We start from the raw sequence: 57,671 nt of genomic DNA on the forward strand, positions 1-57,671 counted from the left end.
ACGACATCCTGGTCACCAACGGCGGCAAGCAGGCCGTCTTCCAGGCCTTCGCCGCACTCGTCGACCCCGGCGACGAGGTCCTCCTGCCCGCGCCCTACTGGACCACCTACCCCGAGGCCGTCGCCCTGGCCGGGGGCACCACGGTCGAGGTCTTCGCCGGGGCCGACCAGGACTACAAGGTCAGCGTTGACCAGCTCGAAGCCGCCCGCACCGAGCGCACCAAGGTGCTGCTGCTGTGCTCGCCGTCGAACCCGACCGGCTCGGTCTACACGCCCGAGGAGCTCACCGCCATCGGCCAGTGGGCCCTGGAGCACGGGATCTGGGTCATCACCGACGAGATCTACGAACACCTCCTCTACGACGGCGCCCAGACCGCGCACGTCGTCAAGCTGGTTCCCGAGCTGGCCGACCAGACGATCGTCCTCAACGGCGTGGCCAAGACCTACGCCATGACCGGATGGCGCGTGGGCTGGATGATCGCTCCCAGCGACGTCATCAAGGCGGCCACGAACTTCCAGTCGCACCTGACCTCCAACGTCGCCAACGTCTCGCAGCGCGCGGCGCTGGCGGCCGTCAGCGGCGACCTGACCGCCGTCGAGCAGATGCGCACCGCCTTCGACCGGCGCCGGCGCACGATGGTGGAGATGCTCTCGCAGATCGAGGGGCTGACCGTGCCCGTTCCCCGCGGCGCCTTCTACGCCTACCCCAGCATCGAGGGGCTCGTGGGACGCACGCTGCGCGGCACCACGATCGACAGCTCAGCCACGCTGGCTGCGCTCATCCTCGAGCACGCCGAGGTCGCCGTCGTTCCCGGTGAGGCCTTCGGTCCCTCGGGCTTCGTGCGGCTGTCCTACGCGCTGGGCGACGACGACCTGGTCGAGGGCGTGGGCCGCGTCCAGAAGCTGCTGGCCGAGGTCGAGTAGCGCCTGAGGCTCCGCCTCCTCACCGAGCCGGGCAGGTTTCGCGCAAGCCGACAGAATGTCTGTTGGGCGCCGCGAAACCTGCCCGGCTCGGCGTTTGATACCAATGTGGTTGCGGACGGGCCTTCCGCGTCCTTCAGAGACCTATCATCCGATTCGTGCCCGCCCACACTCCCGACGATGAACGTCGTGCCGCCGATCCCAGTACCGAGCCCGAGGTGCTGGAGTACCTCGCCAAGGCGTTTCCCGATCTGCGACCGGTCGTCGCCGCCAATCCAGCTATCCCCGCGGTGCTGCGCGAGCAGGTTCTCCAGATGGGTTTGGGCAACTTGTCTCAAGTTTCACCCGCAACCCCGGTAAGCGCGGCGACAGCATCCGACTCGACTCATCTCAGGACGGCCAAGACTGCGGCCCTGCCCTCGATCACAACGACCGACTACCGCAGCTCACCGCACACCGAGGCTCCTGTGAGAGCGACGGTGCAAGCAGATCCTCACACGGCGGTCCTCAAGACATTACCGACCATGCCAACGCGGGCAGCCGCACCGGCACCTGCTCAGACAGCGCCCGTCGAACCATCCGAGCCCCGACCGGCCTCCCGCTCCGGGTCCCGCACCGGGCTGATAGCCGCCCTGGTCATCACCCTGGTCCTGGCCGTCGCCGCCGCCGGAACCTTCGCCGGGATGCTGCTGGCGAACCGGGATCGACAGTCGGAAACGACAACGGCTTCAGCCGCTTCCGCAGCACCAGCCCCCACCCAGGCGGCAGAAACATCGGCGGGGCAGAACGCCCAACCGACCGCAGACGCCACCGAGGCCGAAGCAACACCGCTACCCGACAAAGGACCAACTCTTCCCCCGTCAGCCAAGACCTACTCCTACCAGTACGTGGACACCCCGTCGAAGAACATCTCCTGCATCCTGTACGACGAGGGGGTGGGCTGCTCAATCCTGGAACGGAGCTACGCCTCCTCCGGGATGCAAGACTGCCCCGACCGGGAGTTCTCCATCGTGGCGCTCGCCGGTCGCACCGAGGTCCGCTGCGGAGAGGAGTACCTGGGACAGCCTGGGGACACCTTCCACACGCTCCAGTACGGGGAGACCACGACGTTCTCCGACTACGCCTGCACCTCACAGTCCAAGGGGATGACCTGCTGGAACACAATCACCGGCCGCGGTTTCACCATCTCCAGGGACTCGCACGTCAGATTCTGAGCACCCCGAGCCGGGCAGGTTTCGCGCAAGCCGACAGAGAGTCTGTCGGATACCGCAAAGCCTGCCCGGCTCGGCGTGAGACCAGCGAGCTTCAGTGGGCGCCGCGGCGGGCCTGGATCTCGCGGCCCTGCGCCAGCCAGGTCTCGGCGCGGGCCAGGCGGCCCTCGGCGTCGGGGCGCCACGGGCCACCGTCCTCGCGGCGGGCGCCGGCCACCAGGGACAGGACCACGCCTGCACAGCGGGCACGCAGGGAGACCGGATCCACCTGCTGCTCAGCCATGCGGGTCCAGGTCTCCAGGATGGGGCGCAGCTTCGGGTAGGAGGCGGGCGCCAGGTGGTCCAGCACACTGACGTGCCCCAGCAGGCAGGCCAGGTCATCAACCCGGTAACCGGGCCCCAGGGAGTCCACGTCGAGCAGGCTGGTGACGGACTCGCCCTCCATGAGGACATTGGCCTCGTAGAAGTCGCCGTGGACCGGGACCGGCCGACCGGCGTCGGAGGCGGCCATGAGCTGCTCGACGCCCTCGGCCACGGCCCGGGCGCGCGCGGCGTGCTCGGGCAGGACCGTGGCGGCGGCGTGCGCGTAGTGGCGGGCCCGCTCCGACCAGGCGGCGTGCGCCGGCAGCTGCATGGCGCTGGCCGGCAGGGCGTCCAGCAGTGAAATGAGGCCGTTGAAGACGCGTTCGCTGCGAGAGACGCTCATGCCCTGGGACAGCAGGCCGGACAGGGCCACTCCTCGACCGGTGGACAGCAGGACGAGCCCATCGGGGTCCTCTCGCAGAACCTCGGGCGCAGGCACGCCTGAGGCCGTCAGCAGGCGGTGGCGCTGGGCGAAGGACGGGGCCTGGCTCGGGCGCAGGACCTTGGCGTAGGCGGTGGTCTCATCCGGGAAGGTGGCACGCACGACCGCTCGACGGGTGGGCCGGTAGGCGACCATCGTGGCCTTGACCTGCGTGCCGATCCGGGCCGAGAGCAGCGAGGGCGTGCAGGCCACCACCAGGCCGGGAAGCTCGGGGTCGGCCGGGTGGCGCCACACATGGACCGCAGGGCCATCCCCTCCGGTGGGGGCCACCCGGGTCAGTCCCGGCGCGTGCGGGTTGGACAGGCGAGCCGTCGTGGCGCACAGGTACTCGGTGGTGGAACGCCCGTTGGGTGCGACAACAACAGCCGTGTACCCCACGGACACCCCCGCTCCGGGGCGGTGGTGGACTGAGTGGACCTCCCAGCTGGCCAGGCGCTGGCCGGCCGGGGCGAGGGCGGCGGAGAGCACGGACGCGGCACGCGGCCCCGTCAGCAGGGCCACCTCCTCGGGCTCCTGGGACGCCGACGAGTGGTTCATAGCAGTTAGTCTGCCCCACCCACCTGGTGGTTCGCCTCCAAAACGAGCCCCGGTGTTCGACAACAGCGGAAGCCCACGCACCCCTGGGGCGATGCACTGGGTGACCGAGTTGAGGCAAGCCCAGTGGCACAGATCTGTCACTCCTGGCGACTTTTAAGGTCGGCTCGGGAAGGGGGCGCCGGAACGTTGCCTTCTATCTGCGCAGGTCCGCGCCATTCCCTCCTGTCACAGGGTGTTACCCCCCACCGGAATAGTCGCCAATCGTGACACCGACAGCACCGAAAGCACCGAGGGGAGCCCAAAGTTATCCACAGCCCCAGTCCACGCCTTTCACCTTAAAACACTGTTTGACATCATTTAACTATGTTTGATGATGTCCGCCGCGGCGATGTGCGCGCCCGTCTACTAGCCAGGAACGGCGCAGCCCGGCTCTCGGCACTGAGCCTCACCCGGTCAGAGCGCAGGACGGTGGCGCTCATGCTGGCTGAGAAGGCGCTGTCCTCCCACCCCGGTCACGTGGTGTCCCTGCCGTCGGCCAAGGCCTTCGTCATCACCTGCCGCCGGCTGGGAGGCGTGGTGAGCTGTGGACACGCGATGAAGCACTACGGCATCCCGCTGAGGACATCACCCGGTGTTCTCCATGTCGCCATCCCGGCGCAGCGAAGCCGCGTTCCCGATGCGATCGGCCGCACGGTGGTCCACCGCGTCAGGGGACTGGCCCTGCCCGAGGACACTCAGCCACCAGTGGCGCAGGTCGAGCAGGCTCTCATCTGCTTCATGCGCTGCGCCGATAAGCTCGATGCCCTCATCGCTCTCGACGGGGCCCTGCGCCTGGGATACACAACCCGCAGTCAGCTGGAATCCGCGTTGCCGGGCCCGCGCAACGCACCGCTGCGCTCCCTGCTCTCCCAGGCCCGCCCGGGGGCGCGCTCCCTGCTGGAGACGATCGCCCGCTACGACCTGAAGCGGGCCGGCTACCACCCCGTCGCGGCGGTCATGGTGGACGGGGTCGGCGAGGTGGATCTGGTGCTCAGCCGAAGGCCTCAGGCGATCGTTCCCGGGCCGGCGAACGGCACTCATGTCCTCACGGCGGCGGCCTGTCCGGCCCTGCTCATCGAGACGGACGGCTACACCTACCACTCCTCCCGCCCGGACTGGCACAGCGACCACCTGCGCGATCAGGCCGCTCTCGCGCGCGGCCACACTCCGCTGCGCCTCACCAGCAACCAGGTAGTGGATCGGGACACGGTGCGGATCGTCTCTTCGGTGGCACGCCGTCTCGGAATCCACCCGGATGTCACTCCTGGCGACTTTTAGGGCGAGTCGAGGAAGGGCCCTGGGCTCCTCTCCCCCTATCTGTGCAGGTCCGCGCCATTCCCTCCTGTCACAGGGTGTCGGCCTCTCCCGGAAAAGTCGCCAATCGTGACACTTCGGTGCCTCCTGCCCCGCGTGGGAGGGCTGCCGGTGGAGTGCGAACACGTGGAAGAATCCACCCATGCGAGACCTCGCCACCCTCCCCAAGGCGCACCTGCACCTGCACTTCACGGGGTCGATGCGCCTGGAGACCCTCATTGAGCTGGCCTCCAGCGCGCGCACGCGCCTGCCCTCGAACTTCCTGGACGGCGACCCCCTGCGCGTGCCCGCTGACCGGCGCGGCTGGTTCCGCTTCCAGCGCGCCTATGACACGGCCCGGGCCCTGGTGCGTACCGAGGAGGTCATGCGCCGCATCGTCCTGGAGGCCGCCCTGGATGACGCCGCCGAGGGCTCGCGCCGCCTGGAGATCCAGGTCGACCCGACCAGCTATGCCCCCTTCGTCGGCGGGATCACCCCGGCTCTGGAGATCATCCTCGATGCCGCCAAGCAGGCCACGACCCTGAGCGGAGTGGAGGTGGCGGTCATTGTGGCGGCCTCCCGGATGCGTCACCCGTTGGACGCCCGCACGCTCGCGCGCCTGGCGGTGCGCTACGCCGGGGATCAGCCGGGCGAGGTGATCGGCTTCGGCCTGTCCAACGATGAGCGCGCGGGGCAGACCTCCTCCTGGGAGCGGGCCTTCGCCATCGCCCGCCGGGGCGGATTGGCCTCCATGCCGCATGGAGGGGAACTCTTAGGGCCCGACCACCTGCGCGAGGTCGTCTCCTCCCTCGGCCCCACACGCCTGGGCCACGGGGTTCGCGCCGGTGAGGACCCCGCCCTGCTGGACGCGATCGTCGCTTCCGGCATCAGCCTCGAGGTCTGCCCCGCCTCCAACGTGAGCCTGGGGGTGTATCACAGCCCCGACGACGTCCCCCTGCGTACGCTCATGAGCCACGGAGCGCAGATCGCCCTGAGCGCCGATGATCCCTTGCTCTTCCAGTCCCGGCTCGTCGACCAGTACGAGATCGCCCGGGCCCTGGGCTGCGACGACGCCGAGCTGGCCGAGCTGGCCCGCGGCTCGATCCGCGCCTGCCTGGCCTCCCCGACGGCGAAGCAGACCTGGTTGGCCGAGGTGGACGCCTGGCTGGCGGCGCCCGACCAGGCTCCAGGAGCGCAGTCCGACGGCCCGGAGGCCAGCGACCTCAAGCCTGACGCGGTTGCGCGCTAGGAGCTAGAACCGGCTGCGAGCACGCCCGGATAAGGACTCTGGGACGCAGGACCACGCCCCAGGAACAGGGACAGTGCCCGCAGCGACCGCTCCCCAGAGCCAGGGGCGTCCACGACGGACCACATATTCGCGCGGCGAACTACGGGGCTGCCGGGGCTTCGGACAGGCGGCCTAGAAGCCGACCTGGACGGGCTCGGGCACGAGGGTGACGCCGAAGCGCTCGCGCACACCAGCCACCACCACATCGCACAGGCACCCCGGGACGTGCTGACACGTCCCGGGGCTGCCGGGGCTTCGGACAGGCGGCCTAGAAGCCGACCTGGACGGGCTCGGGTACGAGGGTGACGCCGTAGCGCTCACGCACTCCGGCCACCACCGCGTCACGCAGGCGCGCCAGGTCCGCCCCGGTCGCGCCGCCCCGGTTGGTCAGTGCCAGCACGTGCTTGGTGGACAACCCGGCCGGTGCGCCGGCCTCCACGGCGAAGCCCTTGCTGAAGCCGGCGTGGTCGATGAGCCAGGCGGCACTGGTCTTGACCAACCCCTCGATGACAGGGGCGGCCTTGGTGCCGAGGACCACCTGCGAGTGGTCGGTGACCGGGAAGCGCGGCGCGTCCTCGGGCAGCTGCTCGGCCTGCTCCGTGGTCAGGATCGGGTTGGTGAAGAAGGAGCCGGCCGACCAGGTGTCGTGGTCGGCGCCGTCCAGCACCATCCCCTTGGAGCGGCGCAGCTCAAGAACCGCCTCACGCAGCTCGCGCTCGGGCACGCGCTCACCCAGCTCGACGCCGAGCGCCCCGGCCAGCTGGGAGTAGGCGATCCGGGAGGACAGGGAGCCCTGCCGCACGGCGAAGGTGGCGTCGAGGACCACCCAGCGCCCAGTCGGCCCCCACAGGCGCCCGCCACCCACCTCGGTGTCGGTGAGGGACTGCTTGAGGCGCGAGTCCCGGTAGGCCAGCCCCAGCTCGCCCAGGGCCAGCCAGACCACTCGGTTGCGCAGTCGGTCCCAGGCGCGCACACTGGCGATGAGCTCGGCGACCTCTGCGCCGTAGGCCCCGATGTTCTGCACGGGGGCGGCGCCCACCGTGCCGGGGATCCCGGACAGGGGCGCGAACCCGGCCCACTGGCTGGCGATGGCCTCGCGCACCAGGTCGTCCCAGGTGGTTCCGGCGGTGGCGGTGACCTCGACGCCGCCGCACACCGAGTCCGAGACGAGTGAGACCTCGGCGCGGGCATCCCGGATGACGAGCCCGTCGAAGCCGGCATCGGAGGCCAGGATGTTGGAGCCGCCGCCGATGACGAGGACGGGCGTACCGGCGGCGTCGGCCTCGCGGATCGCCTCGGTCAGCTCGCTCTGCGTGGTGGCCTCGACGTAGCTGCCCACCGGGCCGCCCACGCGAAGCGTCGTCAGCTCGGCCAGGCTGGTTGGCCGGGCGCCGGAGCCGGGCGTGTGCGCCAGGGCCTGGACGGGTGCGGGCCAGGCGGACGGGTCGACGTCGACGCTCAGCGGAACAGTGCAGTCGCCTGCCACCAGCTGCGGCTCGGCCGACGGCGCAGCCGGCACCGTCGAGCCCTCAGCGGGGGCAGCAGGAGTGCGGTCATCTGGGGTAGTGGTCAACGGAGGTCTCCGCTCTTCCTGATCGGTTCCTCGTGAGACAAGCAGGGCCCCGCTCACACCAGTAGTGTGCACGGAGCCCCGAGACGCGGACGGGCCGCTCGTCTCACTTCTTGTTGCGACGCTGGTGACGCGTCTTGCGAAGCAGCTTGCGGTGCTTCTTCTTGGCCATGCGCTTGCGGCGCTTCTTGATGACGGATCCCATGAGATCTCCTCGAGTTCGCTTGTAGTGCCCGCAGACCCTCCCTGCGGGCCGAGGCAGGCCGGCGAGGGTTATGCCATGGGGCGGTTGGTCGGCGCGTGAGGCTCAGCGGCCGACCACGCAGGTGACCGCCTGAGTGTAGCGGCTCCTAGGACCCTGATGCCTCTGACGCGTCGTGGCCCCAATCACCCAGCCCCGCGGCCAGGTAGTCGTGAACGGCGCGCTCGGGGACGCGGAAGGAGCGCCCGACCTGCATCGCAGGCAGGTCGCCGGAGTGCACCATCCGGTAGACGGTCATCTTGGACACGCGCAGCATCGCCGCCACCTCAGCCACAGTGAGGAACGAGGGGGCGCCGGAGGCGCTGGGGGATGTGGGAAGGCCCGGTGCCATGAGCTTGAGGTCCGTTCGTCGCGGGTGGCCCCGTCGGGGCAGGAACACAGCCAATATATCCCCGCACCAGCCTTCGCACAGGGTTTCTCGGGCCCCATTTACCACAGGCGTCGCATTTCACACTCGGGCACCAATTGTCGCTGCCGCAACCTCACCGAACCACCCCTGATCGGCCCCAGACCCGGCCGTCACGACGGCGGGCACCCGAGCCCACCCACCGGCCCCACTCGAACAGACCCGGCCCACGATGCCGGGAAACGTGACGAAGCCGGGCCAGCGGGACCACAATGGCGACCGTGCCCCAGACAGACACCGCCCAGGAGCCGGAGCCCGGCAGCGGATCCCGCGGCGAGACCCCGACCGGGAAGCGCGGCGCCTCCCAGGCCGGCAGGCGCCGTCAGGCCCACTGGCACGCCCCACTCGTGGGCGTCGTCGGCCATGCGTGGAAGCGCCACAAGAGGCCCCCGAGTTCCAGACAGGGAGCCGACCTCCTCGAGGAGCCATCGCCCCTCCCCCAGCTGCCGGGTACGGAGCTCACCGGGATTCGCCGCCTGCTCCGACACATTGAGCCGCTCGGCCAGATCGCGCGGGCCGCCCGCTTCTACCCGGCCCGACTGGCCGTCATCGTCTTCGCGGCCATCATCGTGGTGGTGACCGGCCTCCTCAGCCTCCCCATCGCCACGACCAGCGGGGAGCACGCCGACTTCCTCGACGCCTTGTTCACCGCCACCTCGGCGGTGTGCGTCACCGGCTTGAGCACGGTGGACACGGCTGCCTACTGGTCCACCTTCGGGCACGTCGTCATCATCCTGGCCGCGGCCGTGGGAGGTCTGGGAGTCATGACCCTGGCCTCCCTGCTGTCCCTGGCGGTGTCCCGGCACGTGGGACTGACTCAGCGGATGCTGGCGGCCTCGGAGAACCAGTCGCGCCTGGGTGAAGTGGGGCGGCTGCTGCGCGCCGTCATCTACACGGCCGCCGGCTGCGAGCTCCTCCTGACACTCATGCTGCTGCCACCCTTCCTCAGCCATGGCCTCGATGTGGGCCACGCCCTGTGGTACGCGGTCTTCATGGCACTGTCGATCTTCAACAACGCCGGCTTCGTCATCATGCCCGAGGGCCTGGAGGCCTACTCCACCGACTGGTGGATCGGCCTGCCGATCATCCTGGGGACCTTCATGGGCGCCGTCGGCTTCCCCGTCATCCTGGACATCATGGGCCGACGCCGCCGTCCCCGCACGTGGAGCCTGCACACCAAGCTGACCCTGACGACCTACCTGGCCCTCACACTCGCCTCGACCATTGCCATCGCCACCTTCGAGTGGAACAACCCGCTCACCTACGGCTCCCTGCCCACGGGCGGAAAGATCATGACCGCGCTCGTCAACGGCGTCAACGCCCGCTCCTCGGGGCTGTCCACGATCCCGCCCGAGCACATGCACGAGGCGACCTGGTTCCTTCAGGACGCCCTCATGTTCGTCGGGGGCGGCTCGGCCTCGACGGCCGGCGGCATCAAGGTGACGACCTTCGCGGTCCTGCTGCTGGCGATTCTCGCCGAGGCCCGCGGCGACCAGGACATCGAGGCCTTCGGGCGGCGCATCACCCCCTCAACCGTGCGCCTGAGCGTGGCGGTGGCCTTCATCGGCTCCAGCATCATCGGTCTGGCCACGCTCCTGCTGCTGCAGATGACCAACCTGTCCCTGGACCGGATTCTCTTCGAGGTCATCAGCGCCTTCGCGACCGTGGGACTGTCCACGGGCATCACGCCCTCCCTGCCGGACGGGGCCAAGTACGTCATCGTGGCGCTCATGTTCGTCGGCCGCGTGGGCACGATGACGGCGGCCAGCGCCCTGGCGCTGCGCGAGCGGCGCCGCGTCATCCGGATGCCCGAGGCCAGCCCGATGATCGGCTAGCGCCCACCGCCCTGCTCTCCGCACTTGCTCACCCGAGAGCCTGCAGGCACCAGGGAGAACGATCAGCTCCCCTCGGGTTTCGGCCCATCCGGCGCGAGCAGCTGCCTGAGAGTGGCGGCCGCGCCCTCCACATCAGCCCGGCCGGTAATGAGCTGCTCGACGATGAGACCGAAGGAGACGCTCTGGATGAGGGAGGCCAGCTGATCGGGACTCAGACGGCAGGAGATCGTCCCCACCCTCTGCCCATTGCGACACAGGCGGGCAAGACCTCCGTGGATGTCCCGGTAGCTCTCCTGGACCAGGACGCTCATCTCGGGATCACGGGTCAGCTCCCCCCAGGCGTGGTAGGCCAGAGGCGCCCAGGAGCTCAGACCGACGTCGTCAGAAACCCCAAGAGCCTCATCCTGCCGGTCCGCCTCTGAGTCAGCTGAGTCAGCTGCAGCGCCGTGCCGCTGATAGTTGAGCAGGGTGAGCGCCTCAATGAAGTCCCGTTCGAAGTCGAGCGGCTCCTCGGACTCGGCGATCCGCTTGATCCGCTCGGCGAGCGGCCCCATGCGCCGGGTCAGGACCGCCCGAATGAGGGATCGCTTGCCCTCGGGGAAGTAGCGGTAGACGGTCGACGACGACATTCCGGCCGCGGCGATGACCTCGTCCATGGAGGCGGCCTGGAAACCGCTGCGCGCGAAGCACTCCTCGGCGGCCTGCAGGATCCGGTCGGTCTGACGCTCCCGATAGGCGGCAGTCACTCGTGGCATGAGTTCAGGATAAGCGACTCAGAGCACACTCCAAATCGAAACGATCGTTGTTGACTAGCCGCCACACACTCCCTAGACTCCCGAACGCAAACGAAAACGATCATTTTGATATGGAGGTCGCAATGACATCCTCAGAGGCATCCGCCCTCAAGGAGCGGACCGAGTCGGCACAAGAGACACAGGAGGAGACGACCGTCATGACCGCGCGGCGCCCCAATCGCCGTGCGGTCATGGTCAGCGCCGTCCTCACCCAGCTGATGATCGTCTTGGACCTGACGATCATCGCCATCGCCCTGCCTCGGATGCAGGAGGACCTGGGAATGACCGTGTCCCAGAGCCCGTGGACGGTCACCGGCTACAGCCTGGCCTTCGGTGGCCTCGTGCTCTTCGGGGGAAGGCTCTGCGCCGTGGCGGGTATCCGCCGCTCCTACCAGGTAGGACTGATCGGCTTCGGGGTCGCCAGCCTCGCAGCCGGGATGGCGACCTCCTTCCCCATCCTGCTGGTGGCCCGCGTGGCCCAGGGCTGCTTCGGCGCCCTGCTGGCCCCCACCTCACAGGCACTGCTCAACGTCACCTTCACGGAGCGCACCGAGCGCGAGCGGGTCTTCGCCATCTTCGGTGCCACTGCCGGACTGGGCGCAGCCATCGGACTACTCGTCGGCGGGGCCCTGACCGACTGGTTCAGCTGGCGCTGGGCCCTCTACATCAACATCCTCCTGGCCGCTGCCGCTCTGCTCATCGGGCAGCGCAGCCTTCCACCAGCCGATCAGCGCGATCGCAGCTCGCGCATCGCTGATGACCTGAGCGGCCTGGTTCTGGGCTGTGGAGCCTGCTTCAGTGCCGTCTACGGGCTCGACCGGGCCCAGCAGACCTCCTGGACCTCGACGTCGACCGTCAGCTGGCTGGCCCTCGGCGGTATCGCCGCACTGCTGTTCGTGGTCCGCGAGCACTTCGCAAGCCGCCCGGTGCTGCCCCTGTCGATGATGGCGATGCCCGTGCGGGCGGCCTCCTACGCCACCCAGTTCATCGCCGGCGCCGCACAGATGGGCGCGATCATCTACCTGACCTACTACATGCAGAACCACCTCGGCTACTCGCCCTTCAAGAGCGGAGTCGTCTTCCTCCCGATGGTCTTCGCCCTGATCGCGACCGCGATCCCGGCCGGCCGCGTCATCGTGCCCAGGCTCGGGGCGCGCGGCACCCTGCCCCTGGGGGTGGCGGTACTGGCCGGTTCCTTCCTCATCCTCTCGCGCATGACGACGGATTCGACCTACTCCCAGGTCGCCCTGCCCGGCCTCATCGTCTTCGGGATCGGCTTGGGGCTGACGATGCCGGTCACCTTCAACTCCGGCACGCGCGGGGTGGACGCGAAGCGGACCGGGCTGGCCTCAGCGATCCTGAGCGCGGCCCAGCAGATCGGCGGTTCCTTCGGAGTGGCACTCATGACCTCTTACGCCACCCAGCACGCCGAGGACTACGTGACCGAGCACACCGAGGAGGTCAAGGCGGCCGCCATGGAGGCAATGATGCGGGCTCAGGCCCTGCCGCAGTCGCCCGCAGGCAAGCGGATCATCGAGTCCCTCAAGGCCGAGCTGATCGACCGGGCTCAGATCGAGGCCTACTCCGGCGGCTTCTCGATGATGGCCTGGGTCCTGGCCGGCGCCGTCGTCATCCTCGTGGCCTGTGGGATCGGCTTGAGCCTCCGCCGTCGCCGCAGGCGGTAGCGTAGGGGCCACTGCCTCACGGCCGACCTCAGGAGACCTCATGCCTGCCCCGCTCTCGCGCACTGACTCCACGCTCGTCATCGGGCTGGGACGCTTCGGCTCGGCCGTGGCCGCCACCCTGGACCGGCTGGGGCGCGAGGTGCTGGCCGTGGAGGCCAATCCCGCCACCGTGCGCCGGTGGACCGGCCGCATCCCCTTGGTGGAGGCCGACGCCACGGACGTGGAGGCCCTGGAGCAGCTGGGCGCCACCGAGTTCGGCACCGCGGTCGTGGGGGTGGCGACCTCCCTGGAGGCCTCCGTGCTCATCACCGGCAACCTCGTGGACCTGGAGACCCCCCAGATCTGGGCCAAGGCGATCTCCCGCGCCCACGGCCGCATCCTGCGCCGCATCGGCGCCCATCACGTCGTCTACCCCGAGTTCGACGCCGGTCAGCGGGCCGCCCACCTCGTCTCGGGCCGCATGCTCGACTACATCGAGATGGAGAAGGGCGGCTTCACCATCGTCAAGATGCGTCCGCCCACGGAGCTGCACGGCTTCACCATCGGCCAGTCCAAGGTGCGCTCGCGCTACGGGGTGACCGTCTTCGGTCTCATGAGCCCGGGCGAGCCCTTCGAGTACGCCACCCCGGACACCCTGGTGTCGGCCGAGGACGTGCTCGTCGTCGGCGGGGACGCCGCCCTCCTGGAGCGCTTCGCCAACCGCGCATGAGCCGGCCGGGCACCCCCTGACCCAACGACGCGCGTCAGAAGTGCGTCAGAAGGCGGCCACCTGGGAGCGCTTGGCCTCGGCGGCGCCGTCGGCCTCAGCGGCCACGGCCTGAAGATCCTTGCCGATCCCGGCGGCGCCGTAGGCGCCGAGCAGCCCCTCGACGAAGGGCGCCGCCGACAGGCGCGTCCGCTCAGCGAGGGCCGGCTCGAGCATCTCCAGAGCCATCTCGGCGCTCATGATCCCGCTGCCCAGGTCAGCCAGGACCAGGACGCCCTCGCAGCGCTCGGCCAGGCGCTCCACGGCCTCGACGACAGCCCCGGGGTCGGTACCCAGCCCACCGTCGGCCAGGCCCGCGGCCAGCTCGACGGGGACGTCGACGGCCACGATGAGCCGGCGCGCCAGGTCCATGGCGGCCTCGGCCAGGGCCCGGGAGTGGGAGACCAGGACGATGCCGACGCTCACGGCACTCACGACGCTCTCCCTGCCACGACGTCGTCGAGGGCTGTCAGCAGCAGGACGGTGGAGGCGGCACCGGGGTCGATGTGCCCCACCGAGCGCTCCCCCAGGTAGGAGGCCCGTCCCTTGGTGGCCACCATGGGCTTGGTGGCCTCGCGCCCCTCGGCGGCGGCCTGCGCGGCGGCCGCGACGCCGGCGGCGAGGTCGCCGGGGTGGGCGCGCAGGGCCTCCAGGGCCGGGCTCCAGGCATCGAGCATGGTCTTCTCCCCCGTGGTGGCCCGCCCCCGTGCGGCGAGTCCGCCGACCCCGGCCTCCAGGGCGCCCGCGAGCGCCTGGGCGTCGAGCACCTCCAGGCCGGCCACGGCGCCCCCGGCGCGCAGGAAGAAGGTGCCGTACAGGGGCCCGGAGGCGCCCCCGACGGTGGAGACCAGGGTGGTGCCGACCTTCTTGAGCAGGACGTCGGCGCTGGCGAAGCTACCGGCCTCCACAGCCTCGGCGGCGGCGGCCAGGCCGCGCTTCATGTTGGTGCCGTGGTCAGCGTCACCGATGGCGGCGTCCAGGTCGGTGAGCTCCTCGGCGTGCTCGGCGATAAGTGCGGCGCTGCGGCGCACCCAGGTAGCCAGGTCCGCCACGCTCAGCGAGTGGCGGGCGGCTCCCACCTCTGCGGTCATATCGCTTCTCCTTCAGTGTCCTTGGGGTGCCCGCAGGTGATCGGGCCCCCCGATTGTGTCAGGTCCTCACGCTCCCCAGCGCAGGCCAGGGGTGTTGACCGGGGCGTCCCACAGGCTCAGCATCTCCGCGTCGGCGCGCACCAGGGTCAGGGAGCAGCCGGCCATGTCAAGGCTGGTGATGTAGTTGCCCACGAGGTTGCGGGCCACGGTGATCCCGGCGTCTTCAAGGAGGCGGGCGATCTCGCCGTACATGAGGTAGAGCTCGAGCAGCGGGGTGGCGCCCATGCCGTTGACCATGGCGATGACACCCTCGTCGGCGCCGACGCTCTCCAGCTCGGTAAGCGCGGTGAGCTCAGCCAGGATGGGGGTGACGAGGCGCTCGGCGATCTCGGCGGCGGGGGCAGTCCTCTCGCGGTGGCGTCCGGGCTCGCCGTGGATGCCGATACCGATCTCCATCTCGCCCTCGGGCAGGTCGAAGGAGGGCTTGCCGTTGGCCGGGACGGTGCAGGAGGTCAGGGCCATCCCCATGGACCTGCCGGCGGCGTTGACGCGTGCGGCGATACCGGCGACCTCATCCAGCGGGCGTCCCTGCTCGGCGGCGGCGCCGGCGATCTTCTCCACCATGACGGTCACGCCCACGCCGCGGCGCCCGGCGGTGTAGAGGGAGTCCTCGACGGCGACGTCGTCGTTGGTGACGACGCTGGCGACCTGGATACCGGACTCGGCCTCGACGATCTCGGCGGCCATCTCGAAGTTCATGACGTCGCCGGTGTAGTTTTTGACGATGTGCAGCACGCCGGCTCCACGGTCGACGGCGCTGGTGGCGGCCACCATCTGGTCGGGGACCGGGGAGGTGAAGATCTCGCCGGCACAGGCGGCGTCGAGCATGCCGGTGCCCACGAAGCCACCGTGGAGGGGCTCGTGCCCGCTGCCTCCTCCGGAGATGATGGCGACCTTGCCCTGCTCCTTGGGGCGGCGGCGGTAGACGATGTGCTGGTCAAGGTCGATGTCGAGCTCGTGGGGATGGGCTGCGGCCATGCCCCGCAGGGCGTCCGTGACCACGTTGTCAACGGCGTTGATGAGTTTCTTCATGGCGCTGACGCTACCGCGCCACGGGCCCTCATGGGGCGGAGAGCAGGATCTTGGACCGTGCACGTCGGTGCAGCCCGCTGCATCATTCCGGACCGAAGACGCGCTGAGGCGACCGGGCGGGTGTCTGCCGGAGACGCGGCCTGCCGGCCTACTGCCCCGCCGGCGCCGCCCCACCCGCCTCAACGTGAGCCCGGCCACCGCTCGGCCTGGGCGTCACCCGCAGAGATTCTGGGGACTATCTGGGGAGGTCCTTTTTTCGCGGCACCACCGAGTCGATAACGGGCAGGATAGGGGCATGGATCTGTCCGTCGTCGCCGTCGTGGCCACTATTGCAGCCGGTGTCTCCATCCTGGTCGCTGTTGCCGCCGTCTTCGCTGCACGGCGCTCGACGGCGCATGCGGACCTGGCGCTCAAGGAGGCGTCACGGATCTCCCGGGCGAGCATCTCGCGGATCAACGAGGTCCAGTCCGAGGCCAGCTCGGCCCGCCTGGCGGCGCGTCACGCCGCCGAGCGGCTGCGCTCAATGACCAAGGAGCGCACGACCCCCGACAGCGTCGCCGCCTACCGGGTCTTCCTGCGCGAGGTCGTCGAGGACTCCAAGCACCTGCTGGGCCCCGAGGGCACCGGGACGATGAAGAACGAGGCACTGGACCGCCTGCGGGTGGGGGCCCTGGTGGGCGGCTCGGACGAGGTGCTGCGCGCCATGCGCAACTTCGCCCTCCTGCGCACCCAACGGCCCGAGGCCCCGTGGCCCAGTGCCTACGCCATGGCCTACGCGCGTCTGGAGTCGGACCTGGTCACCGCGATCCGCAACGACCTGGGATCCTCCGAGGAGTCCCTGACCGCCGACCAGATCTGGGGCGCCGTCAACGCTCGCTGCGTCGACCCCGCCTTCCGGCTGGCCCTGCTCAGCCCTCTGGAGGACGTGCTGCGCAACGCCGGACAGGACCCGACCCACTACGACCTGGACCACATCGCCAAGTTCGCCGACTACCCGAGCCCCGCCTCCCCCGTCGGGGCCACCCGGGCCAGTGGGGTCGCTGGGAACACCGGGCTCACGAGGGCCGTGCCCTCCGGGGACGGTGCCCGCGCCTCCGGCCCCGAGCCCCGACGACGCTCGCGACGGGCGCGCAGCCGGGCGGAGCGGAGAGCCGCGGAGGCGACCCCCAGGCCGGCCGCCACCGCCCTGTCCGACGCCGACGTCGTCTGGCCTCCGCTCACTCCCGGGCGGACCTCAGCACGTGAGGATCGGCCCCAGCAGTCCCTGGCGAGCCCAGCGAGCCCGACGAGCCACCGGTCGCCCGAGGCACGCAGGCCCGTCTTCGAGGACCCGACTCCCAGCCGCATCTCCCGGCGTCGACGCGCTCAGGCCGCTCTGACCGGTTCGTCCATGCAGGCGGCCGCGGCTCCTGACGCGGTCACGGTCACGGGGACGGCTTCGCCCCTGCCCGCCTCCGTGGCTCCGACCTCGGGTGCCTCGACGGCCTCGGCCAACACCGTGGAGACCGAGCCCGTCCTCGCCTCGACTCCCCCTGGGACGCAGATCGGGCGCCACGCCACCGAGGCACCCACGTCACCGCTCGCAGCCGGCGCGGCCGCCGACACTGCACCGACGAGGCCCCAGCCGGCCCAGCCGCTCCCCGACTACACCGGCGCCCCGGCGGACCCGCCACCCGAGGGCCAGGTCGGGTCACCGGTGAGGGCCGCGGCAGTATCCGTGCAGACCGTCGCGGTACCCACGGGCCCCCAGCCCTCCACAGTTGCCACCGCGGGCCCTGCTACGACCACCGGGCCGGCAGGGGCCGGCTACGGAATCCTTCCATCTCAGGGCACGCCCCAGGCTCCCGTGACGGCGCCGGGAGGCACCAGCCTCCCCGTACCCGACCCGTCGGGTCTGCCCGTCCTCACTGCGTCCCCGCATGCCGATCAGTCCTCCGCAGTGGCTGCCGCCGCAGCCGTCCCCGCCGACGCCGTCGGATCCCACCGGGCAGCAGCCGTCATGGCGAGCACAGCCGGCACTACAGGTACAGCTGTCCCGGCCAGCCCTGAGCACGGGGCCGATCCCGCGATGCAGGAGACCATGACCATTCCCACCAACCCCTCTGCTGCGACGGCCATCCCGACGGCGACGTCCTGGTCCTCGGCTGCACCGTCCCTGCAGGACTCCGGTCAGCTGCCACGAGCCCGCGGCGCCTGAGTCCAACCGGGTTGTTCTTCCCATCCCAACCCGGCTTCACCTCCCGGCCTGCGTGGCAGAATCCAGGTGTCGGAGGCCGTGGGGCCTGCGCGGAAGGGAGCTGGTGTGGGCGTCTTCGCCTGGTGCGCGATCATCGGCTGCACCGTCCTGGTGGCCGGCATCCTCTTCGACGGGCTGCTGGACGCCCTCCTGCCTGATGGGCTCGTGCCGATCCTCGCTCTGCCGGTGGCCGTGTTCGGCGCCATCGGCATGGGAGTGACGGCGACATCGGGCTCGGCCGCGGCGCAGGTACCGACGGTGGTGCTGTGGGGCGTTCCCTCCGCGGCGGCCGTCGCGTCCGGGGCGCTCATGCGCTGGCTGTGGAACCGGCTCAGGCGCTCCATGCCGTTGAACACGGCTCCTCCCACTGCCGCAGAGCTGGTCGGTGAGAAGGTCACCGTCCTGTGGTGGAAGGACGGCAGCGGCGAAGTTCGTGCCATCACGCGCGGCCACCAGCTCACCTTGCCGGCGCGCTCCGAGCAGCCGCTGCACTCGGGGCAGAGCGCCTGGGTGCTCGACGCCGTCGACTCCACCCTGGACATCGCCCCCTGGGAGCAGATCAGCAGCTGAGCCCACCGGGAGCCGCTGACCGATCGCACGCCCCACCCGTTGCTCACGCCGTCTGCCCACCATCCTCCTTCATCCCCTCTCCCCGCATAGAAAGGAACCCGCATGGGTGCATCAATCATCGGCCTGATCGTCATCGTCGCCATCATCGTGCTCGCGGCGGTCGCCTACCTGTTCAGCCGCATCGTCGTCGTCCCCTCCAACCTCACTGGTCTGATCTCCGGATCCAACCGGGGAACGGTCAAGATCATCCACCCTGGCGGGCGTGACTTCGTCCTGCCGGTCATCCAGTCCATCCAGTACCTGCCCTTCACCCAGACCACGATCGGCTTCAAGGTCACCGCCGAGGACGAGAACAAGATCCACGTCAACGTCGCCGCCGTGGCCGCCGTCAAGGTGGGCGACTCCGACGAGCAGGTGCGCGCCGCCGCCAAGCGCTTCCTGGGCAAGCCCAACACGGACCAGGCCATCGCCGACTCCGCCCGCGAGGCGCTCATCGGCTCCCTGCGCTCGATCATCGGCCACATGACGGTCACCGACCTCATCTCCGACCGCGACGCCCTGCAGCGCAACGTCTTCGACGACGCCAAGAGCATCATGGCCAACATGGGTCTGGAGATCGACATGCTCCAGGTCTCCGAGATCACCGACGCCGGCGGTTACATCGAGTCCCTGGGCGTGCCCGAGCAGCAGCGCGTCGAGAAGGACGCCCGCATCGCGCGGGCCAACGCCGAGCGTGAGGCCCGCGACGCCGAGGTCACCTCCCGCCAGCAGATCGCCGAGCGCGAGCGCGACCTGTCCCTGCGTCAGGCCCAGCTCAAGGCCGAGACGGACAAGGCCCAGGCCGACGCCGACTCCGCCGGCCCGATCGCCCGCGCCGCCAAGGAGCGAGAGATCGCCATCATCGGGCAGGAGGCGGCCGAGGCCAAGGCTGCCCTGACCGAGCGCGAGCTGGACTCCACGGTGCGCAAGCCCGCCGACGCCGCCCGCTACCAGCGCGAGCAGGAGGCTCAGGCCTCCAAGACCGAGGCGCTGCTGCGGGCCCAGGCCGACGCCGAGCGCACCCGTCTGGACGCCGAGGCCCAGGCTCAGGCCACCGTGGCCCGCGCCGAGGCCGAGGCCAAGGCGACCGCCGCCCGGGCCCGCGCCGAGGCCGAGGCCATCGCGGCCCGAGGCCAGGCCGAGGCCGACACGATCCGTGCCGCCGGTGAGGCCGAGGCCAAGGCCATGAGCGACAAGGCGGACGCCCTGGCCAAGTACGGCGAGGCCGCCACCCGCCAGATGCTGCTGGACAAGGCCCCCGAGATCGCCAGGGCCCTGAGCGAGCCGCTGGCCAGCGTGCGCGACCTGTCGATCATCTCCACCGAGGGCGCCTCCGCCCTGCCCAAGGCGGTGGCCAACAACGTCGAGCAGCTCGATCTCATCCTGCGCAGCCTCGTGGGCACCGGACTGACAGACATGGTGGGCGGCCACCTGCCGGGCTCGGACGCCTCTGCTGACCACGCCGACCGCGCCAACCAGGACGGCGGCGATCCGGTCGACGTCGTCGAGCAGCCGGCGCACTGACGCTGACGCGCCTCAGACCGAGAGAGCACCCACGTGGCCGGGTGCGGGACGTCTCCACCGCCCGCACCCGGCCACGTAGCACGCTCCCGTCACTCCATACCGCCAGCGGGCAGGTCACCAGCACCGGCACATGCGGCGACGGGTTCGTCCGCCTCGGCCCGCGGTCGCTGACGGCCTCGAAGCGCCGGGGCGCTCAGATGTCCTCGAGGGTCTCCCCCTTGGTCTCGCGGGCCATCAGGTAGATCAGGCCCCCCAGGACCAGCATGGCCGCGAAGAAGAGGAAGGCCGGGAAGACGGCCGCCAGCGGGTGCGCCAGATCCTGAAGACTGCCGGAGCCGATCATCGCCCCCATGAGCAGCGGCCCGACGATCTTCGCGCTCGCGCCGATGCCGTAGCCCAGGCCCAGGCCGGTCCCCCGGGCGTCGTTGGGGAACTGCTCGCCGCCGAAGGCGTTGAGGATCCCGAAGGCACCGTCGCCGAAGCCCATCGTGAGGCAGATGCCGGTGAAGAAGACGATCCACGAGGTCTCCCAGTGGGCGGAGAAGGCCACGATGACCGCTCCGAGCGCCCCGAGGATCCCGAAGGAGAACAACGTCCAGCGCCGCCCGATCCGGTCGGCGAGCCAGGCCGAGGCCAGGCGCCCGAGCAGATCCACCAGGGAGACGCCCATGAAGAGCGTCCCCACGGCGTCGGCGCCGATGTCGGTGAAGCCGACCTCCAGGAGTGTCTGCCCCCAGGACTGCACGGTGAAGGAGCCCAGGATGAAGCAGAAGGAGCCGACCGAGACGATGAGCAGGGGCCGCAGGTGCTTGCGCAGCAGCTCGCTGTAGGCGATGCGCGGCCCGGTCCGCACCGGCGGCAGGGCTCCGACGTCGTTGGGGCTCAGCTCCAGGGCCCAGGCGATGGACTCGCGGGCCTCGCGCTCGCGGCCGTGGGAGAGCAGGAAGCGGGGCGACTCGGGGACGATCCGGATCCAAGCCAGCAGGAGGATCGGGACGACCCCCAGCGCAATGAGGCCGCGCCAGTTGTCGTGCAGGACCCGCTGCGCCAGCGAACCCAGGAAGAGCCCCAGCGGGATGAACACCGAGCCGAGCCCGGCCAGCAGGCCCCGCTGCCTGGTGGGCACGAACTCCTGGACGTAGGGGATGGAGACGATGTTGAGGCCCCCGACGCCCACTCCGACCAGCACCCGCAGCAGGGCCAGCATCATCCACCAGCCGGTGGGGGTGAACACCGAGGCCAGGGTGAAGACGGTGAAGAGCAGGACACACCAGAAGAAGGTGCGTCGTCGGCCCATCCGGTCGGCGGCCCGGCCCCACAGGACCGAGCCGAGCACTGTGCCCAGCCCGGAGCAGGCCAGGATGACACCGGTCTCGAAGCCGCCCAGGCTCCACTCCTTCTGAAGCTGGACGACGGCGAAGCCGATGAGGAACATGTCGAAGAACTCAGAGATGTTGGCGACAATCGCCAGAGCGATGATGCTTCGCTGATGGCCCGTCAGGGGCCGGGAGTCGATCTGCTCCAAAGCGCTGCCGTGCTCCACCGACAGCGTCGCGCGTCCTCTTGCTGTACCCATATGCGGCCCAATCTACGGGCAAGGACCACCGCGTCCGGGAACAGCCCCCGAGTGTGAGAGACACACACGCTCACGCCTGTACTTGCCCGCCCCCGCGGAAGCGGGAAGGATCACCCTTGATGCCCGCCCGCGGAGGCACCGCGATGCACCACCGTCACGGCGCCCGTGGCCGCGAGCAAGACGCACCCTCATGCACAAGGAGTCCTCAGTTATGAGCGCTGAGCCGCTGCTCACCGACCTTGACCGTCAGACCATCGCGGTGTCCAAGGCCCTGGCCGCCGACGCCGTGGAGAAGGCGGGGTCGGGCCACCCCGGTACGCCGATCTCCCTGGCCGGGGTGGCGTGGCTGCTCTACCAGCGTGAGATGGTCCACGACCCGGCGGATCCGGGGTGGCTGGGACGGGACCGGTTCGTCCTGTCCATCGGGCATGCCTCGCTGGTGCAGTACATCCAGCTGTTCCTGGCCGGATACGACATCGACCTGGAGGGCTTCACGGCCTTCCGCTCTCCGGCCGGCCTGCCGGGCCACCCCGAGTTCGGTGAGGTTCCCGGGGTGGAGACCACCACGGGCCCGCTGGGGGCGGGCTTCGCCAACGCGGTGGGCCTGGCCATGGCGGCACGCCGCGAGCACGGACTGCTCGACGCCGGCACCCCGCTGGGCGAGTCGGTCTTCGACCACTTCGTCTACACGGTCCTGGGCGACGGCTGCATGCAGGAGGGCGTGTCCTCGGAGGCCGCCTCCCTGGCCGGCACTCAGCAGCTGGGCAACCTCATCGCCATCTACGACGACAACGACATCTCCATCGAGGGCAACACGGACATCGCCTTCACCGAGGACGTCTCGGCCCGCTTCGAGGCCTACGGCTGGCAGGTGCTCGACGTCGACTGGCGCACCGGCCCCGACGGCTACGCGGAGAACCTCGAGGCGCTGCACGAGGCCATCGTCGCGGCCCGCGCCGAGAGCGCGCGCCCGTCGCTGATTCGCCTGCACACCATCATCGCCTGGCCCTCCCCGACCAAGCAGGGCCAGGAGTCCTCCCACGGCTCCAAGCTCGGGGCCGAGGAGATCGCCGGGCTCAAGCGCGCCCTGGGCCTGGACCCCGAGCAGAGCTTCATCCTGCCCGAGGACGTCGTCTCCCACGCCCGCACGCAGGCCGCTGACAACGCCCGGGCCGCCCGAGCGGACTGGGACGAGCGCTTCGCGACCTGGCAGCGGGCCAACCCCGCCGGTGCCGCGCTGCTGGAGCGCCTTGAGGCCCACCGCCTGCCCGAGGGCCTTGAGGAGGCCCTGCCGACCTGGGAGGTGGGCGAGTCCCTGGCCACCCGTGCGGCGTCGGGCAAGGTGCTCTCCGCCCTGGCCGGCGTGGTGCCCGAGCTGTGGGGAGGGTCGGCGGACCTGGCCGGCTCGAACAACACGACCATGGCCGGGGAACCCTCCTTCCTTCCCGCCGCTCTGGCGCAGTCCGAGGGCGACGGGCCCTTCGGGCGCACCCTCCACTTCGGTGTGCGCGAGCACGCCATGGGCTCGATCCTCAACGGAATCGCCCTGGACGGGCTCACCCGCCCCTACGGGGGCACCTTCATGGTGTTCTCCGACTACATGCGCCCGGCCGTGCGCCTAGCGGCTCTCATGGGGATCGGCCCGGTCTTCGTGTGGTCCCACGACTCCATCGGGGTCGGTGAGGACGGGCCCACGCACCAGCCCGTCGAGCACCTGGCGGCGCTGCGCGCCATCCCCGGCCTGTCCGTGGTGCGCCCCGGGGACGCCAACGAGACCGCCGCGGCCTGGGCGGAGATCCTGCGCCGTCACGACGAGCCGGCCGGCATCGCCCTGTCGCGTCAGAACCTCACCGTGAGCGCCTCCGCCACGGCCGCCGCCGAGGGCGTGCGTCGCGGCGCCTACGTCCTGGCCGAGGCCGCCGACGCCGATGGGCAGCAGACGACACCCGAGGTCGTCCTGATCGCCACCGGCTCCGAGGTCGGCGTGGCCGTGGCCGCCCGGGACATCCTCCAGAAGGAGGGCACCCCCACTCGGGTGGTCTCCGCCCCCTGCCTGGAGTGGTTCGCCCAGCAGGACGCCGCCTACCGGGAGCAGGTGCTGCCGGCCGGCACCGCCAGGGTCGCCATCGAGGCGGGGATCGCCCTGGGCTGGCGCGAGATCGTCGGCGACGCCGGCGAGATCGTCTCCATCGACCACTACGGTTCCTCCGCCCCCGGCACTGCCCTGTTCGAGGAGTACGGCTTCACCGGGGACAACGTCGCCGAGCGGGCCCGCCGGGCGCTGGCCCGCACCCGCGGCTGAGGCCCGCCGCGTCCCCACCACCCCATCAACACAAGCACCGAGCCGGGCGTTCTTCGCTCAGTCCTACGGAACGACCGTAGGGCTGCGCCAAGAGCGCCCGGCTCAACGTGTGGGGGCGTGTGGGGAATAGATGTCGGTGGGGCCCGATACTCTCCGGTCATGCCCGCATCGAAGAGTCCCAAGGCCCCCAAGGTCTCCTACTGCTGCACGGAGTGCGGCTGGTCAAGCCCCAAGTGGATGGGCCAGTGCCGGGAGTGCCGCGAGTGGGGAACCCTGGAGGAGACTCAGGTCGCAGGCGCCCCGGGTGGGAGCGCCGGCGGGGCCCTGGGCGCTGCCGGCGCCGTGCGACCGACCGTGGCCGCCCGCCCCATCGGGGAGGTCAGCGCCACGGAGGCCAGGGCCCGCCCCACCGGGGTGGGTGAGCTGGACCGGGTCCTGGGCGGCGGGATCGTGCCGGGTGCCGTCGTGCTGCTGGCCGGTGAGCCCGGCGTCGGCAAGTCCACGCTCCTGCTCGACGTCGCCGCGAAGGCCGCCGCCGTGGCGCGCGAACGCGGGGACGGACCGGTCCTCTACGTCACCGGTGAGGAGTCGGCCTCGCAGGTGCGGCTGCGGGCCGAGCGCATCGACGCCCTGGATCCCGGGCTGCTCCTGGCCGCGGAGACCGAGCTGGGGGCCCTGCTGGGGCACGTGGAGGCGGCCAGTCCCTCCCTGCTGGTGGTGGACTCGGTTCAGACCATCGCCTCGGCTCAGGTCGAGGGCAGTGCCGGGGGCGTCACCCAGGTGCGGGCCGTGGCCGGTGCGCTCATCGCGGTAGCCAAGGAGCGCAATATCCCGGTGCTGCTCGTGGGGCACGTGACCAAGGACGGCGGGATCGCCGGGCCTCGGGTCCTGGAGCACCTGGTCGACGTCGTCACCCAGTTCGAGGGGGACCGTCACGCCCGCCTGCGGCTGCTGCGGGCCGTCAAGAACCGCTACGGCCCCACCGATGAGGTCGGCTGCTTCGACCTGGGTGAGCGGGGCATCGTAGGACTGGCGGACCCCTCGGGCCTGTTCCTGTCCGCCGCCCGCTCCGAGGTGCCGGGCACCTGCGCCACCGTGACCCTGGAGGGGCGCCGCCCCATGCCAGTGGAGATCCAGGCGCTGGTGGCCCCCACCAACGCCGGCTCCCCGCGGCGCACCACCTCCGGGGTGGACCACTCGCGCACGGCCATGGCGCTGGCCGTCCTCAGTGCCCGACTGCGGGTGGACACCTCCAGCGCGGACGTCTACGTCTCCACCGTGGGCGGGGCCCGCGCCGTCGAGCCGGCCACGGACCTGGCCATGGCCATCTCCGTGGTCTCGGCCGCGCGCAACCTGCCCACGCCCGCCGGCCTGGTGGCCTTCGGCGAGGTGGGGCTCACCGGCGAGGTGCGGGCCACCGTCGGCATTCAGCGGCGTCTGGCGGAGGCCTCCCGCCTCGGCTTCGACCGGGCGATCGTGCCACTGGCGGGCTCGGCCGAGCTGCGCGAGGTCACCGGGATGCAGGTCCTGCCGGTCGCGCACGTGGGTGAGGCCATGGGGGCGGCACTCCCGCGTGGCTGACAGGGCGACTTCGGACGGCACGGACAGCACCGAGGTAAGGAGCGAGCGCAGGTAGTGAGCAATCAACATGTCCGCCGTGGATCGGCCAGGCGCCGCCAACAGACCGACTGGTCCAGTGTGGGAAGGCCCTCTCCGAAGGTCGGCCCGCCTGCCGATACCATGGGGGCGTGAGCACCGGGGTATGCGCTCACCTGGGCGTTGTGAGACCCGAAGGTCCCAAGCGCGGTCCATGCCCCGGCAGGCACACGATGCGATCCCTTCCCCAGGACACCGCGAGATCAGGAGAGATGATGATCGAGGCCGCTGGCCAGCTGCGCGAGACGCTTGCGCTCGTCGCTCCCGGCACCGTCCTTCGCGACGGCCTGGAGCGGATCCTGCGCGGTCGTACCGGGGCGATCATCGTGCTGGGCTTCGACCCGGTGGTCGAGGCCATCTCCTCAGGCGGCTTCCACCTGGACGTTGAGCTCTCCGCCGCCCGCCTGCGTGAGCTGGCCAAGATGGACGGCGGCGTCGTCGTCGATATGGACACCGCCCGGATCCGGCGCGCCAACGTCCAGCTGCTGCCCAATGCCTCGATCCAGACCTCGGAGACGGGCATGCGTCACCGCACCGCCGAGCGCGTAGCTCGCCAGACCGGGTACCCGGTCATCTCCGTGAGCCAGTCGATGCGGATCATCTCCCTGTACGTCGACGGCAAGCGCCACGTCCTGGAGCCCAGCGAGTCGATCCTGGCCAGCGCCAACCAGGCCCTGTCCGCCCTGGAGCGCTACAAGGCCCGCCTCGACCAGACCTCCGCCGGCCTGGACTCCCTGGAGATCGAGGACCTCGTCACCGTCCGTGACGTCACCTCGGTCCTCCAGCTCATGGAGATGGTCCGCCGCATCTCCGCCGACATCGACTCCTACGTCCTGGAGCTCGGCACCGACGGGCGCCTCCTGGCCCTCCAGGTCGAGGAGCTCACCCGGGGCCTGCTCGCCGAGCACGGCTTCCTCCTGGAGGACTACCTGCCCGAGGGCCTGGACACGGCCACCGTCGATGCGCGCCTGAAGTGGGTGGGTTCCCCCGCCCTCCTGGACCTGGCGATGGTGGCGCGATCCATGGGACTGGGCGGCATTGACGGACAGGACCTGGACGCTCAGGTCTCCCCGCGCGGCCTGCGGATCCTTTCCAAGATCCCACGCCTGCCCGTGGTGACGGCGCGCGCCGTCGTCGAGCAGTGGGGGTCCCTGCAGGGGGTCCTCGGCGCCACCATCGAGGAGCTCGAGGCCGTCGAGGGTGTGGGCGCCCAGCGGGCCCGGACCCTGCGCGACGGGCTGTCGCGGCTGGCGGAGATCTCCGTCGTCGAGCGCTACTCCTGAACTCGGCGGTCGCCGGGCCTTTCCGCCGGCCACTCCAGCGCCCGCCTGCAGAAGGCCCTCAGCCGACGACGAAGACCCGGTCCTCCGACAGGTCCTTATCCCCCATGACGAAGCGGAAGCGGTAGGTCCCCGCGCCCGCAGCGCTGCCGGGGGCGGTCTGCGCCTGACCCGCTGAGGGGCTCGCAGAGGAGGATGCGGTAGCGCTCGGAGTCGGGGAGGCCGATGCACCGGCCGGAGAGGCCGGTGCGGCGTTCGCTGCTGCGCAGTCGGAGGTGGCCGCGTTGCCGTTCCAGGTCACGGTGACCTCGGCGCCCTTGCCCGCCGGCAGGAGAAGGGCCTTCTCAGTCTGGCCCACGGGGCAGGTGACAGAGTCCCACACCTGCTGGGAGCCCGAGGTGACCCGCACCCCCAGGGCCTGGCTGCCGACGTCGATCAGGCAGGGCGCCTGGCCACTGTTGACCAGGGAGATGGAGAAGGTCGCCCCGGCGCCGACACTGACGGACTCGGGCCCCTGCACCGTGCTCGACAGGGCCGCGGGATCACACTTTCCCGGCGTGGGGTAGACGGTGTGCACCTGGGCGGCGGCGCGCTCCTCGTCCTGGCTGCGGATGGTGTTGCGGACCCAGAGGTAGCCGACAACGATGGCCACGACGAACAGCAGGAGGACCAGCAGCACTCCGCCCAGCACCAGGGCACGGCGCAGACCGTAGCGGGGCTGAGGCGGGACCGGCCTGCGCAGGCGCCCACTGCGAGGCTGGTCCGGGCCCTGCGGGATCGAGTCGGGGGCTCCGGTCAGCCGCCCGCCGCCGATATGGGTCCATTGGAGGCCCGCGCCCCAGCTGTGTCGACGACGATCGGAGCGAGCGGCCTGAGTCGAGCTCGTCCGGGAGGAGCGAGCGGTTCCCGGAGCGGCCTGCCGTGAGCGAGGCGTCGAGGTCCCTTGGCCGCCCTGGGGGGACCGGCGGTTCTTGCCGCCCCGGGCCGGCGTGCCCGAGTGCCCGCCGGCGGGCCGGCCCGTCTGTCCCGAGTGCAGGGGGCGTCCGGTCGACTTCGTGCCCGAGGCGCGGCCGCCGCGTCCCTTGGCCTGGGAGGATCGGGGCACTCCACTGGAGCGGGCTGAGGAGGACTGCCCAGCGCCCGTCCGCGGGCCGCCACCGGAAGCGCCCTGCCGATGGGGCCGGGACTGGGAGCCCGAGGCGGAGCGCCCCGACGAGGAGCCTGCGCCGCGACGGGCCGAGCCTCGTCGTCCTGCGCTTTCCCCATGGTTGCGTCCACGTCCTTTGGCCATGGTCACGACTTTACCGGCGTCACAAGCCCAGGCCCGTGAGCGCCCCGCCCCGGCGATGCGCCAGAGCGTGAGACCTTCGTCGTTGTCCGCACGGGGCGGCCCGTGCGACCTGGCGCCGGAACGGTTCAGAGGGCCGGTGACCCACCGCCCTGTGCGAGCCCCTCGACTGCGTCCCCGGCCGGCCGCCGGGGCGGATCACGCGGCGGTGGGCGGTTAGGGAAGCCGGTAGGTGACGCCGTCGTCGTCGGTGGCGATGAGCCCGTCGGCCAGGAGCGTGGCCAGGGCGCGCACCGGCTGCTCGGGGTCGCGAGCTCCGCCGGAGGCTCGCGTGCCGGCCCTGGCGGCGCAGGCCCTGAGCTCAGCGGCCTCGACGCGCTGCCCGTCGGGGGCCGCGCGCAGGCGGGCCATGACCAGCCCACGGGCCTGGCGGTCAGTGCCGTGCCAGGCCTGGGTGCGGCGTCGGCCCGCGTGGAGGTCCGCGGGGCGGCCGGCCGCCAGCCAGGCGCAGCCGGTCTGCCACGGGCAGGCCCCGCAGTCCGGCTCGCGGGCGGTGCACACCAGGGCGCCGAGCTCCATGACGGCCACCGACCAGTGGGCGGCAGTGGAGTCGTCGTCGGGCAGCAGGTCCAGTGCCCGCTCGCGCTCGGCCCGGTTGAGGCTGGGGGCGGGAAGGGCCTGACCGGCGACGGCGCGGGCCAGGACCCGTCTGACATTCGTGTCCAGTACGAGGGCGCGCCGACCGTGGGCGAAGGCCAGGACCGCGCCGGCCGTGTACTCCCCCACCCCGGGCAGGGCCAGGAGGGCGTCCAGGTCGTCGGGCAGGACGCCGCCGTGCTGCTCGACGACGCTGCGGGCGCACTCGATGAGACGCAGGGCCCGGCGCGGGTAGCCCAGGCGCCCCCAAACCCGCAGCACCGCAGCGGTGGGGGCCTGGGCGAGCTCGGCGGGGCCGGGCCAGCGCCGCATCCACTCCTGCCAGGCGGGGACGACACGGGCCACCGGGGTCTGCTGGCTCATGACCTCCGAGACGAGGACCTCCCACGGCGTGGTACCGGGCCTGCGCCACGGCAGGTCGCGGGCATGGGCGTCGTACCAGGTCATGACGTCCTGCGCCGAGGGCTCACCCGGATCGGCCGGCCATGGCGCCGGCGTGGCCGAGGTCGCAGCGGTGAGCGTGTCGTCAGGGGTGGGGCGGTCGGGCACGAGGGACACCGTAGCGGCAACGGCTTAGGCGAGGCCGGATGCCTTCGTCACCAGCCGGCTGAGAGTCGTCGCACTCCTCGCGATCGTAGGGTAGGCACCCGGTTCGTACCCTTTACCCTACTGTGTTGTCTCATGACTTCTGAGAGTTTCGGATGTCATGACATCTGAGACACTGGTGGGGCGGGTTGCCTGGGGTTATGGGTAACTCGATTTCGCCGTCTCGGCGTGAGCAGGTCATAGGTTTTGACTCCAGGACCAGTGGGATGAGCGTGGAGGAGTTCTGCGCTCAGGTGGGTATCTCGCGGGCCTCGTTCTACCGGATACGCCGACGCGCTGAGCACGAGGGCCTGGCTGCCGCGCTGACGGCGCGTTCACGGGCCCCGCGCCACCCGGCGCGGGTGTGGGACCAGGGCACTGATGAGCGCATCGCCCAGGTTCGCGCCGACCTGCTCGCCGCCGGCCGGGAGGCGGGTCCGGCCTCGGTGTGGTGGGTGATGAGCCAGGGCGCCAGCGTTCCGGCTCCCTCGCGCGCGACGATCGCCCGCAGCCTACGCAGAGCCGGCCTGGTGGTCCCCGCCCCGCGCAAGCGGCCCAGGACGTCGTACAAGCGCTTCACCCGCAGCGCGGCCAACGAGCTGTGGCAGATCGACGGCTTCCAATGGCACCTGGAGGACCGTCTGGTGACCGTCTACCAGGTCGTTGACGACTGCTCGCGGGTCATCACCGCCCTGAGGGCCTGCTGGGGCGGTGAGAGCGTGGCAGGCGCCCGCATGGTCCTTGAGGAGGCCTTCGCCACCTGGGGGCGTCCGGCGGCGATCCTGTCGGACAACGCGCTGGCGTTCAACACCAGCCGTATCACTGGCCCGGGAGCCACCGAGAAGTGGCTGGCATCCCTGGGGGTGCGTCCCATCAGCGGGCGGGTGGGCCACCCTCAGACCCAGGGCAAGGTCGAGCGCTCCCACCAGCCGGCAGCCGCCTGGCTGCGCGCCCACCCGGCCAGCACCCTTGAGGAGCTCAACGCCGAGCTGGACCGCTTCACCAGCTACTACAACACCGAGCGCCAGCACCAGGGCCACGGCGTCGCACTGACCCCGCTGAGGGTATGGGCTCAGACCCCCAGGGCGCTGGCCAGCCCAGCCCCCATCGACCTGGAGCGCCTACCAGCCGGTGGCGGCCCCATCAGCCTGCCCGACCCCGCCGATCCCGACCAGGCCGTGGACCGCGCCCGACGCACCGTGATGTCCAACGGGTGCGTGTCCTACAAGGACCGTGCACTGTCACTGGGCCAGACCATGCGCGGCGTCGAGGTCACCCTGATCGAGTACACCACGCGCCTGGACCTCTACGACCCCGACGGGCGCCGCTTCGTGTCCCTGCCCTGGCCCCAACCCACCCAGAGGCAGCAAGGCAACCGCTCCACCATCGACACCAAGAAACCGCCCTACAGACTCATCCCGCTCCCACCCCGACGCCCCCGAACGTCTCACAGGTCATAACCCCCACCGGTGTCTCAGAAGTCATGACACCCAAACGTCTCAGAAGTCATGACCCCCAAATGTCTCAGAAGTGAGGAGACAGCACATACCCTTTACCCTACGAAGCCGAGGCTGAACCTACGATCGCGCAGGCGTACCCGTCTCCCGGGTATAACCGCGAGCCACTGCCCAATCCCAGATCCGATCCAGCTCCGCCGAGCTTCTGCGCTCCGTGCCGGACCTGGACAATCCTCGGCGCGACATTCCTGCAAGCCAGACGGCCTCTCCCTCGGAGTCGAGGACGTAGGTCCGAGCGGCCAGACTCATGCCGGGGAACTCATCCGGGGTCAGGTTCCCATCACTCAGGAACACCAGAATCACGATGAAGAGCCCGGCGAAGGCCATGATGAGGAGTCCCAGGACCGGGTTCTTAGCCGGCCGCTGGACGACCAGCCCGCGGCGGGAGCGGGGCCACGGGGCATCATGCGCGCTCCACAGGCCCCGCACATGAATCCCATCCGCATCGAACTGCGTCCTCCTCGAGGCCGCCACCGCGACAGGGAGGAGGAGCAACAGCCCGATTATCAGCGCCGTGAAGAAAGCGCCACCCCATTCCCCCACGAAGAGTCGCGCGATGTTCAGCAGGTACAACCCTGGAATACCGCAGAAAATGAACACGATCCAGCCAGAGCCGGTGAACGCGGTTCGGCGCACCAGCTTCTCCTTGACCGGCGAGATCGGCGGCACCCGATGACGCCGTCCCGGATTCGACTGGGTGGGCCAACCATGGGAATCGTTAACCGGCGGCTGTCTCACGAGTATTTTCCTCGAGGGGTTCTTCGGAATGATGGGGTTCTGACGACGCTTTGTCAGCCTATCGCTCCGGCTCTGCACCGGCCTTTGGCAGAACTCCCCATCTCCCTGAACAGAGCCCTTGACGGCTACCTTCCACCGATGAGGCGGCGCAGCACGCGTACCCGTGGACTCCAGGACGCGGGCCGGGCCACCGAACCGGTCGCCTCCCGCTCGGCGTTGTCGAGGAGGTCCTCGACGACGGCGTCATGCAGGGGCTCGACGACGGCCGAGAACATGAGTCGCATGGCGCCGCGGGTACGGCCGATGAGGACGTGGCGGATGCGGGTGCGCTCACCGTCCAGGGCATCAAGGCTCAGCTCGTGGGCACCGATGATCCCTGTTCGCGGACGGAAGGTGAACCGCACTCGCCGGCCAGGCTCGTACTCGCTGACGTAGTAGCGGATGACGCCGTGCCCACCGTCGGCTCCCACCGCCAGGGGCCGGTCCAGGACCATCGGTGGCCAGGACCGCGAGGGCCAGAGGCGGTCGTCCTTCTGTCCCAGCCCGTCAAGCAGGGCGCCCAGGGCCTCGATAGAGGCATTGATGACGCGTTCGTGAACGTTGCGGATCATGGGTGCTCCTCCACGTTTGTCGCACGGCTGTCACACAGCCGCCGGTCGTTTGTCCGACAGGATCGCGCCCGACCATGAGGTCGCACAGGACTACGGCGCGCCGCAGCGAACCACACCCGGCCCATCCAGGGCGGTCAGCTCACAGGTGCAGGAGCATGCGGGCGTTGCCCAGAGTGTTGGGCTTGACGCGGGCCAGGTCGAGGAACTCAGCCAGACCGTCGTCGTGGGAGCGCAGCATCTCGGAGAAGACGTCCGCACCCACCGGGGTGCCCTCGATCGGCTCGAAACCGTGGGCACCGAAGAAGGGCTCCTCGAAGGTCATGCAGAACACCCGCTTGAGCCCCATCTCCCGGGCCTGCGCGATGAGCTCGCGCAGGATGGCTGAACCGAGCCCGGTCCCCACGGCGTCGGGGTGAACGGCCAGGGTGCGTACCTCGGCGATGTCGTCCCACATGACGTGCAGAGCCCCGCAGCCCACGATCCTGGGCGCCGCCGACACCTCTCCGCCGTCTGCTCCACCGGGCCCGGCGACGCCGGGGATCTCCTCGGCGACGATGAACTCCTGGATGTCCTCGAAGTAGGAGATGAGGTCCTTGGCGATGAGAACGCGACGCTCGGCATAGGGCCGCACCAGCTCGGCGATGGCACGCACGTCCGCCGGGCGAGCCGGCCGCAGGACGCGTCGGGAGCCGTCGACCCCGTAGACCTCAGCCCGGCAAGCTGCCCGACCGGTGGGCAGGTGTTCATCTGTCCTGACAGCAGTGCTGTTCATAGTCGTCCGCATTCAGTAAGACTCAGTTCTGGTCGTGGGCCCCGCGAGCCGGTGCTCCACCGGCGACGTCGGAGCCGTGAGCAGACCGCAGCGCGATCCGGGCCCACATCCTGCCACGTTCGAGACTCATCGAGAACCGCCTCCCTTCTGGCCGCGGGCCTCGGCGAGATCCAGGACGGCGCGGGCAGTGGCGTCGTCGACGACGAGATCGGTGGCGGTCCGGGCGCGCAGCGCGGCCAGCAGGGCGCGGGCCTTGCCGGTTCCCGCGGCCACGCACAGGCGGCGCGGAATCCGGGCGAGCTGGGCGGGGGTCGGGCCGGTGGCCCGGGCGTTGAGGGTGACGTCACGCCAGGAGCCGTCGGCGCGCAGCAGGACGGTGCAGACGTCCCCCACCACGTTCTGGCGGCGCAGCACGGCCTGGTCCCGGGCCGTGAGGTGGCCGCCCTCGTAGACCTGGGAGGGCAGGGCCCCGTTGAGGGCATCGAGGGCGCCGACGCCGAAGACGGCCAGGCTCGCGCGCCGCACCACCGACAGGACTCGCTTGACCGAGCGCTCCGACCACATGGCCTCGCGCGTGGCCACATGGTCGAAGAAGGCAGGCACCGGGAAGGAGATCGTGCGCGCCCCCAGCGACAAGCGCATCCGGGAGAGCACCTCGCCAGCACTGGGCCCCTCACGCACAGGATCCGAGGCACCGTTGAGCTGGACGACGGTCAGTCCCGGAACGGACCTCGAGGGCAGGGCGGCGCTGACCTCCGACATGGTGGTGCCCCAGGCGACACCGACGACGACGCTTCCCGCGTCAGCGTCCCGACCCGACCCGGCGGGCTCGTCACCCTCGGGACCACCGGACTCACGCGCACCGACACCTCGGCCCCGGCCCGGCTCGGCCAGGGCCTCGATGAGATCGACCATGTGCGCGGCGGCGACGGAGGCGACCTGCTGGAGGCGGTGGATCTCCGTGGTGCCCTCACGCACCGGGACGATATGCGTGCGGACCCCGAAGACCTGCGCCATCCGCCCCTCCAGGGAGCCGGCACCCCCGGGCTGGACGAGGCTGACCCGCACGACGCCCTCCTGGCGGGCACGTGCCAGGAGCCGCGAGACGGTCGAGCGCGACACCCCCAGGTGGTGGGCGATCACCTCCATCGTCTCGCCCTGGACGTAGTACATGGAGGCCGCCTCGTAGGCGCGCAGGAGACCGCCGGGGTCGGCGGCACTGGCCGCACTCCCGGCTGCGTCAGCAACGGTTCTGCCAGTCACGTCATCCTCCTTGCTCCATCCGGCTCCGCCCGCCGACGACGGGGCGGCTCCACACGGCGGTTGCCCGCCGCGGGAGGGAACGATCCTCCCGCCTGCGACATCGGATGTCCTGTTCAGGAGAGCCGTCCACACAGTTGTGCGGACATTCTTGTGGAAACGTCGAAAACTGCCTGCACATTCGTGCACGCCCCTTGCGCATTCTCCCACACGCAACGGACAGTGGTGCCTGCCACCACACCAGGGCCGTGCGAGCGCGAGGGAACGCGGCGGGCCCCGGCACCGGAAGCCGGGCCCCGATCTGCCTCCCATCCGGCACCCCGGTCAACGCCGACCGGCCCAGCACAGACCCATCAGTTTCGATCTCACGACACGTAGGAGCCCAGGAGCCATGACCTCCACCCGCAAGCCCTCGTCCAAGAAGACCCCCCGCAGCTCCGGCCCGGCTGGCCCCTCCTACCCCGCCCCCATCCAGGACACCGCGCTCAACGCCGCCCAGCGCGAGCGCGCCCTGGAGGAGATGGCCTCCGCCGAGGGCCTGGACGTGCTGGTCGTCGGCGGAGGCGTCACCGGGGCCGGCATCGCCCTGGACGCCGCGGCCCGCGGCCTGCGCACCGGCATCGTGGAGATGGGCGACTGGGCCTCGGGCACCTCCTCATGGTCCTCCAAACTCGTCCACGGCGGCCTGCGCTACCTCTACCAGCTCAACTTCGCCCTCGTGCACGAGGCCCTCACCGAGCGCGGCCGCCTGCTGAGCACCACCGCGCCGCACCTGGTCAAGGCCCAGCCCTTCCTGTGGCCGCTCAAGCACCACTACGAGCGCTCCTACTCCGCGGTCGGCGTGGGCATGTACGACGCCCTGGCCCTGGCCGGCTCCCGCGGCCGCAAGACCGTGCCGATCCAGCGCCACCTGGGCCGCAAGGGCACCTCCGCCCTGGCCCCCTCCCTGGACACCAGCGGCCTGGCCGGCGCCATCCGCTTCTTCGACGCCCGGGTCGACGACGCCCGCCTGGTCATCGACCTGGTGCGCACCGCCGTCGGCCTGGGGGCGCTGGCCGCCAACCGCACGAAGGTCACCGGCTTCCTCACCGACGAGCGCGGCCACGTCCACGGCGCCCGCGTCACCGACCTGGCCACCGGCACCGACCACGAGATCCGGGCCAAGCGCACCATCAACGCCGCCGGCGTGTGGACCGAGGACGTCCAGGACCTGGCCACCGACGCCGGAGGCCTGAAGGTCCTGGCCTCCAAGGGCATCCACATCGTGGTCCCCAAGGAGGCCATCGACGCCGAGACCGGGGTCTTCCTGCGCACCGAGAAGTCCGTCCTGTTCATCATCCCCTGGCCCGAGTACTGGGTCATCGGCACCACCGACACCCCCTGGGACCTGGACGTCTCCAAACCCGTGGCCACCGCCGCCGACGTCGACTACATCCTCGAGCACGCCAACTCCGTGCTGTCGCGGCCCATCACTCGCGCCGACATCATCGGCGTCTACGCGGGCCTGCGCCCCCTGCTCCAGCCCAAGCTCAAGCCGGGTGCCGAGGCCGCCTCCACGAAGGTCTCCCGCGAGCACACGGTCACCCGGATCGCCCCGGGGCTGACCGCCATCGCCGGCGGCAAACTGACCACCTACCGGGTCATGGCCTCCGACGCCGTCGACCACGCCCTGGGAGAGGCCCTGTCCCACGCCCACCCCTGCGCCACGCAGGAGCTGCCCCTGGTGGGTGCGGCCGGCTACCACGCCCTGGCCAAGCGGGCCGGGCGGATCGCCGGCGAGCGCGGCTGGACCCTGGCGCGGGTCACCCACCTGCTGGACCGCTACGGCGATGAAACCCCGGCCCTGTTGGAGGCCATCGATGCCGCAGGCCCCGAGGAGCGCCTGGGCGAGCCGCTGGCGGAGGCCCCCACCTACCTGCGCGCCGAGGTCGCCTGGGCCGTCACCCACGAGGGCGCCGAGAGCCTCGACGACGTCCTGCTGCGCCGGGTGCGCCTGGACCTCTCGCGCCGTGACCGGGGCCTGGCTGCCGCCGACGAGATCCTGGCGATCATGGCGCCGCTGCTGAACTGGTCCGAGAAGGACGTCGCCGCCCAGAAGGAGGCCTACGCCCAGCGCGTGGCCCAGATCGCCGCGGCCGAGGCCGAGCTGACCGACGCCGCCGCGGTGGCGCACATCACCGAGCCGATCTAGTCTCCTGCTGGTCGAGCGGACCGCACCCGGTACCGCTCGGCCGGCGGGTTCCCCGTGGTGCCCGCAGATTCCGGCGGAGGCGGGCACCGCGACCACCCACCACCCACACCCCGGACCTCGCAGTCCCGAGTACACCCGCACACCGTCGTGCAGAAAGAGAGCCGCACATGTCTGCGACCCTGACCCAGATCTTCGCCTCGGAGGCTCTGGGGACGTTTCTCCTCATTCTTCTGGGCTGCGGCGTCGTCGCCGGTGTCGTGCTGCCCACCTCCAAGGCCAAGGACAGTGGCTGGATCGTCATCACCATGGCCTGGGGTCTGGCAGTCTTCGTGGGTGTCTACGCCGCCTACAAGACCGGCGCGCACCTCAACCCGGCGGTGACCATCGGCAAGGCGGTGGCCGGACAGAACCTCGTGGACATGAATCCCGATGTGCCCGGAACGGTGACCATTCCCGCCACACCGGTCAACATCCTCGTCTACTGCGCGGCCCAGATGGTGGGCGCCATGGCGGGCGCCGCCACCGTGTGGCTGTCCTACAAGAAGCAGTTCGACCAGGAGGCCGACGCCGCCTCCAAGCTCGCCGTCTTCGCCACCGGCCCGGCCGTGCGCTCCTACGGCTGGAACGTCGTGACCGAGGCGGTGGGCACCTTCGTCCTGCTGGCCTGGATCATCGCCTCGGGCAAGACCCCCTCGGGCCTGGGCCCACTGGCCGTGGCCATGGTCGTCGTCGTCATCGGCATGAGCCTGGGCGGCCCCACCGGCTACGCCATCAACCCGGCCCGTGACCTGGGCCCGCGCATCACCCACGCCCTCCTGCCGATCCCCGGCAAGGGAGGCTCGGACTGGGCCTACTCCTGGGTCCCGATCGTCGGCCCGCTCATCGGCGCCGTCGCCGCCGGGCTCATCGTCCCCCACTTCGCCGGGCTGTTCTGAGCCCACAGAACCCTTGACCGCATCCACATCATCGCTGCCCAGCGCAGCCCTCACCACCGCCCCCTCACAACGCAGTGAAAGGACATTCCTTTGAGCCCCAACAGCACTGAGAAGAAGTACGTCCTGGCCATCGACCAGGGTACGACCTCCTCACGCGCCATCCTGTTCAACCACGACGGCGAGATCGTGGCCGTCGACCAGAAGGAGCACGAGCAGATCTTCCCGCGCGCCGGCTGGGTCGAGCACGACGCGAACGAGATCTGGGACAACATCCGCTCCGTCGTCGGAGGGGTGCTGGTCAAGGCGCAGATCAACCGCCACGAGATCGCCTCGGTCGGCATCACCAACCAGCGCGAGAGCGCCGTCGTGTGGGACAAGAACACCGGCGAGCCCGTCTACAACGTCATCGTCTGGCAGGACACCCGCACCCAGAAAATCTGCGACCGCCTGGCCGGCGAGGACGGCCCGGACAAGTACAAGGACCGCGTGGGCCTGGGGCTGGCCACCTACTTCGCCGGCCCCAAGGTGGCCTGGATCCTGGAGAACGTGGCGGGCGCCCGCGAGCGCGCCGAGGCCGGTGACCTCCTCATGGGCACCATGGACACCTGGACGCTGTGGAACCTCACCGGCGGGGTCAACGGCGGTGTGCACGCCACCGACGTCACCAACGCCTCGCGCACGATGCTCATGAACATCGACACCCTGGACTGGAACCCGGAGATCTGCGCGGACATGGGCATCCCCGTCTCCATGCTCCCCGAGATCCGCCCCTCCTCGGGCGTCTTCGGCTACGGCCGAAAGAACGGCCTGCTGGTGGACACCCCCATCAGCGGCATCCTGGGCGACCAGCAGGCGGCCACCTTCGGGCAGGCCTGCTTCGAGAAGGGCCAGGCCAAGAACACCTACGGCACCGGCTGCTTCATGCTCATGAACACGGGCACCACCCCGGTGCGCAGTGAGAACGGGCTGCTGACCACCGTGTGCTACCAGATCGGTGACGAGCCGGCCGTCTACGCCTTGGAGGGGTCGATCGCCGTGGCCGGCTCGCTGGTGCAGTGGCTGCGCGACAACCTGGGCATCATCGCCGACTCCAAGGACATCGAGGCCCTGGCCTCCAGCGTCGAGGACAACGGAGGGGCCTACTTCGTGCCGGCCTTCTCCGGGCTGTTCGCCCCGCACTGGCGCCCTGACGCCCGCGGCGCCCTGGTGGGCCTGACCCGCTACGTCAACAAGGCGCACATCGCCCGGGCCGTGGAGGAGTCGACCGCCTTCCAGACCCGCGAGGTCCTCGAGGCCATGAACGCCGACTCAGGGCATGCCCTCACCGAGCTCAAGGTCGACGGCGGAATGACCCGCGACGAGCTGCTCATGCAGTTCCAGGCCGACCAGGTGGGTGTGCCCGTGGTGCGCCCGAAGGTCGCCGAGACCACGGCGCTGGGTGCCGCCTACGCCTCCGGTATCGCGGTGGGCTTCTGGTCGGGCACCCAGGACGTCATCGACAACTGGGCCGAGGACAAGCGCTGGGAGCCGACCATGGAGGAGGCCGAGCGCGAGCGGCTCTTCCGCAACTGGAACAAGGCCGTCCAGCGCACCCTGGACTGGGTCGACGAGGACGTCGTCGAGTAGGGCCGATGTCCGACAGTGCTCAGGCGGCGCTCGCCGGCGCCGCCTGAGCGCCCAGTCTCCCGGACGCCGCCGCCGGGCCCATCTCCCCACGGGCCCGGCGGCGGCGTCCTTGCGCGTCACTAGTCCTCTCATACACTGTCGAGGCCCGTGAATGATCGGTAGATTCCTGAGTGGCACTCCCCGGCCCGCCCCGGGGAGCCTTTCCCATACCCCTGCCAGGAGTCCCTGCATGACAGCCCGCCCACCCGCTGCCCACGTGTCCCCGCCCGCCTCGGCCCCGTCGGCCTCGACGCCGGCACTGCCCGTCGATGACTCCGACGAGCTCTCCAACACCGCCACCCCCTCAGGTGCCCGCACGGGCGAGGGGATCCTCGAGCGGATCGAGTGGGCCGACGTCGTGCGCATCGCGGTGGTGGGCCTGGCGGCACTGGGTGCCTGGATCGCGGGGGCGGCCGGCACGCCCGGCTGGGCGGTGGGCGCCGTCGGGGCGGTGGTGCTGGCGGTGGGCTGCTGGCCGCTCCTGGTCGAGGCAGCCGAAGACCTGCGCAAGCGCCGCATGAGTATGGAGCTGTCGATGCTCCTGGCCATCGTGGCGGCCGCCGCCATTGGCGAGTGGGTGACCGCCCTGGCCGTGACGGTCTTCGCGCTGTGCGCCGAGGTCCTCGAGGAGCTGTCGATGGATCGGGGGCGCGACGCCCTGACCGATCTCATGTCCTTCCTGCCGCAGACCGCGCGGGTGGTGGGGGCCCCGGAGACCACTGAGTCCGCCGAGTCGGCCGAGGCCGCCGAGGCCTCGCAGTCCTCCGGGGTCACTGAGGTCCCCCTGGACGAGGTCCGCCCGGGGCAGGTCATCGCCCTGAGTCCCGGGGGCCGGGTGCCGGTCGACGGCGTCGTGCGCACCGGTAGGGCCGACGTCGACCAGTCTCGGATCACCGGGGAGGCGCTGCCCGTGCAGGTCGGGCCGGGCGACCGGGTGCCGGCCGGCTCCATCACCCGTGGTGCCCTGGAGCTCGAGGTGGAGCGGGTCGGCGAGGAGTCCTCCTACGGGCGGATCGTGGCAGCGGTGCGCCACGCCCAGTCCTCGCGCGCACCGGTCCAGCGCCTGGCCGACCGGCTGGCGGCCCGCATCGTCTACCTGGCGCTGGCGGCGGCCCTCGTCACCTTCCTGGTGACCAGGGACGTGCGCGCCACGATCTCGGTCATCATCGTGGCCGGGGCCTGCGGGGTGGCCGCGGGCACTCCCCTGGCGGTTCTGGCGGCGATCGCCCGCGCCGCCCGTTGCGGGGCCTTCGTCAAGGACGGCACCCACCTGGAGCAGCTCTCCGCGGTGGACACGGTGGTGATGGACAAGACCGGGACCCTCACCGTCGGCGAGCCCCGGGTCGTGAGCGTCCGCCCCACCGAGGCCGCCGCCGGGGAGGACGAGGTGCTGGCCCTGGCGGCCGCGGCGGAGTGGAACTCCGAGCACCCCATCGGCCGGGCCATCTACGCCGAGGCCGCCGTGCGCGACCTGACGGTACCGATGCCCGGCGACGTCGCCTACTCTCCCGGGGCCGGCGTGAGCGCCCACGTCGAAGGACGCCAGATCACCGTGGGACGCTGCCGGGGGCAAGGGCACCAACCGGAGCGGGACGCCTCCGACTGCGACGACGAGGCCGCCCTGAGCACTGAGTCCGACCCGGAGGCGCCGTCGGCCACCTCGGTGGTGGAGGTGCGGGCCGACGGACAGCTCCTGGGCACCATCGCCCTGGCCGACCGGCTGCGTCAGGGGGCGGCCGCCGCTGTGCGGGACCTGGGTGACATGGGCCTGGAGGTCCTCATGCTCACCGGCGACTCGGCCGCCTCCGCGCGCCACGTGGCCGGCCTGCTCGGCCTGACCGAGGAGCAGGTGCGCGCCGACCTGCTGCCCACCGACAAGGAGGAGGTCATCGACTCGCTGCGCCGGGCGGGCAAGCAGGTGGCCATGGTGGGCGACGGCGTCAACGACGCCCCCGCCCTGGGCGCCGCCGACGTCGGCATCGCCATGGGCACCGGCACGGACGTGGCCCGCGAGGCCGGCGACGTCGTGCTCGTGGGCTCCGCCCCGGCCGACCTGGTCGAGACCGTGCGGGTGGCCCGCCGGGCCCGGCGCATCATCATGGTGAACTTCGTGGGCACGGTGGTGGTCGACGTCGTCGGCATGGTCGCTGCCGGGCTGGGGCTGCTGGGGCCGGTGGCCGCGGCCCTCGTGCACGTCGTCTCCGAATCGGCCTTCATCCTCAACTCGGCCCGGCTGGTGCCCCGGCGCCGCCGCAGGCGCTGAGCCGGCCGGCCACCGACACCCACCGACACAGGCCTCAGCACCCGCGCCGGCCGGTCCTCGCCTCGGGCCGCCCTACTCCACGAGGGCCGGGATCCACTGGCCAAGGGTCGTGCCTACTGCACGAAGGCCCCACCTGCCCGCAGTACACCCCACCCTCGTCCAGTAGCACCCCACCCTCGTGCATGACGTGCCGGCGAGACTGGGCGCCACTCGGGTGGCCGGGCCGCCTCGACCGCCGCGCCCTGCGTCCCCATTTTTAGCTGGAAGAATGCGCGAAGACGGCGCACGGCCCCCGCATATGGTGCACAAGTCACCGTCTCCATGGCATGATCGTTGGGCCTTAGTACCCAGGACGCAGCAGCGCGGCCACCAACCTAGCCCCGCTGACGACCTGGACGACCCATCAGTACTCACAGTGGAGTAGCCATGACGCCAGCCGTCCTGTCAGCCCTGCCGATGCATCCGGCACCGCTCGTCCCAGCCTTGGCGGGACTGCCCACCGCCTTCACGCCGTCGACCACTGCCGTGGGCGGCAACGTCTACCTCACCGCCGCGGTGGGTCTGCTGCCGCTGGTGGTGTTCTTCGTCCTCATGGGCGTGTTCAAGGTGGCCACCCACTGGTGCGCCATCATCTCCCTGGTGATCGCCGCCGTCACCGCGGTCACCCTGTTCCACATGCCGGTGGGCATGACGGTCATGAGCGCCACCCAGGGCATGGCGCTGGGATTCGTCCCGATCATCTACATCATCATCGCGGCCGTGTGGCTCTACAACCTCACTGACGTCTCGGGTCGCTCCAAGGACCTCAAGGCCGTGTTCAACGTGATCGGCAAGGGCGACATGCGCGCCCAGGCCCTCATCGTGGCCTTCTCCTTCTGCGGCCTGCTCGAGGGTCTGGCCGGCTTCGGCGCCCCGGTGGCCATCGCCGCCGCCATGGTGGCGACCCTGGGCCTGCCCAAGCTCAAGGCGGCCGTCGTCGTCATGGTCGGTAACGCCATCAACGTGGGCTTCGGCGCCATGGCCATCCCCACCACGACCGCCGGCAAGCTCGGCGGCCAGGAGCCGGTGACGGTTGCGACCGCCATGGGGCACCTGACCTGGGTGTTCTGCGCCTTCATCCCGCTCCTGCTGCTGTTCATCCTCGACGGCGCGCGCGGCGTCAAGCAGCTGTGGCCACTGGCGATCGTGGCGGGGCTGGCCACCGGAGTGGGTCACTTCTTCACCCCCTCGATCTCCTACGAGCTCACCGCCGTGCTGGCCTCCCTGCTGGGCCTGGCCGCCTCCTACGTCTTCCTACTGGTGTGGACCCCCACGACCCCTGAGGAGTACCGCTCCCAGGTAGCTGCCGAGGACGCCCCCGACCGCGAGCGCGTCATCCTGGCCCTGCTGCCCTACGTCCTGGTGGTGGTCATCATCGCCACGACCAAGCTGTGGACCCTGGGCATCAACCTCGACAAGGCATTCAAGGCCACCGACCTGAAGATCAAGTGGCCCGGCGTGTACGGCCAGCTCCTCAACGCCAAGGGCGAGGCCTCCACCGGCGCCATCTACAACCTTCAGACCCTGTCCAACCCGGGCACCTGGATCTTCCTGACCGCCATCATCGTCACCTTCATCTACGCGGCGCGCTCGGTGCCGGGCAAGTTCGAGATGAGCGTGGGCAAGGGCTTCGCCACACTGGCCAAGACCTGCTACACGCTGCGCATGGCGATCCTGACGATCGCCGCCGTCATGGCCCTGGCCTACGTCATGAACTTCTCCGGCCAGACCTCCGCCATCGGTGCGGCCCTGGCCGCCACGGGCGCCGCCTACGCCTTCCTCTCCCCGGCCCTGGGCTGGGTGGGGACCGCCGTGGCCGGCTCGGCGACGAGCGCGGGCGCCCTGTTCGCCAACCTGCAGGCCACCGCCGCCCAGGGAGCCGGGCTCGACCCGAAGATCCTGCTGGCCGCCAACACCATCGGTGGCGGTCTGGGCAAGATCGTCTCCCCGCAGAACCTGGCCATCGCCTCGACCGCGGTGGACGCCCCCGGTACGGACGCCGAGATCCTCAAGAAGGCGGCCCCCTACTCCATCGGGCTGCTGCTGGTGCTGGGCGCTCTCGTGTTCCTGGCCTCCCAGGTGGGGCTGGGCGTCTGAGGCCGCCAGAGCCTGACTCCTACGGACGGCGCCCCCGGGTCCTTCACGGTTCCGGGGGCGCCGTGCACGTACTGACGCCTCCGACGTCGGATCGGGGACGTACTTCTCAGCCGAGGACTGCGTTCTCCCACCGACGACTGCGCCCCGGCACACGCATTCTGGCCGCAAGCGCAGTCCTCGTCACGAAAGTACGTTCTCGACAGTGGCTGCGGTGGCCAAGGCGAGGCGATTCTGCTGGGATGGGAGCGAAGGAGGCCCCGTGATGACTCATGCTCCCCTGGCCGCTGGACGCCGGCACACCGTCCGGTGCCTCACCGACGGGAAGGTGGTCGCCGTCGGAGCGGATGACGCCGGAGAGTGCCGGGTCTCGCAGTGGCGAGGCGTCGTCTCCGTGGCGGCGGGCAGCGTCCACGTGGCCGCCAACACCGGCCGGTCCCACACGCTGGGCCTGCGCAGTGACGGTACGGTGCTGGCCTGCGGCTGGAACGCACAGGGGCAGTGCGACGTCCGGGACTGGCGGGACGTCGTCGCCATCGCCGCAGGATGGAGATTCAGCGCAGGACTGCGCATCGACGGGACGCTGATGACCACCGGCCGCGACGCCGAGGGGCAACGGCAGGTGGGCCACTGGCGCGAGCTCACGGGTATCAGCTGCGGCGACTGGCACACGGTGGCCGTTCGCTCTGACGGGAGCGTCTGCGCGGCCGGTAACAACACCGCCGGCCAGTGCGAGGTGCAGGACTGGCACCGAGTACACGCGGTCTCGGCAGGCTACCTCCATACCCTCGGCCTGCTGGGCAACGGCACTGTTCGCGCGGCCGGGCACCCGGAGTTTTGGTCGGGGGTCGAGAACTGGACCGGTATCACCGCTGTGGCGGCGGGCAGCTGCCACAGCGTCGGGCTCAGAGCCGATGGGACCGTCGTCGCAACGGGGATGTCGGAGGCCGGTCAGTGCGAGGTGAACCGGTGGCACGACATCGTGGCCATTGCGGCGGGCGCGGCCCACACCGTGGGCCTGCGCGCCGACGGCGGCGTCGTCGCCACCGGCTCCAACAGTCACGGCCAGCTCGAAGTCGGGGCCTGATCTCTCACCTAAGCTCGGCACGGTCCACGGGCGTCGCGGGCAGTTTTACGTGAGACACCGAGTCTCTTTACGGGTGTTCCTGATGAGTCTCGTCGTGATGTGGACAGGGCGGAGCGGCGCCAGTCATAATGGCAGGGAGCCACCCGGGTGCTAGCCGGGCGACTCCCCTAGCAAGCAGTCAGCCTCAGCTGAACCACTTGCTCAGGGCATTCACCAGGACACCGACGGCCCGGATCAGGCGAGCGATAGAGGTCAAAACTTCGCTCACCTTCCGGGCCGTTACCTTGCCCCGGCGGACTTTCGCGTTCCGGCCTTTCGGCTTGGACACGGCCCTCACCTCCTTCCCAGCTCCTCTCCTCCCCGGCCAGGACACTGCACGTGTTCCGGGGGAAGGAGCCGAAGGGAGACGCCCCAATCATGCCAACCGGCACTGACATCCTGAGCTCGGCGCTATCGCAGTTGCGGACCGCATAGCTGCACATTCCTCTGGGTCCCGTGCATCTCACGCAGTCGCCGACGGCGCCGTCGTGGGCTCCGCGGGTCTCACAGGCCTCACAGGATCCGGCTCGGCAACAAGCGCGGGGCTCTGTTCGCCAACCCGCAGGCCACCGCCGCCCAGGGGGCCGCCGGGCGTTTGAGGCCGCCAGAGCCTGACTCCTACGGACGGCGCCCCCGGGTCCTTCACGGTTCCGGGGGCGCCGTGCGTATACCCGCGCCTCCGACGTCGGATCGGGGACGTACTTCCCAGCCAAGGACTGCGTTCTCCCACCGACGACTGCGCCCCGGCACGCGCATTCTGGCGGCAAGCGCAGTCCTCGCCGCGAAAGTACGTCCTCGCAGCACAAGTGCGTTCTCGACGGCGTCGGCCACACTCCTACCGAGGCCTGCTCGAAGCCCATTGCAGATAAGGGCAGTAATGCATGACGCAATCTGCTTCTAGGACTTACCTCCCACACGCCGCGGCCATCCCCTGCTCACCCCACCCTCACCCCTCACAGATCGGCGCCACCTCAACGGAAAACCTGCCTCAGAGAGCGGAACCAACCGATCGGGAGAGCGTCGTTGTCAGATGAGTGCCACCGCCGGGCCGTAGCCTGAGACGCAGCCGAGGCCGCATCACATCCTGCTTCGAAGCAGGTGAGTCCGGGCGGTCCTCGTGACAGTCTCAGCTACGACGTCGTGGAGGCATATCGTGCGAATCGCCCTTTTCGCCACCTGTCTTGCGGACACCATGTTCCCGCAGGCAGCGCAGGCAACCGTCACCATCCTGGAGCGCCTCGGCCACCAGGTCTGCTTCCCCGAGGGACAGGTCTGCTGCGGCCAGATGCACGCCAACACCGGCTACTTCAAGCAGGCCGCCAAGATCACCCGCAACCACGTGGAGACCTTCTCCCCCGTGCTCGACGGCGAGTGGGACGCCATCGTCATCCCCTCGGGCTCGTGCACCGGCGCGGCCCGTCACGAGCAGGGCCTCGTGGCCGAGCACGTGGGTGACACGGCCCTGGCCAAGCGGGTCGAGCAGATCGCCACGCACACCTACGACCTCTCCGAGCTGCTCATCGATGTCCTGGGCACCGAGGACGTGGGCGCCTACTTCCCGCACACGGTCACCTACCACCCCACCTGCCACTCGCTGCGCGTCGCCAAGGTCGCCGACCGCCCCTACCGCCTCCTCAAGGCCGTCGAGGCCCTCACCCTCATCGACCTGCCCGACGCCGAGGTCTGCTGCGGGTTCGGCGGCACCTTCTCCATGAAGAACTCCGAGACCTCCACCGCGATGCTCGCCGACAAGATGAGCAACGTGATGTCCACGCGCGCCGAGGTCCTGTGCGCCGGCGACTACTCCTGCCTCATGCACATCGGCGGTGGCCTGTCCCGCGTCAACTCCGGGGTGCGCATCATGCACCTGGCCGAGATCCTGGCCTCCACCAAGGACGCGCCCTTCGAGGGCAACATCTCCTTCGCCCCCAAGCACGTCCAGCACACCGGTAACTCTCAGCACACACAGGCGGTGGCACGATGACACAGGTATTTCTCGGCATGCCCCACACGGGCGGGTGGCGCACCGAGGTCGAGCAGCCCGAGGACACGCTGCGCTGGGGACCCACCTTCCCCGAGGGCGCGCACAAGACGCTGGCCAACACCCAGATGCGCCGCAACCTGGGCCACGCCACGCGCACCATCCGCTCCAAGCGCGCCGACCGCGTGTCCGAGATGCCCGACTGGGAGGACCTGCGCAACGCCGCGGAGGCCGTCAAGTTCGAGGTGGCCTCGCGCCTGCCCGAGCTGCTGGAGCAGTTCGAGGCCAACGTGACCGCCCGCGGCGGCATCGTCCACTGGGCGCGTGACGCCGCCGAGGCCAACCGGATCATCACCGACATCATCGCCTCCAAGGGCGTCGACGACATCGTCAAGGTCAAGTCGATGGCCACCCAGGAGACGAACCTCAACGAGTACCTGGCCGACCGGGGCATCACCGCCCACGAGACGGACCTGGCCGAGATGATTGTCCAGCTGGCCGACGACATGCCCTCGCACATCGTGGTGCCCGCGATCCACCGCAACCGCTCCGAGGTGCGCGGCATCTTCCTGGACCGTATGGAGGACGCCCCCGCGGACCTCTCCGACGACCCCAAGGAGCTCACGGCCGCGGCCCGCTCGCACCTGCGCAACAAGTTCCTGCACGCCTCGGTGGCCGTCTCCGGAACGAACATGGGTGTGGCCGAGACCGGCACGGTCTCGATCTACGAGTCCGAGGGCAACGGGCGCATGTGCCTGACCCTGCCGGACACGCTCATCACCCTCATGGGCATCGAGAAGCTCGTGCCTCGCTTCCAGGACGTGGAGATCTTCTCCCAGCTCCTGCCGCGCTCGGCCACCGGTGAGCGCATGAACCCCTACACCTCCATGTGGACCGGTGTCACCGAGGGCGACGGCCCCAAGGAGTTCCACCTGGTGCTCATGGACAACGGGCGCACCAAGACCCTGGCCGACCCGGTGGGCCGCCAGGCCCTGGCCTGCATCCGCTGCGGGTCGTGCATGAACATCTGCCCCGTCTACCAGCACACCGGTGGGCATGCCTACGGCTCGGTCTACCCCGGCCCGATCGGCTCGATCATCACACCCCAGCTCACTCAGGGGCTGGCCGACGACGACCCGGTCCACACCCTGCCCTTCGCCTCCTCCCTGTGCGGGGCCTGCGGCGAGGTGTGCCCGGTCAAGATCGACATCCCTACGATCCTCATCCACCTGCGGGCCCGCTCCGTGGACGTCAAGCGCCGCGCGGTGCCGGACGTGTGGGATGTGGCCATGAACGTCTCGGCCCCGGTGATGTCGAAGAGCTCGCTGTGGGCGGCCGCCTCGCAGACGGTCAAGGCCTCGGCGCTGCTGGGCGGCAAGGAGGGCAAGATCGGTGCCCTGCCCTTCCCGGCCTCCCTGTGGACCGGGGCGCGCGACCTGCCGGTGGCCCCCTCGGAGACCTTCCGCCAGTGGTGGAAGCGCACTCACCCCGAAGGCGAGACCCCTCTGAGCCAGGTCGTCGGCGCCCAGAGCGGCCGCGGTCACGCGGACGGCTTCCCGGCCGACCCGCCCCCGCCTCCTGGCAAGCCGGTGTCCGGCAGCGCGAGCGCCGACGGCGAGCCCACCCCGGCCGCGCTGGACGCACGCTCGGCCATCAACAACCCTGAGCCGATCGCCCCGGAGGCACCCGCCACCCAGGCCCCGGCCGGCTCGACCAGCGAGGAGGAGCTGTGATGGATGCGAAGTCCGCGATCCTGGCCCGCGCCCGCGACGCGATCTCGCGGTCCCAGACCCGACCGGTGGGGCCGATCCCGCGCAACTACATCCGCTCCGGGGAGAATCCCCCCGGCTCCAAGCCCGTCGTTGACGAGATGATCGAGAAGCTCGAGGACTACTCGGCCGAGGTCATCGTCGCCCCTAAGGACGCGGCGATCCTGGATGCCATCGACGAGCTGCTCGGCGAGGCGCGCTCCGTCGTCGTCCCCGCCGGACTGCCCGAGGACTACAAGAAGGCGGCAGCGCGCAACGGCCGCACCGTGGTGGAGGACTCCCGCGAGGAGGCCATCGCCACCCTCGACCTCAATGAGATCGACGCCGTTCTGACCTGCTCGCGGGTGGGCATCTCGATCTCGGGGACGATCGTCCTCGACGGCGAGCCGGACCAGGGCCGCCGGGCCATCTCGCTGGTGCCGGACAAGCACGTCGTGGTCCTGGAGCGCGAGACGATTATGCCGACGGTGCCGCAGGCCGTCGACGTCCTGGGAGAGCACCCCACGCGCCCGATGACGTGGATCGCCGGCGGCTCGGCCACCAGCGACATCGAGCTGGTGCGTGTCAACGGCGTGCACGGCCCGCGCAACCTGCGCGTCGTCATCGCCCACTGAGGTTCATCAAGACCGCTCTCACTCCGCGTCGCCCGATTGCTCACTGCTCGGGCGGCGCGGAGTCTTATCGTCTCTTCCCTGCTCCCGCAAGAGTTTCACGGGGATCAGGGCGAGGGGCGGACCGTTCCGCTGAGGCCTCCCGGAGTGGACGCCCACCGGATTTCCAAGGAGGCCGGGTTGACTGAAGGCCACTGGTGGCAGCGCGGAAAGGACCTCTTCTTGACCATCTCACTGACTGAGTCACCCCTGGCCCCCGACTACGACCGCTCCGCCATGACCACCGGGATCGTCCACATCGGCGTGGGCGGCTTCCACCGCGCCCACGAGGCCGCCTACCTCGACCGGCTCATGCGCCGGCGCGCCGGATCCGGCCCCGGCGGCGGAGCAGCCGCCGCAGCGGGCGGATCCTGCCTGGAGTGGGGGATCTGCGGCGTCGGCCTATTGCCCGGGGACGCCCGGATGCGTGACGTGCTGGCGGCTCAGGACCACCTCTACACCCTGGTGCTCAAGCATCCCGGTGGGCTGCGCGATCCAGCGGTCATCGGCTCGATCCACAACTACCTCTTCGCCCCCGACGACCCCGAGGTCGTCCTGGCCCTCCTGAGCGCACCGACCACCCAGATCGTCTCGCTGACGGTCACCGAGGGCGGCTACAACGTTGACGATGCCACCGCCGCGTTCCGCACTGAGGCACCCGGAGCCGTCCATGACGCCGAGCACCCGGGCGAGCCCACGACCGCCTTCGGCTACATCGTTGAGGCGCTGAGGCGTCGTCGGGAGGCGGGGATCGCTCCGCTGACGATCATGAGCTGCGACAACCTGCCCGGTAACGGGAAGGCGGCTCGCACGGCGGTGGTCTGCCAGGCCGCGATGAGCAACCCTGAGCTGGCGGACTGGATCGACGGGAACGTCGCCTTCCCCAGCTGCATGGTGGACCGCATCACCCCGCGCACCACGCGGGCTGACGTCGCCGAGCTGCAACGGGCACTCGGTGTGGAGGACGCCTGGCCGGTGGTCTGCGAGCCCTTCACCCAGTGGGTGATCGAGGACGACTTCCCAGCCGGGCGGCCCCCGTGGGAGGAGGTCGGGGTGCAGATGGTCGACGACGTCGTCCCCTACGAGCTCATGAAACTGCGTCTGCTCAACGCCTCCCACCAGGGGCTGGCCCACTGGGGGCGGCTGCTGGGGATCGAGTACGCGCACGAGGCCGCGGCCGATGCGGATATCGCCGCCTGGGTGAGGGCCTATCTTGAGCGCGAGGCGCGGGCCACCCTGCGCTCGGTGCCGGGGATCGACCTGGACGACTACATCAGCACGCTCTTCAAGCGTTTCACCAACGAGGCGATCGCAGACACGCTCTTCCGCCTGGCGCAGGACGCCTCCAGCCGGATGCCGAAGTTCGTCCTGGGCACGGTGCGCGACAACCTCACCGCCGGCGGGCCGATCCGCCTGGGAACGGCGATGGTGGCGGCCTGGGCGCTGGGCGATGAGGGCGTCGACGAGACCGGCAAGGCGATCGCCATCGACGACCCGCTGGCCGACGAGCTGCTGCTCCTGGCTGCCGCGCAGAGGTCCGGTCACGAGACGGCCTTCATCTCCCACGAGGGGGTCTTCGGGGACCTGGCGACCAACAAGCGCTTCCGACGCACCTTCGTCGAGGAGCTCGAGGCCCTGCGGCGCCAGGGGGCGCGGGAGCGTCTGCGAGCCCTGGCCGGCCACACCCGGGCGGCCTAGGCCCGGGCTGTCGGCCCCCGCCGTCCTGCGGTCGGGGACATTCGACGCGTCCGGGGACGTGCCGCTCCCGGCGGGGACATCGCGCGCGTCCGGGTGCAGGATTCCTGTCCCCGACGGCGTCGTATGCCCCTGGCTGGAAGGACACGCACCCGGCCGCGTGGATTGTCCCCCGCCGTCGAGCAGACGCCGCCTCACCGGAGAGACTGGCGCCTCGCAGAAATTAAGAATCTCTCCCTCCCGTTAGACGGATTGCTTAGGCTATCCTTGCTTCGGTGACCTTTGTCCCATAGCATGAGGTGGTTCGTGGACCTCAGTGCCGGCCACGGGGGCCGGCCGCCTCCACGAGCACTCCGCGCCGCGCGGAGCGTCCAGAATCCGACTCACCGATGAGGTTCCTATGGTCAAGCGCCAGCTGCCCAACCCGAGCGAGATCTTCGAGCTGCTCCACTTCAAGACGCCCGAGCTCAACCCCAGGCGTCGCCGCCTCGACGCCGCACTGACCACCTGGGACCTGCGCAAGATCGCTAAGCGCCGCACTCCGGCCGCGGCCTTCGACTACACCGACGGCGCCGCCGAGGGTGAGGTCTCCCTGCGCCGCGCCCGCCAGGCCTTCCGCGACATCGAGTTCCACCCCGACATCCTGCGCCCGGCCATCGACGTCGACACCTCCTGCGAAATCCTGGGCGGACGCTCGGCCATGCCCTTCGGTATCGCGCCCACCGGCTTCACCCGCCTCATGCAGACCGAGGGCGAGGTCGCCGGGGCCGGGGCCGCCGGCGCCGCCGGGATCCCCTTCACCCTGTCCACGCTGGGCACCACCTCCATCGAGGACGTCAAGGCCGCCAACCCCCACGGGCGCAACTGGTTCCAGCTCTACGTCATGCGCCAGCGCGAGATCTCCTACGGGCTGGTCGAGCGTGCCGCGGCCGCCGGCTTCGACACCCTCATGTTCACCGTGGACACCCCCGTGGCCGGGGCCCGCCTGCGCGACAAGCGCAACGGCTTCTCCATCCCTCCCCAGATCACGGCCGGCACCGTCCTCAACGCGATCCCCCGCCCGTGGTGGTGGTACGACTTCCTGACCACGCCCAAGCTGGAGTTCGCCTCCCTGAAGTCCACCGGCGGCACCGTGGGCGAGCTGCTCGACAACGCCATGGACCCCACCATCAGCGACGAGGACCTCAAGGTCATCCGCTCCATGTGGCCGGGCAAGATCGTCATCAAGGGCGTGCAGACGGTGGAGGACTCCAAGCGCCTCATCGACCTGGGCGTCGACGGCGTCCTGCTGTCCAACCACGGCGGGCGCCAGCTCGACCGCGCCCCCATCCCCTTCCGCCTCCTGCCCGAGGTGGTCCGGGAGGTCGGCAAGGACGCCACGATCATGGTCGACACCGGCATCATGAACGGCGCCGACGTCGTGGCCGCCGTCGCCCTGGGGGCCAAGTTCGGGCTCGTGGGCCGCGCCTACCTCTACGGCCTCATGGCCGGCGGGCGCGAGGGCGTGGACCGCATGATCGAGATCCTCTCCGACGAGGTCATCCGCACCATGAAGCTCCTGGGCGTCTCCAGCCTGGACGAGCTCGAGCCGCGCCACGTCACCCAGCTGACCCGCCTGACCCCGGTGCGCCCGAACGTCAAGGCCGCAGCCGACGCCCTGGGCCGCTGAGGGCCCCGACCCGCGCAGTCCTACCGACCTGCCCCTCCGCGCGTCGTCGGAGGAGTCCCCGTCATCCGCCCGGCGCGGCGGTACCCGGTGGCCCCGGAGAAGAGACCCCAGTGGTCACTTCTCCGGGGCCGCCGTCGTCTGCCCAAGAACCGGAAGCATGCCGGAAACAGGCCGGGCGCTATGGTCTGGGCACCATCACTTCTGACCTCGGCGACAGGTCTGTGCCCCCTCACGTCAGACGGAGCACCCGGCGCCCTGGATCACCCCTGCGGCCGGCCCCGAGTGGCCACCGCCCCGAGGAAGGGACAGCGCCATGGCACAGTCCGAGTCCGATTCGACGTCAGGCCCGATGTCAGACTCGACATCCGGCCCAATGTCAGCCCCCGCGACGGCGGTCAACGAGCGCGAGGACGAGCTCACCGGGCCCGGCCGTCTCATCTCCAGCCGGTGGCGGCCCCGCAGCCTGCGCACGACGCCGTCGAGGCAGGACCGGGGACTGTTCGGCCACCCCCGCGGACTGCCCTGGATGCTCAACGTGGAGATGTGGGAGCGCTTCTCCTACTACGGCATGCGCGCCATCCTTCTCTATTTCATCACCGACACGGTCGCCCGCGGCGGCCTGGGCCTGAGCGAGACCAGCGGACAGGTCGTCATCGCGCTCTACGGCATGGCCGTCTACTTCCTGGCCATCCCCGGCGGCATCTTCGCCGACCGCATCATCGGGCCCTGGCTGTCCACCCTCTACGGCGGCGTCGTCATCATGGCCGGACACATCTGCCTGACCATCCCCAGCGCCGTGACCTCCTGGACGGGAATCGTGCTGGTGGCCGTAGGCACCGGCTTCATCAAACCGAACCTGACGACCATCGTCGGCGGCCTCTACGACGACGATGACATCCGGCGCGACGCCGGCTTCCAGCTGTTCTACATGTCCATCAACGTCGGCGCCTTCGCCTCTCCTCTGCTGACCGGCTGGCTGCGCGAGCACTACGGCTACCACGCCGGCTTCTCCTCGGCCGCCGTCGGCATGGCCTTCGCCTTGGGCGCCTTCATCTACGGTCGCCACAAGCTCTCCGCCTTCGCCTTCACCGTCCCGAGCCCCATCCGCCCCCAGGAGCGCCGGCGACTGCTGCTGGGCTCCCTCGGCGTCCTGGTCGCCGTCGGCGCTGTCGTGGCCGCTCTGAAGGCGATCACCGGAAACCTGGTGACCACCGTCGCCACGGCGGGCCTGCTCGTGCCGGTCGGTGCGGCCGTGGCCTACTTCGTGGTCATGTTCCGCTCCCCGAAGGTCACCGCCCCCGAGCGCACGCACCTGCGCGCCTACATCCCCCTGTGGATCGGCGCGGTCCTGTTCTTCATGATTACCGAGCAGGCGGCCGGCAAGATGGCCACCTTCGCCGACTCCAACACGGATCTGCGGCTGCCCCTGTTCGGCTGGTCGATCACCGCGGAGGCCTATCAGTCTGTCAACCCCGCGGCGATCGTGATCCTGGCCCCGCTGATCGGCATGCTTTTCACCCGGAGGGCGGGCCGGTTCCCCTCCACCATCATGAAGTTCGTCATCGCGGTGCTCATCGTGGGGCTCTCGGCGCTCATGCTGGGCTACGGCTTCCAGATCTGGCCGGGCGGGGAGCACCTGTCCCCCTGGTGGTTCCTGGCGCTGGTCTACGTCATCCAGACCGTGGCCGAGCTGTTCCTGACCCCGGTCGGCCTGGCCACGACGACCGCCCTGGCCCCCAAGAGCTTCGCCTCCCAGGCGATGGGGCTGTGGTGGCTCAGCGTCGCCACCGGGCAGGGCGTGGCCGGCTTCGTCATCGCCCAGACCGAGAACGCCTCCGACGCCACCTACTACTACGGCCTGGGCGTGGCCACGCTGCTCATGGCCCTGGTGCTGTTCGCCGTCGCCCCGTGGACGCAGCGGCAGATGGCCGACGTCGAGGTCGCCGCGCAGGACTAGGCGCGGCTGCCGCCGATGGATCCCAGAGGGGGCCATGAGCGTCCCCGACTCGCCGACCTCATGGGCTGCTTCGCTCAGCCGCCTTCACATTCTCCCGAAATTGCCTCACGGTCGGGGTAGGGTGCGTGGGTACCTGTGGTTCGTACCGGACACTGACGGTCCGGCGGCACACCTCACCTGACCACAGGAAGGGAGAGTCTCATGTCAACGACCCCGACTCCCGTCGAGGACGATCTCGATACCGGTCGGATGATCGCCAGTCGGTGGCGACCCGCCACCCTGCGCACGACGCCGTCGAAGGAGGACCGGGGGCTGTTCGGCCACCCCCGCGGACTGCCCTGGATGCTCAACGTGGAGATGTGGGAGCGCTTCTCCTACTACGGCATGCGCGCCATCCTGCTGTACTTCATCACCGACACCGTGGCCGGCGGCGGCCTGGGCCTGAGCGCCAACTCCGGGCAGGTCATCCTGGCCTCCTACAGTGCGGCCGTCTACCTGCTGGCCATCCCCGGAGGCATCTTCGCCGACCGCATCATCGGACCGTGGCTGTCCACCCTCTACGGCGGCCTGGTCATCATGGCCGGACACATCTGCCTGTCCATCCCCACGCCCGCACTCGCCTGGACGGGGATCGTGCTGGTGGCCGTGGGCACCGGCTTCATCAAGCCGAATCTGTCCACGATCGTCGGGGGTCTCTACGATGACGACGACCCGCGGCGCGACGCTGGATTCCAGTTGTTCTACATGTCGGTCAACCTCGGATCACTGGCGTCCCCTCTGGTGACCGGCTGGCTGCGTGAGCACTACGGCTACCACGCCGGCTTCTTCTCGGCCGCCGTCGGCATGGGGGTGGCCCTGATCGCCTTCATCTACGGCCGCCACAAGCTCTCCGCCTTCGCCTTCACCGTCCCGAGCCCCATCCGCCCCCAGGAGCGCCGGAGATTCGTACTCGCCTCACTCCTGACCGTGGTGGCCGCGGCCGCACTCGTCGCGGTCCTCAGCGCCCTGACCGGCAGCCTGCTCGACGCCATCTCCACGACCATGCTCATCATCCCGGCAGGTGCCGCCCTGGGCTACTTCGTCCTCATGTTCCGCTCCCCCAAGGTCACGGCCCGCGAGCGCACCCACCTGCGCGCCTACATCCCCCTGTGGATCGGCGCGGTCCTGTTCTTCATGATCTCCGAGCAGGCGGCCGGCAAGATGGCCACCTTCGCCAAGGACAACACCGATGGCAGTATCCCGTGGCTCGGCTGGGCCATCACCCCCGAGACCTACCAGTCCATCAACCCAGCCACGATCGTGATCCTGGCGCCATTCATCGGTTGGCTCTTCACCCGGAGGGCGGGCCGGTTCCCGTCCACCATCATGAAGTTCGCCATCTCGGTGCTCATCATCGGGCTATCGGCCTTCATCCTGGGCTACGGCTTCCAGACCTGGACCGGCGGCGCGAATCTGTCACCCTGGTGGTTCCTGGCCGTGGTCTTCATCATCCAGACCGTCGCCGAGCTCTTCCTGTCCCCGGTGGGACTGTCCACGACATCGGCACTGGCACCCAAGAACTTCGCCTCCCAGACAATGAGCCTGTGGCTGCTGACGACGGCCACCGGCCAGGGGCTCGCCGGCTTCATCATCTCCAGGACGGAGCACGTCGCGAACTCCACCTACTACTACGGCCTGGGCGTCGTCACGGTCGCCGTGGCCATCATCCTGTTCATCGTCGCCCCATGGACGGAGCGGAAGATGGCCGACGTCGGGGTCACCTCCCAGGGCTAGTTCGCAGGACTAGACACGGCTAGGCCGCCGCGCGGTCGTAGGTTACGTCTCGGGTTCGTAGGTTAAGGGTACTGTGTTGTCTCATGACTTCTGAGAGTTTCGGATGTCATGACATCTGAGACACTGGTGGGGCGGGTTGCCTGGGGTTATGGGTAACTCGATTTCGCCGTCTCGGCGTGAGCAGGTCATAGGTTTTGACTCCAGGACCAGTGGGATGAGCGTGGAGGAGTTCTGCGCTCAGGTGGGTATCTCCCGGGCCTCGTTCTACCGGATACGCCGACGCGCTGAGCACGAGGGCCTGGCTGCCGCGCTGACACCGCGTTCACGGGCCCCGCGCCACCCGGCGCGGGTGTGGGACCAGGGCACTGATGAGCGCATCGCCCAGGTTCGCGCCGACCTGCTCGCCGCCGGCCGGGAGGCGGGTCCGGCCTCGGTGTGGTGGGTGATGAGCCAGGGCGCCAGCGTTCCGGCTCCCTCGCGCGCGACGATCGCCCGCAGCCTACGCAGAGCCGGCCTGGTGGTCCCCGCCCCGCGCAAGCGGCCCAGGACGTCGTACAAGCGCTTCACCCGCAGCGCGGCCAACGAGCTGTGGCAGATCGACGGCTTCCAATGGCACCTGGAGGACCATCTGGTGACCGTCTACCAGGTCGTTGACGACTGCTCGCGGGTCATCACCGCCCTGAGGGCCTGCTGGGGCGGTGAGAGCGTGGCAGGCACCCGCATGGTCCTTGAGGAGGCCTTCGCCACCTGGGGGCGCCCGGCGGCGATCCTGTCGGACAACGCACTGGCGTTCAACACCAGCCGCATCACTGGCCCGGGAGCCACCGAGAAGTGGCTGGCATCCCTGGGGGTGCGTCCCATCAGCGGGCGGGTGGGCCACCCTCAGACCCAGGGCAAGGTCGAGCGCTCCCACCAGCCGGCAGCCGCCTGGCTGCGCGCCCACCCGGCCAGCACCCTTGAGGAGCTCAACGCCGAGCTGGACCGCTTCACCAGCTACTACAACACCGAACGCCAGCACCAGGGCCACGGCGTCGCACTGACCCCGCTGAGGGTATGGGCTCAGACCCCCAGGGCGCTAGCCAGCCCAGCCCCCATCGACCTGGAGCGCCTACCAGCCGGCGGCGGCCCCATCAGCCTGCCCGACCCCGCCGATCCCGACCAGGCCGTGGACCGCGCCCGACGCACCGTGATGTCCAACGGGTGCGTGTCCTACAAGGACCGTGCACTGTCACTGGGCCAGACCATGCGCGGCGTCGAGGTCACCCTGATCGAGTACACCACGCGCCTGGACCTCTACGACCCCGACGGACGCCGCTTCGTGTCCCTGCCCTGGCCCCAACCCACCCAGAGGCAGCAAGGCAACCGCTCCACCATCGACACCAAGAAACCGCCCTACAGACTCATCCCGCTCCCACCCCGACGCCCCCGAACGTCTCACAGGTCATAACCCCAACCAGTGTCTCAGAAGTCATGACACCCAAACGTCTCAGAAGTCATGACCCCCAAATGTCTCAGAAGTGAGGAGACAGCACAGAGGTTAAGGGTACGAACCCGAGGGTTAACCTACGATCGCACGCCTCCGACTGCCACCGGCGGGCCGGCAAGGATGGAGAAGGGAACCGCCGTGAAGGACTACGCCTCCGGTGAGGAGCTCATCGCGGAGATCCGCAAGCGCGCTGA

General features: G+C 70.2%; 44 protein-coding genes (2 of these 44 cut by a window edge). 29 read left to right on the forward strand and 15 right to left on the reverse strand.

From position 1 onward, the window contains the following. Both AXE84_RS02305 and AXE84_RS13145 read left to right on the forward strand, forming a co-directional pair. Positions 1 to 923, forward strand: the 3' portion of a protein-coding gene (locus AXE84_RS02305) for a pyridoxal phosphate-dependent aminotransferase (protein ID WP_010614513.1). Its footprint begins 292 nt before the window's first position; the window shows 923 of its 1,215 coding nt (coding positions 293–1,215); the start codon falls outside the window, past its left edge; the stop codon is at positions 921 to 923. 155 nt (positions 924 to 1,078) lie between these two features. Next, positions 1,079 to 2,134: a serine/arginine repetitive matrix protein 1 gene (locus tag AXE84_RS13145; protein ID WP_236750104.1), complete on the forward strand. Its 1,056-nt coding sequence runs from the start codon at positions 1,079 to 1,081 to the stop codon at positions 2,132 to 2,134. Between the two features lie 91 nt (positions 2,135 to 2,225). Here AXE84_RS13145 and AXE84_RS02315 read toward each other — a convergent pair whose 3' ends face one another. Continuing rightward, a complete protein-coding gene (locus AXE84_RS02315) occupies positions 2,226 to 3,473 on the reverse strand; it encodes a phosphotransferase (RefSeq protein ID WP_060956678.1) in 1,248 nt (415 codons plus the stop codon). Between the two features lie 363 nt (positions 3,474 to 3,836). Between AXE84_RS02315 and AXE84_RS02320 the strand changes: the two genes are divergently transcribed. Both AXE84_RS02320 and AXE84_RS02325 read left to right on the forward strand, forming a co-directional pair. Beyond that, complete coding sequence (locus tag AXE84_RS02320; RefSeq protein WP_060956679.1) at positions 3,837 to 4,790, forward strand: hypothetical protein; 954 nt, start codon at positions 3,837 to 3,839, stop codon at positions 4,788 to 4,790. A 178-nt stretch (positions 4,791 to 4,968) separates the two neighbouring features. Next, positions 4,969 to 6,054, forward strand: a complete 1,086-nt coding sequence (locus tag AXE84_RS02325) for an adenosine deaminase (protein WP_060956680.1) — start codon at positions 4,969 to 4,971, stop codon at positions 6,052 to 6,054. A 307-nt stretch (positions 6,055 to 6,361) separates the two neighbouring features. Here AXE84_RS02325 and AXE84_RS02330 read toward each other — a convergent pair whose 3' ends face one another. The 3 genes from AXE84_RS02330 to AXE84_RS02335 form a co-directional block, all read right to left on the reverse strand. Then, a complete protein-coding gene (locus AXE84_RS02330) occupies positions 6,362 to 7,666 on the reverse strand; it encodes a UDP-N-acetylmuramate dehydrogenase (protein ID WP_060956681.1) in 1,305 nt (434 codons plus the stop codon). A 103-nt stretch (positions 7,667 to 7,769) separates the two neighbouring features. After that, positions 7,770 to 7,868 (reverse strand): 30S ribosomal protein bS22, encoded by a 99-nt coding sequence (locus AXE84_RS12380; RefSeq protein WP_003792170.1) that lies wholly within the window; start codon positions 7,866 to 7,868, stop codon positions 7,770 to 7,772. Between the two features lie 145 nt (positions 7,869 to 8,013). Next, positions 8,014 to 8,256 carry a helix-turn-helix domain-containing protein gene (locus AXE84_RS02335; RefSeq protein WP_009394114.1) on the reverse strand — a complete coding sequence of 81 codons (243 nt, stop codon included), beginning with the start codon at positions 8,254 to 8,256 and terminating at the stop codon, positions 8,014 to 8,016. Between the two features lie 287 nt (positions 8,257 to 8,543). On the opposite strand from AXE84_RS02335, the gene AXE84_RS02340 reads away from it, so the two are divergent. After that, the gene (locus tag AXE84_RS02340) at positions 8,544 to 10,166 is read left to right on the forward strand and encodes a TrkH family potassium uptake protein (RefSeq protein ID WP_060956682.1); all 1,623 of its coding nucleotides are present in this window, start codon (positions 8,544 to 8,546) and stop codon (positions 10,164 to 10,166) included. Positions 10,167 to 10,228: 62 nt separating this feature from the next. Here AXE84_RS02340 and AXE84_RS02345 read toward each other — a convergent pair whose 3' ends face one another. After that, a complete protein-coding gene (locus AXE84_RS02345; protein ID WP_060956683.1) occupies positions 10,229 to 10,921 on the reverse strand; it encodes a TetR/AcrR family transcriptional regulator in 693 nt (230 codons plus the stop codon). A gap of 122 nt (positions 10,922 to 11,043) precedes the next feature. Between AXE84_RS02345 and AXE84_RS02350 the strand changes: the two genes are divergently transcribed. Further along, on the forward strand, positions 11,044 to 12,645 hold the full coding sequence (locus tag AXE84_RS02350; RefSeq protein ID WP_060956684.1) for an MFS transporter: 1,602 nt from the start codon (positions 11,044 to 11,046) through the stop codon (positions 12,643 to 12,645). A gap of 40 nt (positions 12,646 to 12,685) precedes the next feature. Then, complete coding sequence (locus tag AXE84_RS02355) at positions 12,686 to 13,354, forward strand: potassium channel family protein (protein WP_060956685.1); 669 nt, start codon at positions 12,686 to 12,688, stop codon at positions 13,352 to 13,354. Between the two features lie 45 nt (positions 13,355 to 13,399). Here AXE84_RS02355 and dhaM read toward each other — a convergent pair whose 3' ends face one another. The 3 genes from dhaM to dhaK form a co-directional block, all read right to left on the reverse strand. Beyond that, complete coding sequence (gene dhaM, locus AXE84_RS02360; RefSeq protein ID WP_060956686.1) at positions 13,400 to 13,825, reverse strand: dihydroxyacetone kinase phosphoryl donor subunit DhaM; 426 nt, start codon at positions 13,823 to 13,825, stop codon at positions 13,400 to 13,402. Continuing rightward, on the reverse strand, positions 13,822 to 14,481 hold the full coding sequence (gene dhaL, locus AXE84_RS02365; protein ID WP_060956687.1) for a dihydroxyacetone kinase subunit DhaL: 660 nt from the start codon (positions 14,479 to 14,481) through the stop codon (positions 13,822 to 13,824). Before dhaL ends, dhaM begins: the two co-directional genes overlap by 4 nt. 66 nt (positions 14,482 to 14,547) lie before the next feature. Beyond that, positions 14,548 to 15,573, reverse strand: coding sequence for a dihydroxyacetone kinase subunit DhaK (dhaK, locus tag AXE84_RS02370; protein WP_060956688.1), 1,026 nt, complete (start codon positions 15,571 to 15,573; stop codon positions 14,548 to 14,550). A 295-nt stretch (positions 15,574 to 15,868) separates the two neighbouring features. On the opposite strand from dhaK, the gene AXE84_RS13150 reads away from it, so the two are divergent. The 3 genes from AXE84_RS13150 to AXE84_RS02390 all read left to right on the forward strand — a co-directional run bounded on the left by AXE84_RS13150 (position 15,869) and on the right by AXE84_RS02390 (position 19,942). Further along, the gene (locus tag AXE84_RS13150; protein WP_236750105.1) at positions 15,869 to 17,770 is read left to right on the forward strand and encodes a hypothetical protein; all 1,902 of its coding nucleotides are present in this window, start codon (positions 15,869 to 15,871) and stop codon (positions 17,768 to 17,770) included. A 105-nt stretch (positions 17,771 to 17,875) separates the two neighbouring features. Beyond that, on the forward strand, positions 17,876 to 18,379 hold the full coding sequence (locus AXE84_RS02385; RefSeq protein ID WP_060956689.1) for a nodulation protein NfeD: 504 nt from the start codon (positions 17,876 to 17,878) through the stop codon (positions 18,377 to 18,379). Between the two features lie 102 nt (positions 18,380 to 18,481). Further along, entirely contained in the window at positions 18,482 to 19,942 is a 1,461-nt protein-coding gene (locus tag AXE84_RS02390; RefSeq protein WP_060956690.1) for a flotillin family protein, read from the forward strand. 193 nt (positions 19,943 to 20,135) lie between these two features. Here the strand turns inward: AXE84_RS02390 and AXE84_RS02395 are convergent, their stop codons facing one another. Further along, entirely contained in the window at positions 20,136 to 21,518 is a 1,383-nt protein-coding gene (locus AXE84_RS02395; RefSeq protein WP_060956691.1) for an MFS transporter, read from the reverse strand. A 211-nt stretch (positions 21,519 to 21,729) separates the two neighbouring features. On the opposite strand from AXE84_RS02395, the gene tkt reads away from it, so the two are divergent. From tkt to disA, 3 genes are all read left to right on the forward strand, one after another. Continuing rightward, a complete protein-coding gene (tkt, locus tag AXE84_RS02400) occupies positions 21,730 to 23,820 on the forward strand; it encodes a transketolase (protein ID WP_060956692.1) in 2,091 nt (696 codons plus the stop codon). 159 nt (positions 23,821 to 23,979) lie between these two features. Continuing rightward, positions 23,980 to 25,401 (forward strand): DNA repair protein RadA, encoded by a 1,422-nt coding sequence (gene radA / locus AXE84_RS02405; RefSeq protein ID WP_060956693.1) that lies wholly within the window; start codon positions 23,980 to 23,982, stop codon positions 25,399 to 25,401. A 287-nt stretch (positions 25,402 to 25,688) separates the two neighbouring features. Next, complete coding sequence (disA, locus tag AXE84_RS02410; RefSeq protein WP_009393164.1) at positions 25,689 to 26,759, forward strand: DNA integrity scanning diadenylate cyclase DisA; 1,071 nt, start codon at positions 25,689 to 25,691, stop codon at positions 26,757 to 26,759. A gap of 58 nt (positions 26,760 to 26,817) precedes the next feature. Here disA and AXE84_RS13155 read toward each other — a convergent pair whose 3' ends face one another. Continuing rightward, positions 26,818 to 28,047 (reverse strand): hypothetical protein, encoded by a 1,230-nt coding sequence (locus AXE84_RS13155; RefSeq protein ID WP_236750106.1) that lies wholly within the window; start codon positions 28,045 to 28,047, stop codon positions 26,818 to 26,820. Between the two features lie 213 nt (positions 28,048 to 28,260). Further along, complete coding sequence (locus AXE84_RS02420) at positions 28,261 to 29,250, reverse strand: A/G-specific adenine glycosylase (RefSeq protein ID WP_060958112.1); 990 nt, start codon at positions 29,248 to 29,250, stop codon at positions 28,261 to 28,263. Positions 29,251 to 29,513: 263 nt separating this feature from the next. On the opposite strand from AXE84_RS02420, the gene AXE84_RS02425 reads away from it, so the two are divergent. Further along, the gene (locus tag AXE84_RS02425; protein ID WP_060956695.1) at positions 29,514 to 30,746 is read left to right on the forward strand and encodes an integrase core domain-containing protein; all 1,233 of its coding nucleotides are present in this window, start codon (positions 29,514 to 29,516) and stop codon (positions 30,744 to 30,746) included. 117 nt (positions 30,747 to 30,863) lie between these two features. Here the strand turns inward: AXE84_RS02425 and AXE84_RS02430 are convergent, their stop codons facing one another. From AXE84_RS02430 to AXE84_RS02445, 4 genes are all read right to left on the reverse strand, one after another. Further along, positions 30,864 to 31,541 (reverse strand): hypothetical protein, encoded by a 678-nt coding sequence (locus tag AXE84_RS02430; RefSeq protein ID WP_236750107.1) that lies wholly within the window; start codon positions 31,539 to 31,541, stop codon positions 30,864 to 30,866. Positions 31,542 to 31,666: 125 nt separating this feature from the next. Continuing rightward, positions 31,667 to 32,152, reverse strand: a complete 486-nt coding sequence (locus AXE84_RS02435) for a hypothetical protein (protein WP_060956697.1) — start codon at positions 32,150 to 32,152, stop codon at positions 31,667 to 31,669. A gap of 139 nt (positions 32,153 to 32,291) precedes the next feature. Then, positions 32,292 to 32,924, reverse strand: coding sequence for an amino-acid N-acetyltransferase (locus AXE84_RS02440; RefSeq protein ID WP_060956698.1), 633 nt, complete (start codon positions 32,922 to 32,924; stop codon positions 32,292 to 32,294). Positions 32,925 to 33,050: 126 nt separating this feature from the next. Continuing rightward, positions 33,051 to 34,187 carry a sugar-binding transcriptional regulator gene (locus tag AXE84_RS02445; RefSeq protein ID WP_060956699.1) on the reverse strand — a complete coding sequence of 379 codons (1,137 nt, stop codon included), beginning with the start codon at positions 34,185 to 34,187 and terminating at the stop codon, positions 33,051 to 33,053. 388 nt (positions 34,188 to 34,575) lie between these two features. Here AXE84_RS02445 and AXE84_RS02450 point away from each other — a divergent pair, with 388 nt between their 5' ends. The 15 genes from AXE84_RS02450 to AXE84_RS02520 all read left to right on the forward strand — a co-directional run. After that, on the forward strand, positions 34,576 to 36,375 hold the full coding sequence (locus tag AXE84_RS02450) for a glycerol-3-phosphate dehydrogenase/oxidase (RefSeq protein WP_060956700.1): 1,800 nt from the start codon (positions 34,576 to 34,578) through the stop codon (positions 36,373 to 36,375). Positions 36,376 to 36,542: 167 nt separating this feature from the next. Further along, positions 36,543 to 37,310 (forward strand): MIP/aquaporin family protein, encoded by a 768-nt coding sequence (locus AXE84_RS02455; protein ID WP_010614479.1) that lies wholly within the window; start codon positions 36,543 to 36,545, stop codon positions 37,308 to 37,310. A gap of 90 nt (positions 37,311 to 37,400) precedes the next feature. Then, a complete protein-coding gene (gene glpK, locus AXE84_RS02460; RefSeq protein WP_060956701.1) occupies positions 37,401 to 38,936 on the forward strand; it encodes a glycerol kinase GlpK in 1,536 nt (511 codons plus the stop codon). Between the two features lie 229 nt (positions 38,937 to 39,165). Beyond that, positions 39,166 to 41,238 (forward strand): heavy metal translocating P-type ATPase, encoded by a 2,073-nt coding sequence (locus AXE84_RS02465; RefSeq protein ID WP_081093027.1) that lies wholly within the window; start codon positions 39,166 to 39,168, stop codon positions 41,236 to 41,238. Positions 41,239 to 41,664: 426 nt separating this feature from the next. Further along, complete coding sequence (locus AXE84_RS02470; RefSeq protein ID WP_060956702.1) at positions 41,665 to 43,374, forward strand: L-lactate permease; 1,710 nt, start codon at positions 41,665 to 41,667, stop codon at positions 43,372 to 43,374. Positions 43,375 to 43,636: 262 nt separating this feature from the next. Beyond that, positions 43,637 to 44,458: an RCC1 domain-containing protein gene (locus AXE84_RS02475; protein WP_060956703.1), complete on the forward strand. Its 822-nt coding sequence runs from the start codon at positions 43,637 to 43,639 to the stop codon at positions 44,456 to 44,458. Between the two features lie 1,192 nt (positions 44,459 to 45,650). Continuing rightward, the gene (locus tag AXE84_RS02480) at positions 45,651 to 46,481 is read left to right on the forward strand and encodes a (Fe-S)-binding protein (RefSeq protein ID WP_060956704.1); all 831 of its coding nucleotides are present in this window, start codon (positions 45,651 to 45,653) and stop codon (positions 46,479 to 46,481) included. Beyond that, positions 46,478 to 48,211 carry a LutB/LldF family L-lactate oxidation iron-sulfur protein gene (locus tag AXE84_RS02485; protein WP_060956705.1) on the forward strand — a complete coding sequence of 578 codons (1,734 nt, stop codon included), beginning with the start codon at positions 46,478 to 46,480 and terminating at the stop codon, positions 48,209 to 48,211. The genes AXE84_RS02480 and AXE84_RS02485 overlap by 4 nt, the downstream gene beginning before the upstream one ends. Next, entirely contained in the window at positions 48,211 to 48,861 is a 651-nt protein-coding gene (locus tag AXE84_RS02490) for a LutC/YkgG family protein (protein WP_060956706.1), read from the forward strand. Before AXE84_RS02485 ends, AXE84_RS02490 begins: the two co-directional genes overlap by 1 nt. Before the next feature lie 273 nt (positions 48,862 to 49,134). Beyond that, positions 49,135 to 50,595: a mannitol dehydrogenase family protein gene (locus AXE84_RS02495; RefSeq protein WP_236750206.1), complete on the forward strand. Its 1,461-nt coding sequence runs from the start codon at positions 49,135 to 49,137 to the stop codon at positions 50,593 to 50,595. Positions 50,596 to 50,992: 397 nt separating this feature from the next. Further along, positions 50,993 to 52,261, forward strand: a complete 1,269-nt coding sequence (locus AXE84_RS02500; RefSeq protein WP_060956707.1) for an alpha-hydroxy acid oxidase — start codon at positions 50,993 to 50,995, stop codon at positions 52,259 to 52,261. A gap of 373 nt (positions 52,262 to 52,634) precedes the next feature. Further along, a complete protein-coding gene (locus AXE84_RS02505) occupies positions 52,635 to 54,218 on the forward strand; it encodes a peptide MFS transporter (protein WP_208854569.1) in 1,584 nt (527 codons plus the stop codon). A gap of 201 nt (positions 54,219 to 54,419) precedes the next feature. Further along, positions 54,420 to 55,991, forward strand: a complete 1,572-nt coding sequence (locus AXE84_RS02510; RefSeq protein WP_060956709.1) for a peptide MFS transporter — start codon at positions 54,420 to 54,422, stop codon at positions 55,989 to 55,991. Positions 55,992 to 56,205: 214 nt separating this feature from the next. After that, positions 56,206 to 57,438: an integrase core domain-containing protein gene (locus AXE84_RS02515; protein ID WP_060956710.1), complete on the forward strand. Its 1,233-nt coding sequence runs from the start codon at positions 56,206 to 56,208 to the stop codon at positions 57,436 to 57,438. A 177-nt stretch (positions 57,439 to 57,615) separates the two neighbouring features. Then, positions 57,616 to 57,671: the 5' end (the start) of a ClbS/DfsB family four-helix bundle protein gene (locus AXE84_RS02520; protein WP_060956711.1), read on the forward strand. The gene runs 451 nt beyond the window's last position; 56 of the gene's 507 nt are visible here — the first part of the coding sequence; it begins with the start codon at positions 57,616 to 57,618; the stop codon falls past the right edge of the window.

Origin of the sequence: Actinomyces oris (assembly GCF_001553935.1) — a bacterium.
Taxonomy (GTDB): domain Bacteria; phylum Actinomycetota; class Actinomycetes; order Actinomycetales; family Actinomycetaceae; genus Actinomyces; species Actinomyces oris_A.

Bases quoted from the DNA above. Each gene is read 5' to 3' on its own strand.
- AXE84_RS02515 (WP_060956710.1), top strand. From the start codon at position 56,206: ATGAGCGTGGAGGAGTTCTGCGCTCAGGTGGGTATCTCCCGGGCCTCG.
- AXE84_RS02450 (WP_060956700.1), top strand. From the start codon at position 34,576: ATGACCTCCACCCGCAAGCCCTCGTCCAAGAAGACCCCCCGCAGCTCC.
- AXE84_RS13150 (WP_236750105.1), top strand. From the start codon at position 15,869: ATGGATCTGTCCGTCGTCGCCGTCGTGGCCACTATTGCAGCCGGTGTC.
- AXE84_RS02455 (WP_010614479.1), top strand. From the start codon at position 36,543: ATGTCTGCGACCCTGACCCAGATCTTCGCCTCGGAGGCTCTGGGGACG.
- AXE84_RS02425 (WP_060956695.1), top strand. From the start codon at position 29,514: ATGAGCGTGGAGGAGTTCTGCGCTCAGGTGGGTATCTCGCGGGCCTCG.
- AXE84_RS02490 (WP_060956706.1), top strand. From the start codon at position 48,211: ATGGATGCGAAGTCCGCGATCCTGGCCCGCGCCCGCGACGCGATCTCG.
- AXE84_RS02440 (WP_060956698.1), bottom strand. From the start codon at position 32,924: ATGAACAGCACTGCTGTCAGGACAGATGAACACCTGCCCACCGGTCGG.
- tkt (WP_060956692.1), top strand. From the start codon at position 21,730: ATGAGCGCTGAGCCGCTGCTCACCGACCTTGACCGTCAGACCATCGCG.
- AXE84_RS02500 (WP_060956707.1), top strand. From the start codon at position 50,993: ATGGTCAAGCGCCAGCTGCCCAACCCGAGCGAGATCTTCGAGCTGCTC.
- AXE84_RS02465 (WP_081093027.1), top strand. From the start codon at position 39,166: ATGACAGCCCGCCCACCCGCTGCCCACGTGTCCCCGCCCGCCTCGGCC.
- AXE84_RS02475 (WP_060956703.1), top strand. From the start codon at position 43,637: ATGACTCATGCTCCCCTGGCCGCTGGACGCCGGCACACCGTCCGGTGC.
- AXE84_RS02390 (WP_060956690.1), top strand. From the start codon at position 18,482: ATGGGTGCATCAATCATCGGCCTGATCGTCATCGTCGCCATCATCGTG.
- AXE84_RS13155 (WP_236750106.1), bottom strand. From the start codon at position 28,047: ATGGCCAAAGGACGTGGACGCAACCATGGGGAAAGCGCAGGACGACGA.
- AXE84_RS02495 (WP_236750206.1), top strand. From the start codon at position 49,135: ATGACCACCGGGATCGTCCACATCGGCGTGGGCGGCTTCCACCGCGCC.
- dhaL (WP_060956687.1), bottom strand. From the start codon at position 14,481: ATGACCGCAGAGGTGGGAGCCGCCCGCCACTCGCTGAGCGTGGCGGAC.
- AXE84_RS02470 (WP_060956702.1), top strand. From the start codon at position 41,665: ATGACGCCAGCCGTCCTGTCAGCCCTGCCGATGCATCCGGCACCGCTC.
- disA (WP_009393164.1), top strand. From the start codon at position 25,689: ATGATGATCGAGGCCGCTGGCCAGCTGCGCGAGACGCTTGCGCTCGTC.
- AXE84_RS02315 (WP_060956678.1), bottom strand. From the start codon at position 3,473: ATGAACCACTCGTCGGCGTCCCAGGAGCCCGAGGAGGTGGCCCTGCTG.
- AXE84_RS12380 (WP_003792170.1), bottom strand. From the start codon at position 7,868: ATGGGATCCGTCATCAAGAAGCGCCGCAAGCGCATGGCCAAGAAGAAG.
- AXE84_RS02335 (WP_009394114.1), bottom strand. From the start codon at position 8,256: ATGGCACCGGGCCTTCCCACATCCCCCAGCGCCTCCGGCGCCCCCTCG.
- AXE84_RS02350 (WP_060956684.1), top strand. From the start codon at position 11,044: ATGACATCCTCAGAGGCATCCGCCCTCAAGGAGCGGACCGAGTCGGCA.
- dhaK (WP_060956688.1), bottom strand. From the start codon at position 15,573: ATGAAGAAACTCATCAACGCCGTTGACAACGTGGTCACGGACGCCCTG.
- AXE84_RS02505 (WP_208854569.1), top strand. From the start codon at position 52,635: ATGTCAGCCCCCGCGACGGCGGTCAACGAGCGCGAGGACGAGCTCACC.
- AXE84_RS02325 (WP_060956680.1), top strand. From the start codon at position 4,969: ATGCGAGACCTCGCCACCCTCCCCAAGGCGCACCTGCACCTGCACTTC.
- AXE84_RS02345 (WP_060956683.1), bottom strand. From the start codon at position 10,921: ATGCCACGAGTGACTGCCGCCTATCGGGAGCGTCAGACCGACCGGATC.
- AXE84_RS02340 (WP_060956682.1), top strand. From the start codon at position 8,544: ATGGCGACCGTGCCCCAGACAGACACCGCCCAGGAGCCGGAGCCCGGC.
- AXE84_RS02510 (WP_060956709.1), top strand. From the start codon at position 54,420: ATGTCAACGACCCCGACTCCCGTCGAGGACGATCTCGATACCGGTCGG.
- radA (WP_060956693.1), top strand. From the start codon at position 23,980: ATGCCCGCATCGAAGAGTCCCAAGGCCCCCAAGGTCTCCTACTGCTGC.
- AXE84_RS02320 (WP_060956679.1), top strand. From the start codon at position 3,837: ATGTTTGATGATGTCCGCCGCGGCGATGTGCGCGCCCGTCTACTAGCC.
- AXE84_RS02485 (WP_060956705.1), top strand. From the start codon at position 46,478: ATGACACAGGTATTTCTCGGCATGCCCCACACGGGCGGGTGGCGCACC.
- AXE84_RS02435 (WP_060956697.1), bottom strand. From the start codon at position 32,152: ATGATCCGCAACGTTCACGAACGCGTCATCAATGCCTCTATCGAGGCC.
- AXE84_RS02395 (WP_060956691.1), bottom strand. From the start codon at position 21,518: ATGGGTACAGCAAGAGGACGCGCGACGCTGTCGGTGGAGCACGGCAGC.
- AXE84_RS02355 (WP_060956685.1), top strand. From the start codon at position 12,686: ATGCCTGCCCCGCTCTCGCGCACTGACTCCACGCTCGTCATCGGGCTG.